This is a genomic window from Streptomyces sp. JNUCC 64, from assembly GCF_054484115.1.
This window is the reverse complement of sequence record NZ_CM137015.1, coordinates 2,706,868-2,764,191: the sequence shown is the minus strand read 5'-3', so window position 1 is coordinate 2,764,191 and position 57,324 is coordinate 2,706,868. Positions and strand designations below refer to the sequence as shown.

Here is a 57,324-nt window from a genome sequence, read left to right as displayed (position 1 = left end):
CGTCTACGTGGGCCTGCCCAAGGGCCTCCTCATCGAGATCGACGCGCTCGCCGTCCTCGGCTAGTCCGTCGGCCCGTCAGTCCGGCAGTCCGTCGGTCCGTCGGTCCGTGAAGACGGCCTAGGACGGACCGGGCCGCAGGGCGGCGGGACGGGGCCTGACGGGCCCGCCCACCGCCCCGGGCGGGGACCCCGGCCTCGCGCCGGACCTCGCGCCGGACCGGGACCTGCCCCGGCCTCGCGCCGGACCCGTCCCGGCCTCGTGCCGGACCCGCCCCCGTCCCCGCGCAGGGACCCCGTCCCCGCGCGTCCATCCGCCCTCCGGCCGGAACCCACCCTCCGGGCCCGGCCGCACCGACCGCGCGCAGGAGGGGCCGCCCCGGGACCGAGTCCCCCGGGTGAGTCCGCGGCCCCACGCGCGGGCGCCCGCCGCCCGCGCGGCGCGCGCCCGGCGGTCCGGTGTCCTCCCTTGCCACGAGGACACCGGACCGCCACCTCCCCCGCCCCCACCACCGGCCTTCCCGACCCCCACCGCCCGGCCCGTCCACCAGGACCCGCCGGACGGGCCTCCGCCGACCCCTCGATCCGCCGGTCCGCCACCCATCCCACCCCCCTCGGTCCGCAGCTCTCAGCTCCGCCGACCCCCTGACCCCCGCCCCCGATCCCTCGCACCCCAGATCCCTCAAGATCCCTCCACTCCTCGATCCCTCCACCTACACGTGCCACCGGTACGGCGTGCCCCGCACGGGCCGGCCGTACCGCGATCCGTCCTGCCCGAAAAGCGCCGGTGAACGTGTCCGACGGCCCCTCGGCCCCCACCGCACCGCCCTCCGCCCCCCTGGGCGACGAGGAGCGGCGCGACGGCGGCCCCGTGCGAAGGGGCGTACGTCGTCGTGCCCGCCCGCCCGGCGCGCCACGGAAGTACGAGGCCCCTCATGCGTCTGGCCATCCCGACCCCCGCCCCCGTCCCGCTGATACCCGGCGCGCCGGGCACGCCCGGCACCGCGCTCGCCGCGGGCGGCGCGCCCGCCGCCACCGAGCCCCCCACCACCGGACTGCTGGCGCTGATCCCCGGCACCGCCGGACTGCTCACCGTCGCCGCCCTAGGCATCGCCCTGCTGCTGTTCCTGATCATCAAGGTGCGGTTGCAGCCGTTCGTGGCCCTGCTCGCCGTCTCCCTCGCCGTGGGACTGGCCGCCGGGCTCTCCGTCACCCAGCTCTTCGGCACCGTCCAGAAGTCGGACGCCGTCTCCCTGGTCGAGTCCGGGATGGGCGGCACCCTCGGTCACGTCGCCATCATCATCGGCCTGGGCACCATGCTCGGCGCCATCCTGGAGGTCTCCGGCGGCGCCGAGGTGCTCGCCTCCCGGCTGCTCGGACTGTTCGGGGAGCGGCGGGCCCCGCTCGCCATGGGCCTGACCGGCGTGGTCTTCGGCATCCCGGTCTTCTTCGACGTCGGCATCTTCGTGCTCGCGCCGATCGTCTACGCGGCGGCCAAGCGGAGCGGCAAGTCCATCCTGCTGTACTGCATGCCGCTGCTGGCCGGGCTCTCGATGACCCACGCGTTCCTGCCGCCGCACCCCGGTCCGGTGGCCGCCGCCGGGCTGCTGCGGGTGGACCTCGGCTGGGTGATCCTGATGGGCGTGGTCGTCGGCGTCCCGGCGGTCCTCGCCGCCTGGGTCTACGCCGCGTGGATCGGCGCGCGGCTGTTCGTGCCCGTCCCGCAGGACATGGCCGACGCCGCCGAGGAGTCCCGGACCGCGCTCGTCGCCGAACAGCGGGCCTCCGGGGTCGTCCCCGCCGAGACGCCCGTCCCGCTCGGCACGGTGCTGCTGATCATCGGCACCCCGCTGGTGCTGATCCTGCTCGCCACCTTCTCCTCGATCGCCCTCGACCCGTCCACCGGGCGCTCGGTGATCGAGTTCCTGGGGCACCCCTTCGTGGCGCTGACGCTGGCGCTGCTGATGGCGTACTGGCTGCTGGGCGTGCGGCGCGGCTGGTCCCGCACCTCGCTGGAGACGGTGTCCACGTCCTCGCTGAAGCCCGTCGGCAACATCCTGCTGGTGGTCGGCGCGGGCGGGGTCTTCGGGGCCGTCCTGAAGGGCAGCGGGGTCGCCCAGGCGCTCTCCGACACCTTCGACGGGCTCGGGCTGCCGGTGATCGTCCTCGCGTATCTGATCGCGCTGGTGCTGAGGGTCGCGCAGGGTTCGGCGACGGTCGCGATCGTGACCACGGCGGGCATCGTGTGGCCGCTGGTCGAGGGCGGTGACCACTCCCAGCCCTTCGTGGCCCTGGTGATCATGGCGATCTCGGCGGGCTCGATCTTCGCGTCGCACGTCAACGACGGAGGGTTCTGGATCGTCGCCAAGTACTTCGGCATCTCGGAGCGCGACACGCTGAAGTCCTGGACGGTTCTGGAGTCGGTCCTGTCGCTCGCCGGGTTCGCCGTCGCCGCCGTACTCAGCGTCTTTGTCTAGCCTTTGCCGCCGCCGGAACCGGCCTTTACCGGTCGGTCGGGGGACGAAGGGGTACCCCGACCATGCACGTCACAGGAATCTCGGCCATACTGCGGGCCGTGGAGCAGCCCATAGGCAAGAACCCCTCGCTCGTTGACGCCGCCGCCATCGACCCGGCGCACGTCCCCGGCTTCGCGACGCCCGTCGCGGTCCCGAAGCCGGGGGCGGAGGCCCGCCCGGACGGGGGTGAGGAGGCCGGGGGCGAGGACCGTACGGGTCCGGAACCCTCGGACGCGCCCGGCCCCGCCTCCAAGGCGCCCGGGTCCGCCGACGCGGAGACCGGCACCGGTCCGGACGCGCGGACCGGCACCGACGCGGACACCGCCCCGGGTACCGGAGCCGACGCCGGGAGCGCGGTGCCGGACGGCCCCGTCTTCGAGGCGGCCGACCGGCGCGGGTCCATCCTGGTGAACGGCACCGGCGTCTCGTTCACCCTGGACGACCAGGCCGCGGAGTGGACCTGGGACGAGATCGGCGCGGTCGAGGTCGCGACCGGCCGCTTCCCGCTCCGGCTGACGCTGTACGTCCACACGCCGGACCGCCGCTGGTACCCCAACGAGGTCCGGGCGTCCTCCAAGGGCGAACTGCGGCGCTGGACGGAGGAACTGGACGCCGCGCTGGACGTCTGGTTCGACGAGGCCACCGAGACCGACGAGGCGGAGGAACCGGCCGGGGCCACCGAGACCGCCGAGCCGGACGGACCGGCTGAGGCCACCGGGCCGGACGAGTCGAGCGAGCACGACGAGGACGACGAGCGCGACGAGCCGAAGGACACGGCCAAGGACGGCAAGCGCCCGTCCAAGCGCTGAGACCGCCACAGCGGACGTTCACGGGCCCGGTCCAGGGACAAAGCTCCCCTGGACCGGGCCCGTTCGTGTGCGAGGGCCCGGCCCGGGGACGGGGTCGTCCGTCCTCCACCGGCCGCGTTCGGACGGGCCGTCGTCGTGGGGCTTGTGCGTCCCGCGCGGCTGCGGTTCCTTGGGGGGCATGGCCGAGACCACGGATACCCCCACATCCGTACCGGACGAGTCTGGTACCCCTCCTCCCCGCGGATCGAGCTGGCGGCACATCGGGCCCGGCATCGTCGTCGCCGCGACCGGCGTCGGCGCCGGTGACCTGGTGGCGACGCTGATCGCCGGAAGCAACTTCGGGTACACCCTGCTCTGGGCGGCCGTCGTCGGCTGTCTGGTGAAGATCTCCCTCGCCGAGGCGGCCGGACGCTGGCACCTGGCCACCGGGCGCACCCTGTTCGACGGCTGGCACAGCCTCGGCCGGTGGACCACCGTCTTCTTCGCCGTGTACGTGGTCGTCTGGGGCTTCGTCTACGGGGCCGCCGCGATGGCCTCCAGCGCGCTGCCGCTCCAGGCCCTGTTCCCCGACGGCTGGTCGTTGGAGACCTGGGGAGTGGTCTGCGGACTCGTCGGGCTCGCGTTCGTGTGGTTCAACCGGTACGCCGTCTTCGAGAAGGCGATGACGGTCCTGGTGGGCGTGATGTTCGTGGTGACGGTGTACCTCGCGGTACGGGTCACCCCGAACCTCGGGGACGCCTTCGCCGGACTGCTGCCGGTGCTGCCCGACGCGAAGGACTCGGTCCTCAACACGCTCGGACTGATCGGCGGCGTCGGCGGGACGATCACCCTCGCCGCCTACGGCTACTGGGTCAACGCCAAGGGCTGGACCGGCCCCGGCTGGATGCGGATCATGCGGTTCGACAACCGGGTGGCCTATCTGACCACGGGCGTGTTCGTGGTCGCGATGCTGTTCGTCGGCGCCGAACTGCTGCACTCCTCCGGGGTCGCGATCACCAGCGGCGAGCGCGGTCTGCTGGACCTCTCCCGGGTGCTGGAGGACCGCTACGGGACGGTCACCGCCAAGCTGTTCCTGATCGGTTTCTTCGCCACCTCGTTCACCTCGCTGATCGGGGTCTGGCACGGCGTCAGCCTGATGTTCGCGGACTTCGCCGCCCGGCTGCGGGGCGACGGCGGCTCCGGCTCCGGGAAGTCGGTGGCGTCCGGCGCCCGCCAGCGGTCCTGGGCCTTCCGGGGCTATCTGCTGTGGCTGACGTTCCCCCCGATGGTGCTGCTGTTCCAGGGGCAGCCGTTCCGGCTCGTCATCCTGTACGGGGTACTGGGCGCCGCGTTCATGCCGTTCCTGGCGCTCACTCTGATCTGGCTGCTCAACTCCTCCCGCACGCCCCGCGAATGGCGCAACGGGCCCCTCAGCAACGCCATGCTGGGCGCCGCGGGCCTGCTGTTCGTGGTGCTGTGCGTCAAACAGGTGTGGGACCAGCCGTGGGGGGACTTCTTCTAGCCCTCGCCCGGCCCGGTCCCTCCGCCCCGGGGAGGAACGGTCCGGTTCCAAGCAGGTCGAGAACTGGATCGACCTGACCGCCGTCGTCCTCGCCGTCGTCGCCACCCGGGCGGCCACCACCCCGCCCCGCGCTCCCGCCCGCAAGCCCGGTCGCGGGAACCGCCGGGCGAAGCGGCGCACCCGCCGCGACAAGTAGGGCCACCGGGAAACCGCGTCCCCGGCCGCCCCTCGCGCCGCCTCGCTCCATCCCGCCGCGCCCGGCCCCACCGCCGGGCCGGGCGGGGCCGACGAGGCCGGGGGGTGCGGCCGAACGGGTGAACGCGGACGGCGGGCATCACCCGGGTGCCGGGCCGCCCCGAGAATGGCCCCCGCCGGACGGGTCGGCGCCCGGCCCGGATGCCGTGTCCACGGTCGGCACAGCGTCAGGAAGGGGAAAGCCCGTCATGCACACCTACGACAGCCTGGTCCACCGATGCGACGAGGTCGACCGCGTCGACCACATCATGACCGTCGCCTTCGCCGAGGACCCGGTCTTCGCCTGGGTCGCCCCGCCCGGCACGGAACGGCGCGAACGGTGGCTCGGCGCGCTGATGCGGTCCTGGCAGGCGTTCGCCCGCCGCAACGGGGGCTTCACCGTCATGAACGCGCTCCACACGGCCGCGATGATCCATCTGCCGCCCCGGGACGGCGGTCTGTCCAGGGCGGCGGTCGAGGAGTTCCACGAGGACATCCGGGCCACCTGCGGCCCCATCGCCGAAGCCGCGGTGACCCTGCTCGAACTCCTCGCGGCCGGTGAGCCCGAGGGCCTGCCGCCGCACCTGCACTGCTGTCTCGCCGGGTCCCTGCCCGAGGGACAGCGCAGCGGGGCGATGAGCTCGCTGGTCACCTGGACCAAGGGCTACGCGGACGCGCTCGGCTGGGAGGTCTACTCCGAGGCGTCGACGCCCCGCACGCTCGCCCGATGGCGCCGCACGGGCATGATCCCCGTAGGCGAGCCGATCACCCTGCCCGGCGGCGACCTCTCCCTCACTCCCGTCATCACCGCCTTCCACACCACCTACGCCCACACCGCCACGGGCACGGGGCCGAGGCCGCCGACGACTCCGTGAACCCGGCCACGTACCCGGCGGGTACGCGGGCGGTCAGGCGGGGACCTCGGCGGTGACCACCGTCGGGGTCCGGTCGTCGGCCTCCGCGAGGAGGGTGCCGTCCGGGGCCCAGACCGCCGCCCCGCCGCAGCCGGTCCACGGCCCGGCGGGGCCCACGTGGTTGGCGAGGACGGTGTACAGGCCGGTGGCGCGGGCGATCGCCGGATGGAGGGCGGCCCGCTCCGCGACCCCGCCGCCCGTTCCGTACAGGGAACTGGCGAGGTGGACCCGGCAGCCGTCCGCCGCGCCCCGGGCGACCAGCTCCGGGAAGTGGTTGTCGTAGCAGGTGGCGAGGGCGAAGCGGACGCCGTCCAGGGTGAAGCGGCCGTCCGTGCCGCCGGGCGCGAACACCTCCCGCTCGCCCTCGTGGAGGTGCTGTTTGCGGTAGGCGGTGAGCAGGACGCCGTCCGCGTCGTGGACCAGGGCGCCGATCGCGGGCCGGGGCCCCTCGGTGGGCAGGGCGCAGCCGACGACGGTGGCGATGCCGGAGGCCCGCAGCGGGTCGAGGCGGGGGTCGTCGGGGGACGTCCACAGGGCGGGGCCGGCGGCGATGGCGGCCGGTTCGTACCCGGTGAGCGCCAGCTCCGGCAGCACCAGCAGCGCGGCGCCCCCGTCCCGGGCCCGGGCGGCGAGCGCCGCGATCCGCCGGACGTTAGCCGGGACGTCCCCGGGAACGCAGCTCAGCTGGGCCGTCGCGATCCTCATGACGGGCAGGGTGCCACAGCGGCACCGCGCCGGACCGGCGGGGGCGTCCCCGACGGTCCCGGAACGGGACGGTCCCGGAACGCGGAAGTTCCGGACCCGGCGTCCCCGGAACGCTCCGAGGCGCCGCCCGGGGGAGGGGCGGCGCCGCGGAGCGGGGTGAGCGTCGCGCGTGTGGGGGTGCGCGGTTCACCCCGGGAGGGGCGGTGTCCCGGGCGGTCACCGGTGTGGGGCCCGGTGACCGCCGACGGTGGACCCGTTACGGCAGTGCGCGAACGTGCGGTCCGACCCCGTTGGACCAGGCGTTGCCCGCCGTGGCGTCCCAGTTGGTCGACCAGGTCATCGCGCCCCGCAGCGTCGGGTAGGCCCGGGCGGGCTTGAAGGAACCGCAGTTGGTGAGCTTGGTCAGGCAGTCCAGGGCGTTGTTGACCACCGAGGGGGCCACGTAGCCGCCGCCCGCCGCGCGGGTGGAGGCCGGGACCCCGATGCCCACCTGCGAGGGGTCGAGGCCGTTCTCGACCTGGATGCAGGTCAGCGCGGTGAGGAAGTCCACCGTGCCCTGGCTGTAGACCTTGCCGTCGCAGCCGAGCATCGCGCCGCTGTTGTAGTACTGGGTGTTGACGACGGTGAGGATGTCCTTGACGTTCAGCGCCGTCTTGAAGTACTCACCCGAGGTGGACTGCATGTCGATCGTCTGCGGGGCCATCGTGAGGACCATCGAGGGTCCGGCCTTCGCCGACAGCTGGCGCAGCGCCTGCGTCATGTAGGTGGCGTTGAGGCCGTTCTCCAGGTCGATGTCGACGCCGTCGAAGCCGTAGGTCTGCATCAGCGCGTAGACGGAGTTCGCGAAGTTCGTCGCCGAGGTGGCGTCGTTGACGCGGACGGTGCCGAGTTCGCCGCCGACCGAGATGATGACCTTCTTGCCCGCGGCCTGCTTGGCGCGGATGTCGGCCCGGAACTGGGCGTCGGTGTAGCCGTTCAGCTGGGCCGAGTTCAGGGTGAAGGACACCGCGCCCGGGGTGGTGGTGGCGTCCGCGAAGGCCACGGCGATGATGTCGTAGGAGTCCTGGACCTGCGCCAGCGTCTGGACGGTGGCCTGGTTGTTGAAGTTCTGCCAGTAGCCGGTGATGGCGTGCTTGGGGATGCCGGTGCCCACGCCCTCCTTCAGCGTCCGGCCCCGGACCACCGGGTTGGACTTGGGGGACTCGCCCGCCGCGTTGACCGCGGTGACCTGGAAGCCGTACTCGGTGTCCGCGGCGAGGCCGGTGACGACCGCCGAGGCCCCGGCCACGGTCTGGATCTTGGTGCCGTCCTCGCGGTAGACGTTGTAGCTGGCCGCGTTGGCGACCGGCTTCCACGACACGTCCAGCGAGCTCTTGGTCGCGCCGCCCACCGCGACCTGGGTGGGCGCCACCGGGATGACGACCGGGTCCTCGCCCCCGCCGCCGTCCGGGCCGAACACCGAGACGTCGTCCACCAAGTACGCGGCGGCGCCGTACCAGCCGTGCGTGTACACGTTCACCGAGGTGGTGGTGGGACCGGTGGTGAAGGTGGTGGTCAGCTGCTTCCAGCCGGCGGAGTCGGGCGTCCAGGTGGAGACGTCCGTGGTGCCGGTGCCGCTGGCGCCGAGGTAGGCGAGGCCGCCCTGCACCCAGGCGCTCAGGGTGTAACGGGAGTTGGGCTTGACGGCGACGGCCTGGGTACAGCGCGCGTTGTCGTGGCCCGCGGGGGTCGCCTTGAGCGCCCCCGCCCCGCTGCGCACCGGGGTGGTCACGGCGGAGCCGGTGCCGCCGGAGCAGTTCCAGTTGGCGAGGCCCGACTCGAAGCCCGCGTTCTTGGCGTTGTTGACGTCGGCGGCGGCCGCGTCGGTGGCGAGTCCGGTCAGGGTCAGGGCCGACGCCGCGAGCACGGCGGACAGGGCTCCCGCCCAGGCCCGGCGGGCGGGTCGGTGGGAACGTCTGGCACGGCCCGCGGGCACGGGCGAAGAGGAACTGCGGTCCACTGTTGCCTCCGGTGGGGGTGGTGGCGGAACGGCGTGGGTGACAGGACGGAACGAGCGAGCGCGGTCGGCCGGACGCGTCGGTGGGGAGCGCGCGGACGTGGGGGGCGTGGGGTGTGCGGGCAGGACGTGCGGCGACCGTGGCGAACAGGGCGGAACTGGCTGAACGGGCGGTGCGGAAGAGCGGGACGGCGGTGTGGGGACCGGACGTGTGGGTGGCCGTCCGGCTGTTGGCGCGTTTGACACGGTGAACTACCGTCGCTGTCCAAGTTGGTCCAGACCAATCGGGGTTGTCAAGACCTGTGACGACACCCCGTGCCAGTTGAGAATGTCCCAAAAGCCTTGTGAGTAAGGGGGGTTATCGCTCGCTTTAGCTCCCCTTAGGGTTCGCTTAGGGTCCGGCGTGCTGGTCCCGGGGTGCCGGAGCCCGGTCGCCGCCCCGCCGGGAGCCGGACGGCCCCCGCCCGGAACCGGGGCCTCCGCCCGGGGCCCGGGACCTCCGCCCGCGACGAGGGCCTCGGTCCGGAACGGGGACCTCCGCCCGTAACAGGGGCCTCCGTCCGGAACGGGAACCTCCGTCTGGAACGGGGGCCTCCGCTTCACCCTGCGTCGACCCCGTTCCCACCAGCCGTGAACCCAACTGGTGAGATCGGGTGTTGAGCGGGCCACCGCGTGGATATGGTGCAGATACAGACAGACACAGGAGTGGCGTCACAGTGGTGCGCGAGGGCGGCGGTCCGACCGCGCCGCCGGGAGGAAGCGGGGGTGTGCGGGTGCCGACCGCCATAGCCGTCACCAGTGCCGACCTGGTGCTGCCCGCCCAGGACCGGCACACGCCGTCCGCGGCCGTGCTCCGGCCCCCCGCGGGCCCCGGAACGGGCCGCGGCGCGCACGCGACCGGGAAGGCCGCCCGGCGGGGCCGCCCCCCGGCGGACGCGTACGACCTCGAACAGTCCCTGGCCGAGATGCACACCCTCATCGAACACCACGGCCATGTCGTGGTGCTCTGCCCCGCCTCCGCGCCGCCCGCCGTCCTCCGGCGGCTGCACACCGTCCGCTCGGTCCTGGAGACCGACCGCGTCGCCCTGGTGCGGACCGATCTGCCGCCGCTGGGCCTCGCCGTCCTCGCCCTCCAGCTCCGCCAGCTGTCGCTGTGCGACTTCAGCCCCGGCGTCCTCGCCTCCGCCGCCCGGTTACTCGCCCACTACATCTACGCCGGGGCGCTGCTGGGCTCCGTCACCCGGTTCGACCGGGTTCCCGTCAACCTCCGTACGCACACCCGCTCCTGGGTTCCCGGCTCCCAGTTCGCGGTGCTCGCCACCCCCCAGCCCGAACTCGTCCGGACCGGCGGCGGCCACGGCCCGGACGGCGAGGCCCCCGCCCTCACCGGACCCGCGTTCGGCACCCGGATGTTCACCGCCACGGGGCAGCTCGCCCCCGACTGGGTCACCGGCACCCTCGCCCCCTCCTGGCGGGTCCAGGGCGTCACCGAGACCCGGCTGCCCGCCGACTCCCCCCGCTGGTGGGCCACCGGCAAGCTCGTCGAGTTCGCCGCCGCGATCCCCGACGTCTCCGTGCTGCACCAGCTCGTCTCCTCCGTGCGCCGCGAACGGTGCCGCTGGTGCGGACTCGAACTCCTCGGCGACCGCTGCGGATTCTGCGCCGCGCCGCTCGCCCCGCCCCCCGACCCCGCCCCGGGCGGCTCCCGGGCCGTACGCGCCGCCCCGACCCGCGCCGCGCCCGAACTCGGCGCCCCGGCCGCCACCCGCGCCCTCACCGGCGGCCCCGTGTAACGCCCGCCCGGCCCGTCCGGATCCCGGCGCCCGCCCCGTCCCGGCCCCGTCCCCGGCCCCCGCCGCGAGCGGCGCCCCGGACCGGACGGGCGGGCCGGAACCGCCCGCACCACCCCCGCACCACCCCGTCCCGCCCCGTCCACCGTCCACGTCCCGATCGAGGTAGTCCGGCCATGAACTCACGCCAGCGCCGTGGCGTCATCCTGCTGGTCCTCTCGGTGCTGTGCGCCCTGGGCGCCTTCGCCGGGGTGCTGGCGGTGATCCGCGACGTGAACTCCAAGGTCGGCCCCGAGGTCACCGCGTACCGTCTGAAGCACGACGTCGCCCCCTACAAGACCCTCACCAGCGGCCAGTTCGAGAAGGTCAGCATGCCCGAGCGGTGGCTGTCCGAGAACGCCGTCACCGACCTCGCCGCCATCCGGGGCAAGATCGCCGTCACCACACTGGAGGCGGGCTCCCTGCTCCAGAGCGACATGATCGTGGACCGCCCCGAACTCGCCGTCGGACAGCAGGAAATCGCCATCATGATCGACGCGGCGACCGGGGTCGCCGGGAAGATCACTCCCGGCTCGACCGTCAACATCTACGCCACCTTCGAGGGCGACGACGAGCGGACCAAGGACCAGTCCCGGATCATCGTCACCGGCGCCAAGGTCATCGACGTCGGCAAGCTCACCGCCCTCGAACCGGACCGGAACGCCCGCTCCCGCCGCGTCAACGAGGCCGTCCCCATCACCTTCGCCCTCGCCACCGCCGACGCCCAGCGCGTCGCCTACGCCGAATCCTTCGCCACCCACGTGCGGCTCGCCCTCGTCGCCCCCGGCGGCGGCTCCGGCGTGGCACCCGGCGAACGCACGTACACCCTCGACCAGGACCGCTAGGAGCCGCCGCGATGAGCGTCCGTGTGCTGCCCGCCGTGGGCGACCTGGAATCCGCCCGCGCCCTGTCGTCACTGCTCGGCCAGTTGCCCGACACCGACCCCGCGCTGCCCGTCGCCGACTCCCACGTCCTCCTCGACACCCTCGCGCGGCTCGCCGCCGAGTCCCTGGGCGAACTCCCCGAGGTCGTCCTCGTCCACGAACGGATCGGCCCCGCCCCCGCCCCCGAACTGATCCGCGAGATCGTCGGACGCTTCCCCTCCGTCGGCGTGCTGCTGCTCACCGCCGACACCTCCCACGACGTCCTCACCACCGCCATGGACTCCGGGGTGCGCGGCATCGTCGGACTGCCCCTCGCCTACGACGCCCTCGCCGAACGCGTCCAGGCCGCCGCCTCCTGGGCCGCCGGGATGCGCCGCCACCTCGGCAGCGCCGACGGCACCCCGCACGGCGGGCCCGGCGGCACCGTCGTCAGCGTCACCGGCGCCAAGGGCGGGGTCGGCACCACCCTCACCGCCACGCAGCTCGCCCTCGCCGCCCGCGCCGGGAACCGCTCCGTCGCCCTGGTCGACCTCGACCTCCAGGCCGGGGACGTCGCCGCCTACCTCGACGTCCAGTTCCGCCGCTCCATCGCGGACCTCGCCGCCATCGGCGACATCAACGCCCGTGTCCTCCAGGAAGCCGTCTTCACCCACGAGAGCGGACTCTCCCTGCTGCTCGCCCCCGCCGAGGGCGAACGCGGCGAGGAGGTCACCGACCGGGTCGCCCGGCAGGTCGTCGCCGCCCTGCGGGCCCGCTACGACGTCGTCGTCATCGACTGCGGCACCCAGATGAGCGCCGCGTCCGCCGCCGCCGTCGAACTCTCCGACCAGGCGCTGCTGCTGGTCACCCCCGACGTGATCGCCGTCCGCGCCGCCAAGCGCATGGTCCGGCTCTGGGACCGGCTCCAGATCCGCAAGGCCGAGGACACCGTCGCCGTCCTCAACCGGCACGGCCGCGCCACCGAGATCCAGGCGTCCCTCGTCGAACGCGTCACCGGCGCCCGGGTCGCCCGCACCACCGTCCCCGCCCACTTCAAGGAACTCCACGCGGTGGTCGACGCGGGACGGGTCCACGACCTCGACCCCAAGTCCACCGTCAAACAGGCCGTGTGGGCGCTCGCCGGGGAACTCGGACTGCTCGCCGCCGACCCCGCCGGACCCGCCACCCGCAGGCGCCGCCTCGGCGGCGACCGGGGCGCCCTCGCGCTGCGCCGCCGCGCCGCCGACGACCGGGGCGCGGTCACCCTGGAGTTCGCGGGCATGTTCCCGCTGCTCCTGGTCGTCCTGGCGCTGCTCTGGCAGTGCGCGCTGTACGGCTACACCTTCTCGCTCGCCGGGAACGCCGCCGACGAGGGCGCCCGGGCCGCGACCGCCGCCGCCGCGTTCGGCGGCGGCGGACAGGGCGCCTGCGAGGCCGCGGCCCGCGAACACCTCCCCGGCGCCTGGCAGGACGCGGACGTCTCCTGCGCCCGGGACGGACTGGTGTGGCGGGCCAGCGTCAGCGCCGAGGTGCCCGTCCTCTTCCCCGGGGTCGACACCGGCTGGGCCGTCGACGCGGAGGCCGGGGCGGCGGCGGAGGGCGAGGACGGCACCGGATGAGCCCCCTCGCCGCCCCGCCACCCACCACGGCCCCCGCCCGGTCCGGTGCGCCTGACGCGCCTGACGCGCCTGACGCGTCCGGTACGAGCGGGACGCCCACCGCCGCGTCCGCCCCCGCTCCCGTCCCCGTGGCGCGCCGGACGGGGTGGGGCGACGGGCGTCGGGCCCGTGCCGTGCGCGGCGCCCGTGACGACGACCGGGGCGTCAGCATCCTGGAGTTCGCCGGGTTCCTCCCGGTGCTGCTGCTGGTCGGCCTCGCCGCGATCCAGCTCGGCCTGGTCGGCTACGCCGCCGGACAGGCCGGTTCGGGCGCCCGCGCCGCCGCCCGGGTCACCGCCCAGGAGGGCGCCGGAGCGGGCGCGGCCGCCGGGTACGCCGCCATGGACGACGCCCTGGACGCCGAGGTGTCCCCCAGCGAGGAGGGCGAGGTGGCGCGGGCCACCGTCACCGTGACCGTCCCCCTGCTCGTCCCGTTCGCGGGATCGGGCTGGGAGGTCACCCGCACCGTCACCATGCCCACCGACGAATGACCCCGATGGACGACCCCCGACGAACGCCCCGGACCGCCGCCCGGCGCCCCGCCCCCGACGAAGACCCCCGGCCGTCCGAAGGCCCCCCGGTCGCCCGAAGCGCCACCCCGAACGGAAGGAGGAACCACCCGTGAGCCTGAGGTCCCGCCGGACCCCCACCGCCCAGGAACCCGGCGGCCTGCGCGAGAACGGTCACCTCGTCGCGGTCTACCGGGCCAAGCTCCTCGAAGAGATCGACCTCGCGGAGATGTCCTCGCTGACCGCCGCCGACCGCCGCGTCCGGCTCGAACGCGTCCTCGGCCATCTGATCAGCCGCGAGGGACCCGTCCTCTCCACCCCCGAACGCGCCCAGCTGATCCGCCGGGTGGTCGACGAGGCGCTCGGCCTCGGGGTCCTCGAACCGCTGCTCGCCGACCCGTCCATCACCGAGATCATGGTCAACGGACCGGACGCCGTCTTCGTGGAACGCGCGGGCCGGGTCGAACAGCTCCCCCTCCGCTTCGCCTCCGACGAACAGCTGATGCAGACCATCGAGCGCATCGTCTCCACCGTCAACCGCCGCGTGGACGAGTCCCATCCGATGGTCGACGCCCGGCTGCCCACCGGGGAACGCGTCAACGTCATCATCCCCCCGCTCTCCCTCACCGGTCCCACCCTCACCATCCGCCGCTTCCCCCGCGCCTACACCCTCCCCGAACTCATCGGCCTGGGCTCCCTCGACGAACAGATGCTGCTGCTGCTCTCCGCGTTCGTCCGCGCCCGCTTCAACGTCATCGTCAGCGGCGGCACCGGCTCCGGGAAGACCACCCTGCTCAACGCGCTCTCCGGACTGATCCCCGCCCATGAGCGCATCATCACCATCGAGGACTCCGCCGAACTCCAGCTCCAGCAGGAACACGTCATCCGGCTGGAGTCCCGGCCCCCCAACGTCGAGGGCAAGGGCCACATCACCATCCGCGACCTGGTCCGCAACAGCCTGCGGATGCGCCCCGACCGGATCATCGTCGGCGAGGTCCGGGGCGGCGAGACCCTCGACATGCTCCAGGCCATGTCCACCGGCCACGACGGCTCCCTCGCCACCGTCCACGCCAACAGCGCCGAGGACGCTCTGATGCGGCTCCAGACCCTCGGCTCCATGTCCGAGGTGCGCATCCCCTTCGAAGCGCTCAAGGACCAGATCAACTCGGCCGTGGACGTCGTCGTCCAGCTCGCCCGCCACGCCGACGGCTCCCGTCGCGTCGTCGAGGTCGCGCTGCTCGTCTCCCACGGCCGGGACGACTTCCGCATCGCCACCGTCTCCCGGTTCGTCCCCCGGCCGCCCGGCCCCGACCGGATCGTCCACGGCCACTTCGAGCACCTGCCGCTGCCCCGCGCCGTCGCGGAGAAGCTGTACGTCGCCAGCGAACCCGTCCCGCCCGCCTTCGGCGTCGCCGCCGAGGGCATCGCCCCACCCCACACAAGGCAGGCCCTCGCATGACCCGGATCCGGAACCGGCGGAGCACGACCCGGACCCCGGGGAGGCGGGCGTGAGCGACTTCGCCCTCCTCGCCCTCGGCGCCACCCTCCTCGCCGCCGTCCTCGCCGTCGCCGGGGCCCACGGCTGGGCCTCGGGGCGCGCCCAGCACCGCGCCCTGGAGGACCGGCTCTCCGGCGGCCCCGCGCACGGCCCCGCCACCCGGGCCCGCCGCTTCGCCGCCCTCGACCGACGGCTGCGCCGCACCCGCCTCGGCCGCGCCGTCACCCTGCGGATCTCCGCCACCGGCCTGGACCTCACCGCCGGGGAGTTCCTCACCTACACGGCCGCCGCCACCGCCGCCCTCTGGCTGATCGCCGCCACCGCCCTCGCCCCGTTCTTCGGACCGGTCGCCGCCGCCGTCGGGGTGTGGAGCGCCGGGATCTTCCTCAACTGGCAGCGCCAGAAGCGCATCGAGGCGTTCATCAACCAGCTCCCCGACGTCGCCCGGCTGCTCGCCAACGCCACCGCCGCCGGACTCGCCCTGCGCACCTCCCTCACCATGGCCGCCGAGGAACTGGAGGCCCCCGCGGGCGAGGAACTCTCCCGCGTCGCCGACCAGCTCGCCCTCGGCCGCTCCGTGGACGACGCCCTCGGCGAACTCTCCCGGCGGCTGCCCTCCCGCGAACTCGTCGTCCTCGTCACCACCCTGGTGCTGTCCAACAAGGCGGGCGGCGCCGTCGTCAGCTCCCTGCGCAACCTCACCCAGACCCTGGAGGACCGCAAGGAGACCCGGCGCGAGGTGCGGACCATGCTCTCCGAGGTCAACGCCACCGCCTTCACCGTCCCCCTGCTCGGCCTCGGCTCCCTCCTCCTCGTCAACTCCTCCAACGAGGGCGCCCTCGCCCGGGTGACCGACTCCCCGGTCGGCCAGATCCTGATGCTGGTCGCCCTCGGGCTCTACGCCGTCGGCTTCCTCGCCATCCGCCGCCTCGGCAAGATCGACGTGTGAGAGGTGCGTACCCGATGACCGCCCTGCTGCTCGCCGCCCTCGCGGGCGCCGCCGTGTGCGGCGCCCTCCTCGGCGTCCGCATGTACCGGGCGGAGACCAGGCTCCCCGACGACCTCGCCCTCGCCCTGGAGGTCGGCGCCAGCCGCGTCTCCACCACCGACTCCGCCGTCGACCGGATCGGCATGCGCTTCGCCCCGCTCGTCCTGCGGCTGATGGGCGGCAAACGGGTCGAGGCCAAACGCCGCCGCATCGACATGGCGGGCAACCCCGGCGGCCTCACCCTCGACCGGTACGCCGCCCGCCGCGCCGTCTACGGGGTGTTCGGCGTCGTCCTCGGTCTGGTCTTCCTCTCCAACGGCCAGTTCCTCTTCGCCGTCCTCACCCTCGCCTTCGGCCTCCTCGCCGCGGACGCCCTCATCTGGCAGGCCGTCCGCGAACGCCGCGCCGTCATCGACCGCACCCTCCCCGACTTCCTCGACGTCCTCGCCGTCGTCGTCTCCGCCGGACTCGGCTTCCGGCAGGCCCTCGACCGGGTCGCGGAACGCTACGAGGGCCCCTGGGCCGACGAACTGCGCATCACCTTGCGCCAGATGGACATGGGCGTCGGCCGCCGCCAGGCGTTCGACGAACTGCGCCGCCGCAACGACTCCGAACAGGTCGCCCAGTTCGTCTCCGCGCTCCAGCAGGGCGAGGAACTCGGCTCCCCGATCGCCGAGACCCTCATCCAGATCGCCGCCGACATGCGCCGCACCGACGCCCAGAACGCCCGCCGCCGCGCCGCGAAGACCATCCCCAAGGCCACCGTGGTGACCCTGCTCTTCATGCTGCCCGCCACCATGATCCTCATCGCCACCGGGATGTTCCTCGGCTCCGGCACCGACTTCGGCTCCCTCCTGGGGGAGTGATGCGCCCCTTCCGCCCCTTCCTCCGTCTCCGTCCCCTCCGCCGTCTCCGTCCCCTCCGCCTCCGAGCCGCCATCGACGGCCGGGCCGCCGCACGGGGTTCCGAAGCCCACGGCTCCCGTCCCGGCCACGGCTCCCGGTTCACCCACGACCACCGGGACGGCCGAGAGCACCGGGAGGGCCGAGAGCACCGGGACGTCGGGGACCGCTGGCCCACCCGCGACGACCGGCCCGCCCGCGACCGCCGGGACGTCCGCCGCGCGGGCTCCCCCCTCGCCACCCGGCCCGGACCCTGGCCCTCCGCGCTGGAGGACGACGCCCCCGCGCCCAGCCTCCGCATCCAGCTCAGCGCCCTCCAGGCACTGTGCCGCCAGGTCTTCGGCGCCCGGCTCGCCATGATCGCCCTCGGGGTGCCCTTCGCCATGGCCGGGGCCGCCGACGGGGCGCCCCGCTACGCCGTCCTCGCCGCCAGCGTGGTCGGCTTCATGGGCTCCTACGCGGTGCTGCGCGACTGGGAACGCGTCGGCCCCCGCATCCTCGCCCACCCCACCCTCATGGGCCTCGACCTCCTTGTCGCCTCCGTCCTCCTGCTCACCGCGTCCCCCGCCTCCCCCCTCGGCTACGTCGCCGTCTGCACCCCCCTCCTCTCCGGACTGCTGTACGGCTGGCGCGGCGCCGGGGTCTTCACCGGCCTCCAGATCGTCGCCCTGCTCACCGCCTACCGCGCCTGGGAGGCCCGCCCCGGCAGCGGGCCGAGCACCGCCCTGCTCGCCGGGTTCTGCGTCGCCGCCGGGATCACCGGCGTCACCCTGCGCAATCTGATGTTCCGCTTCGGCGCCGCCACCCGGGCCCTGGCGGAGGCCAACGCCGACCTCGTCGTCCGTGACGCCGTCGAGTCCGAACGGGCCCGGCTCGCCCGTGAGATGCACGACTCCGTCACCAAGACCCTGCACGGCCTCGCCCTGACCGCCGAGGCCCTCGCCGCCGAAGCCGACCGCGCGGACCCCCGGGTGCTGAGGGCCCGTGCCGAGGAGGTCGCCGCGGCGGCCCGCCGCGCCGCCACCGAGTCCCGCACCCTGCTCCGCGACCTCCGCGCCCCGGACGCCCCCGCCCCCGCCCCCGACCTGATCACCGAACTCACCACGACGGTCGAGGACTTCCGGGCCCGCACCGGACTGCCCACCACCCTGCGCACCACCACGCCCCCGCCCCGGCTCCCCGTCCCCCGCACCGTCGCCCACGAGACGGCGACCATCGTGGGGGAGGCCCTGGAGAACGCCCACCGCCACGCCCGGGCCACCCGCGTCACGGTGACCGTCACCCCCGGACCCCACGCCCTGACCGTCACCGTCACCGACGACGGCACCGGCCCGCCCGCCCCCCTCTCCCCGACCCGGCTGGCCCAACTGCGGACCCACGGCAGGTTCGGCCTGATCGGCATGACCGAACGCGCCCGCTCCCTGGGCGCCACCCTCCACATCACCCCGGCCGCCCCACCCGCCCCTGGCACCACCGACAGCCCCGGAACCACGGAGCTCGCGGGCACCACGGGGACGACAGGAACCACAGAGGTCACGGGAACCACGAGGGCCATGGAGACCACAGGGGCAACGGCAACCACGAAGGTCACAGAAGTCGTCATGGGGACCACGGGAGCCACAAGCACGGCAGCGCCCAGCGGAACGACCGTACGGCTGACCATCCCCCACCCTTCAGCCGCCGAAGCCGCCGAAGCCCCCGCGCCCCCCGAACCACCGTCCCCGCCCCGGCCGACGACACCGTCGCGCCCAACGCGACCGCGCTCGACATCGCCGCGCCCGCCCCGACCGTCACCGGAACCCCACCCCGCCCGCCCCGACCTCCCCCTTCTCCCTCTCCCTCCCCTCCTCCCGGAGGCAGACCGTGCCCCCTCCTCCTGAACCGCAGCCGCTGAGGGTGGTCGTCACCGACGACAACCCCGTCGTACGGGCGGGCCTCGCCGCGCTCCTCGGCACCCGACCCGACCTCACCGTCGTCGCCGAGGCGGCCAACGGCGCCGACGCCCTGACCGCGGTCCGCCACCACCGGCCCGACCTCGTCCTGCTGGACGTCCGGATGCCCGGCGCGGACGGCCTCACCGCCCTGCCCGAACTGGCCCGGATGGCACGGGTCCTGATGCTCAGCTACGGTGCCGACCCGGAGACGGTCCGGGCGGCACGGGACCTGGGGGCCCTCGGATACCTGGTCCACGGGGAGTTCACCACGGACGAACTCGTCGCGGCGGTCCGTGGCACACGACACGGCCGGGGCACGCGCACCCCCTCCGCACGGGACGCCTGGTCCACGGCGGAGCCCTCCCCGGAGCCGGATGTCTCGACGCACCCGGTCACCGCGACCCGGCCGTCCGGATCGGACCAACTTCCTTCGCAGCTGCAACGGTTTGTGGGACAGTCGTGGTGGTCCCGCGACGGCCACCCCCGAGCGGCCCGCGACGGCGGACCCGGCCCGCTCGCTTTCGGTCTCAGCTCCAGGGAGGTGGAGGTCATGGATCTCATCGCGTCCGGCATGAACAACCGGCAGATCGCCGCCACCTGCTTCATCAGCGAGAAGACCGTCAAGAACCACATCAACCGGATCTTCGCGAAGCTGCAGAGCGGCAGCCGGAGCGAAGCGATCGCCCGCTGGCTCGGCACCGCCCCGCACGAGGGGTGGTCACGATGACCCGCCCGTCCACGAGTTGGGCCCCAGGGCCCACGAGCCGACCCGTCCCCGTCCCGTACCTTTCCGTAGTCGGCCGTGCACAGTACCCGGACGGAAGGACCCACGATGAGGACCCACCTGACCACTTGGCGCCACCGAGTCCTGACCCGAACCCGAGGCCCCCTGCGCGACCGGGGCGCGGGCTTCGTGGAGTACGCGGGCCTGCTGATCATCATCGCGGGGATCTTCACACTGATCGACGGTTTGGGGCTCGACGGTCTGATCTCCGACCGCATCCTGGCGGCAGTGAGCGACGTACTCGGAGGCTGACCGCCGTTTCGACTGGTCAGGCAGACCGAGGTCAGACGCTTCCCCTGTATATCTGGCTGACAGTCATTCTGCTGTTCGCGGCCTTCGCCTTCTTCGTTTTCGCTCAAGCCGCCTCAGCCCGTAACGGTGCGCAATCTGCGGCCGATGCCGCCGCGCTGGCCGCCGCACAGGAGGCGCGCGACGAGTTGCTTGACGGGCTGGAAACCGCGATCGGCGGAGACGAGGAATGGCTTGACTGGCTGACCGGGGATCTGATCGACGGCGCGGGGTCCGAGGCGGCCGCGGAACGGTTGGCCGGTGAGAACGATGCCCGACTGACCGGGTTCGGGCCGATGACGGTGAACGGCTATCCGGGCTATCAGGTGGAAATCGAGACCAATTACGCGGTGGGAGACTCCATCCTTCCCGGTACGGAGTCGATGCGTGCCCAAGCCCAGGCGACCGCTGTGGTGAGGCCACGTTGCGATTTCGCCCCCGACGCCGACCCCACTGACGTCATTGAACTTGACTGCGACGGGGAAACACTCGTCGTCGACCCTGATGAGTTCCGACCGGGCGATCTTCCTGACGCGTCCGTTCTGTTCTCCGTGCATCTGGCTGAATGAAAGGTGTCCCCACCCATGAACCTCCGGCGCAACAAGACCGGCCGAAGGACGCTGACCGCAGTGGCGGCCACCACTCTGCTGATCTTTGCCGTGGGCGGATGCGGTGGGGACGGGCAGGGAGGGGAGAAGGAGGACGACAAGCCGGCCCCCAAGTCACCCACCACTGCGGCCGCCGACAAGGGGCAGCAGGACGTGACCGACGAAGCTTCCGCCGAAGCTCCGGAGAACGAGACCCTTTCCGAAGTGAAGGGAAACGGGCTGACTCTGGCCGTGACCGCCGCCGTGCGTGACCAGGGTGGGTTCGTCACGGTGCGCGGCCGGGTGACGAATGGCTCGGGTAAGCCCTGGTCGGCGGGTGACTGGCGTGGTGACGAGAGGGAACTGTCGAAGAACGGCGGCTCGGTCGCTGGCGCGAGTCTGGTGGACAACGGAGGAAAGAAGAAGTACCTCGTCCTCCGTGACACTGAGGGAAGATGCCTCTGCACCCGTTTCTCGGGGGGAGTCATGTCGGGCGAGACCGTCGACTGGTTCGCCCAGTTCCCCGCCCCCCCCGAAGGCACCACCAAGGTCGACTTCCAGGTCGGTTCCATGCCCCCCGCCGCCATCGAGATCAGCGAGGGCGAGTAGCCGATGACCGCCTCCGCCCCCACCCCCGGAGCCCCCGAGCCTTCCACGCCCGGCCCCGCGCACCCCCGCCCCCGCGCGCCGCGCGGGCGTTCTGCGGGGGCCTCCGCCGCGCTCACCACCCTCCTCGCCCTCCTGATCACCGGCACCCCCGCCGAAGCCGCTCCCGGCGACCCCAGCACACCCCCCGGAAGCGTCTCCGACCCCGCGCCCCCGCCGGAGGTCGACGCCGAAAGCCCCGGGCTGCGCCTCGCCGACGGGGCCCGGCTCGCCCCCGCCAAGGTGCTGGACATCAAGTCGGTGGTCGAGGAACTCGGTGGCCGGGAACGCCGCGAGGACACCAACACGGACGTCAAGTTCGCCCTCCAGGCCGAGGTGCTGTTCCCCAAGAACAGCCCGAAGCTCAACTCGTCGGCGCTCTCCCGGATCGAGGCGATCGCCGACGAGGCCAAGACGCAGAAGGCCACCACCATCCGGGTCTTCGGCTTCACCGACAACCTCGGCTCCTACGAGCACGGCAAGCTGCTGAGCAAGCGCCGCGCCGACTCCGTCCACGACGTCCTCGCCTCCCACCTCGGCCCGGAGGTGACCTACGAGGTGCGCGGCTACAGCGAGGACTACCCGATCGCGGACAACTCCTCCGAGCAGGGCCGTCGGAAGAACCGGCGGGTCGAGGTGTCCTTCCCCCGTGATGGCGCGGCAGCAGCCGAACCCGGCCGGGGCGGCGGGGAGAGCGGCGAGGAAGCGGCCGGATCGGCCGCCCCCTAGCGAGCACCGGTCCCGCCCGGGCGCCCCGCTCCCGACGCCCGCCCGACAGCCGCCCTGGCGCGCCCGGTGACCCGGCGGGCCCCGGCCACCTCCCGCGAACAGCGCCTCCCCGGTCGGCCGGACCCCGTCCCGGCCGACCGGGACTCAGCCGACCGGGACTCAGCCGACCGGGACTCAGCCGACCGGGACTCAGCCGACCGGGACTCAGCCCGGCGGGTACGCCCCGGTCGTCCCGTCGGTCAGTTCGCGCAGGATGTCCATGTGCCCCGCGTGCCGGGCGGTCTCCTCGATCATGTGGACGAGGACCCATCGCAGGGACACCGTCGCCCCGTGCCACGCCGTTCCCGTGTCCTCCAGGGCGGTTTCCCGGATCGCCCGGTCCGCCGCGGCCCGCGCCCGCCCGTAGAAGTCGACGATCTGTCGCGCGGTCTCGTCCGGACCGAGTGACATGTCCTCGGAGGTGTCCGGGTCGAACCAGAGCGGTTCCACCTCGTACCCGAAGGTCTCGCAGAACCATCCGTACTCCACCGAGGCCAGATGCTTCACCAGGCCGATCAGATTCGTCCCGGACGGGGTCAGCGGACGCCGCAGCCGCTCCTCGTCCAGCCCCTCCAGCTTCCACAGCACCGCGTCCCGGTGCCGGTCCAGACTGGTGAGCAGGATGTCCTTCTCGTCCCCGGTGTAGGGGCCCCTTCGTGTCATCTCCGGACCCTACCTCCCACCGTCTCCGGCGCCCCCGGGCCCGGACCGGCCCCGGACGGTGCGCGCTCCGGCCGGAAGGACCGGAAGGACCAGGGGACCGGAGGGCCGGAAGAAATGGAAGGTCCCGTGGCTTGGACCAGAAGTACTGTCGTCAGACAAGTGGTCCACGGGTGCGAGGAGTTGGTCATGGTCAGGGGCAAGGGTCCGTACATATGCGGTCTGGACGCCGCAGTCGACGTCGTCGGCGGGAAGTGGAAGCCGCTGATCCTCTGGGCCCTGGACGACGCCGAAGGGCCCCTCCGGTTCGGTGAGCTGCGCCGTCAGGTACCGGGGGTCAGCGAGAAGGTGCTGATCCAGCAGCTCCGGGAACTGGAGGCGGACGGTGTGGTGCGCCGTGAGGTGTTCCCGGAGGTCCCGCCCCGGGTCGAGTACTCGTTGACGGACGTCGGCGACCTGCTGAACACGGCACTGGGCCCGCTCGGCGAGTGGGGCGGCCGCCACATGGACATGATCGTCGCCCGTAAGCACCCGGAGTACAGGAAGCCCGCCACGGCCGAGCCCGCTCCGTCCGCGCCCCCGACCGCTCCCACCCCTCCCTCCGCTCCGGCCTCTGCGGCTTCCCGTTCCGCCCAGGCCCCCAGGATCGTCGCCGAGACCTCCGACGCGGCCCTCGGCGTCGACCACCCCCGCCGGGTCGTCCGGGTCCCGCGCGCCCCCGGCGGTCGGACCCCGGGCGCCGGCCGCCCGACCCCCACCCCCCGGGCGACCGGCGGCGTCTGAACCGTCACCGGTGGACGGGGCCGGACCAGGGGCGGGGCCGGGGCGCGGGCGCCGGAAGGCCGACCGGGGGAACGGCTACGTCCGCCTTGCGTCCGGCCGCCCGGACGGTTTCCACATCGTTATCGCCATCGGCTCGATTCCACGCCGGACGTCGCATAGGTTCAGACCAAGGTAATTCGCGTGAGCAAAGCCGCGCGGTACGGCACCGCGCGGTGGAGGGGGCCGCGCGGTGCCGTGACCTCTCGGGCCCGCCCCGCGCCCCGACTCCGCCCCGGCCCCTCGGCTGCGTGACCTCCCCCGGCCGCCACGCCCACCCGGTGCCCCGTCCCCGTCAACCGGGCGCCCGGCACCCCCTCACCCACCAGAGGGACCCCGCCCCCGACGCCCCTTCCGCGTCCACCGGCGGGCCCGACCCGACACGCCGCCCCGCAAAACGTTCCTTACCGGTGGTTTCCACCCCTGGATCGGTGCCCGGACCCGGGCCGGAGCGGGGTTCGAGGCTGTTTCGAGGTCGCATGGAGCCCGGGCCGGGGAACTGCGGAGCGTAGTGGTCCGTCGTCAATGCGCGCGATGTTCCTCACGAAGGGTTATGGTGGAAACCCCCCCTCGGGCCGGTCCGTATCCCCCCCCACGGACCGGCCCGTTTTCCGTCCCGCGCTTCCCGAGCCGGAAGCGCGCCCCGGAAGCGCGGCCTCGCGGCACGGCCCCCGAAGCGCGAACCCGGCAGCGCTGCCCCCTGCCCCCCGGATCAGCACCCTCCGGGTCAGCGGCCCCCGGATCAGCGCCTCCTGGGATCAGCGGCCCCCCGGACCAGAGGCCCCCGGACCAGCGGCCTCGGGACCAGCGGCCCCCGGGACCAGCCGTCCCTCCCGCCTCTCACCCCCGGTTGGCCCAGATGTTCGTCCCGGGCGTCGGCACCGCGTACGTGTCGATCTCCGTCAGCTCCTCCGGGGTCAGCCCCGGACCGTCCAGCGCCGCCACGTTCTCCTCCAGCTGCCGCACGCTCGACGCGCCGATCAGCGCCGACGTCATCCGCTCGTCCCGCAGCACCCACCGCAGGGCCAGCTGGGCGAGGGACTGGCCGCGGCGTTCGGCGATGGCGTTCAGGGCGCGCAGCCGCCGCAGCACCTCCTCGCTCAGCAGGCCCGGGTCCAGCGACTTGCCCTGGGTGGCGCGCGAGCCCTCGGGGACGCCGTCCAGGTACCGGCCCGTCAGCAGTCCCTGGGCGAGCGGCACGTACGCGATGCAGCCCATGCCCTCCGCCTCCAGGGTGTCCAGCAGGCGGTCGTCCTCGGTCCAGCGGTTGATCATCGAGTACGACGGCTGGTGGATCAGCGGGCGCACCCCCATCTCCCGCAGCAGCCCGGCCGCCTCCGCGGTCTGCGCGCTGCTGTACGAGGAGACCCCCACGTACAGCGCCTTGCCCTGCCGCACCGCGGACGCCAGGGCGCCCATGGTCTCCTCCAGCGGGGTGTGCGGATCGAAACGGTGCGAGTAGAAGACGTCGACGTAGTCCACGCCCATCCGGGCCAGGGAGGCGTCCAGCGAGGACAGCAGGTACTTGCGGGAGCCCCACTCGCCGTACGGGCCGGGGTGCATCAGGTACCCGGCCTTGGTGGAGATCACCAGCTCGTCGCGGTGGGAAGCGAAGTCCTCGCGCAGCAGCCGGCCGAAGTTCCGCTCGGCCGAGCCGGGCGGCGGGCCGTAGTTGTTGGCCAGGTCGAAGTGGGTGACGCCCAGGTCGAAGGCGCGGCGCAGGATCGCCCGCTGCGCGTCCAGCGTCCGGTCGTCGCCGAAGTTGTGCCACAGGCCCAGGGAGATCGCGGGCAGTTTCAGCCCGCTGCGGCCGGAGCGCCGGTACTCCATGGAGTCGTAGCGGTCCGGTCGCGCTCGGTAGGAGATCGTGTCGGTCATGCGCCCGAAACTACTTCAGCCGGGCATCGCCCCCGGGTCGGCGCATCCCACGCACACCGGTAGGGTGTCGCCCCTCGGGGACGGCTATTTCCACCAAGGGGCTGAACAGACGTGAACCTGCGCGACCTGGTGTACGGACTCTACGCGCGCCGGGTCGAGGGACGCCTCGACCACGATCAGGTGCCCAAGCACATCGGGGTCATCCTGGACGGCAACCGGCGCTGGGCGAAGGCGTCGGGGGAGAGCACCGCGACGGGTCACCGGGTGGGCGCCGACAAGATCTCCGAGTTCCTCGGCTGGTGCGCGGAGACGGACGTCGAGGTCGTCACCCTGTGGATGCTGTCCACGGACAACCTGGACCGCCCCGAGGACGAGCTGGTGCCGCTGCTCGGGATCATCGAGGACGCGGTGCGCGGCCTCGCCCAGGACGGCCGCTGGCGGGTCCACCACGTGGGCACCATGGACCTGCTGCCCGGCGGGACGCAGCGCGTCCTCAAGGAAGCGGAACAGGCCACCCTCGACAACCCCGGGATACTCGTGAACGTCGCCGTCGGGTACGGCGGGCGGCAGGAGATCGCGGACGCCGTCCGCTCGTTGCTGCTGGACCACGCCCAGCGGGGCACCAGCTTCGAGGAACTGGCCGAGCTGGTCGACATCGACGTGATCTCCGAGCACCTCTACACCCGTGGCCAGCCGGACCCCGACCTGGTCATCCGCACCAGCGGTGAGCAGCGGCTCTCCGGGTTCATGCTCTGGCAGTCGGCGCACTCCGAGTACTACTTCTGCGAGGTCTTCTGGCCCGCGTTCCGCAAGGTCGACTTCCTGCGCGCGCTGCGCGACTACGCCGCCCGCCACCGGCGTTTCGGCGGCTGACGCCACCCGTCCGGACGGGCCCGCCGGGACCGGCGGCACCGGACGTTCACCGAGCCGCCGTCAACTCCTGTGGCATGACGGTGGGTTTTGGAGGGAATAAGCCACCCAGGTCGGCATCCGAACGGTACCGGTTCAGCGGTACCGGAGGGGTGTCGTACCGCGGGCGGCAGCGGGCCGTCCGCCCGGGAGGTTCCTTGCACCAGGTGCACCGCACGTACCGTGCGGACGAGGCGGAGGGCCGCCGTCCGGCCCGCGTCTCGCGGCCCGAACCCGGTTCGTTCCTTCCCTGTGGGGTGGCGCCCGGGGCGCTCGGTCGCCCCGTCGCCCCCCGACCTCATCCGAGGGGGTACGTCCTTCCGTGGTGATCAGCACGAAGCGCCGCACGCCAGACCGGCGCACCTATGTCCTCGACACCAGCGTCCTGCTGGCCGACCCGAACGCGATGACCCGTTTCGACGAGCACGAAGTCGTGCTGCCGGTCGTCGTCATCACGGAGTTGGAGGCCAAGCGGAACCATCCGGAACTGGGCTACTTCGCCCGACAGGCCCTGCGGTTGCTGGACGACTACCGCGTCCGGCACGGGCGGCTCGACGCCCCGCTCCCGGTGGGGGAGCTGGGCGGCACGCTCCGGGTGGAGCTGAACCACTCCGATCCGGGGGTCCTCCCGGTGGGGTACCGGCTGGGGGACAACGACTCCCGCATCCTCGCGGTCGCCCGCAACCTGCAGGCCGAGGGGTACGACGTCACGGTCGTCTCCAAGGACCTGCCACTGCGCATCAAGGCGTCCTCCGTGGGGCTGCTCGCCGAGGAGTACCGGGCCGAGCTGGCCATCACGGACTCCGGGTGGACCGGGATGTCCGAGCTGTCGCTCTCCGCCGAGCAGGTGGACCTGCTCTTCGAGGGGGAGGGGGAGGCCCTGTTCGTTCCGGAGGTCGCGGACCTGCCGGTGCACACCGGGCTGACGATCCACTCGGAACGGGGCCGGGCGCTCGGCCGGGTCACCGCGGACGGCCGGGTGCGGCTGGTGCGCGGGGACCGCGAGGCGTTCGGCATCAAGGGGCGCAGCGCGGAACAGCGGGTGGCGCTGGACCTGTTGCTCGACCCGGACGTGGGGATCGTGTCGATGGGCGGCCGGGCGGGCACCGGCAAGTCGGCGCTGGCGCTGTGCGCGGGCCTGGAGGCCGTGCTGGAACGCCAGCAGCACCAGAAGGTGATGGTCTTCCGTCCGCTGTACGCGGTGGGCGGGCAGGAGCTGGGCTATCTGCCGGGCACCGAGGCCGAGAAGATGAGCCCCTGGGCGCAGGCGGTGTTCGACACGCTGTCGGCGGTCACCAGCCGTGAGGTGATCGAGGAGATCACCGCGCGCGGGATGCTGGAGGTGCTGCCGCTCACCCACATCCGCGGACGTTCGCTGCACGACGCGTTCGTCATCGTGGACGAGGCCCAGTCGCTGGAGCGCAACGTCCTGCTGACGGTGCTCTCCCGGATCGGCGCCGACTCCCGGGTGGTCCTCACCCATGACGTGGCGCAGCGGGACAACCTGCGGGTCGGCCGGTACGACGGGGTGGTGGCGGTGGTGGAGAAGCTCAAGGGACATCCGCTCTTCGCCCATGTGACGCTCACCCGTTCGGAGCGGTCGCCGATCGCCGCGCTGGTGACCGAAATGCTGGAGGACGGGAGCATCTAGCCGTCAACGCGGTGAAGTTCTGATAGGTCCCCTTGTGGGGGATACCGGGCGCCGCCCGGCTGGGCGATCGGAGCCGAAAGGCCCGAAAGCTTAGCCGGGCGGCGGTCGTTCGTGGGGGAGTCGGGGACAAATCACTGGTCCGTGTGAGGTGTGACCTTTCCCACTCAACCCGGAATTGCCCTGCGGTGTAAGGCTGCGGCAAAGTCTCTGTCCTGTCAGGCCCCGCATACGACACACCGTGCCGAGCGGTCTCCGGAGCAACACCGGTCACCGTGGCACACTGCCGTACCAGAACTCCATAACGCCCGTCGTATGCCGCCCGAGCACCACCGGGCGCTCCCGTCGCGGGAGTTGCCCACCGGGTCCGTGCCTCCCGTGACCCCGTGTTTTCGGAGGCCAGCGCCAAGGGCACGATCGCGTCCGTGAGGGGTCACCCGTGCGGGCGACGCTGGAAGGAAAACGTGTGAGCCGGATCTCCGTCCGGGGATTCGCCGTGGCATCCGCCACCGCGGTCACCACCGTCGGCGCCGTCGTCGGCGTCGCCTCGGGTACTCCGCAGGACACCTCGAACGACTTCGAGGCCAGCGCGAGCGACTCGACGCTCCTCGCGGACATCCCCTCGGGCCAGCAGGCCCAGGTCATGACCGCGTCGCTGACGCAGCAGGCCGACGCCCAGGCGATCGCCGCCGACTCCGTCGCGAAGAAGTCGGCGGAGGAGACCGCCCGCGTCCAGGCCGCCAAGGACGCCGTCGCCAAGCAGCAGGAGGCGAAGGCCGCCAAGGCCAAGGCCGCCGCCGAGGCCAAGGCCAAGGCCAAGGCGAAGGCCGAGGAGGAGGCCAAGGAGCGCGCCGAGAAGAAGGCGAAGGAGGAGGCCGCCAGCCGGTCCGCCACCCGCACCGCCTCCGCCACCGGCAGCCTCCCCACCACCGCCAAGGGCTCGTACAGCATCGCCGAGATCCAGGCGATGGCCCGCTCCGTGGTCCCCGCCGACCAGTTCCAGTGCTTCAGCAACATCGTGGACCACGAGTCCGACTGGAACTACAAGGCCGTCAACCCGTCCTCCGGTGCCTACGGCCTCTTCCAGGCGCTGCCCGCCTCGAAGATGTCCTCCGCCGGTTCCGACTGGCAGACCAACCCCGCCACCCAGATCAAGTGGGGCCTCAGCTACATGGAGGGCCGCTACGGCAGCCCCTGCGGCGCCTGGGACTTCTGGCAGGCCAACCGCTGGTACTGAGACCGGCCCCGTCCGGGGCGCGGCTCAACCTTTCCGGACCCCTCACCGTCCTTCGGTGAGGGGTCTTCGGCATGTACGGTTGGGCGGGCTCCGGGCGGACCGGGGGGAGCTGGTGAGCGGCGCACGCCGGGCGCGCGCCGGACGCGAGCGACGCGGCGGACGGCGGGAAAAGGTACGGATCATGGCACGAGTGCCAGACTGGCTCGGCCGGTTGGGCGCCGGGTTGACCCGGCTCGGCGGCCGCTGGGAGGCGCGCCGCGCCGCCGCGGAACGACGCGGCGACCCGGACGACGTCCCCCCTCCGAAGAACCGGAGGCCCGGCGGCGCGGACGGGACCGGAGCCGGAGCGCCGGGGTCCGCCGCCTCCGCCGACGCGCCCGGACGGGGGGCCGACGGCCCGCCCGTCCCCTTCGTCCAGCCGTCGGTGCTCGTCGCCGACGTCCGGCCCGACCCCGCGCGGGCCGTGCCCTGGGGACTGCGGGTCGCCGCCGAGGTCGGCTGGCGGCTGCTGGTCCTCGCCGGGACGCTCTGGGTGCTGATGCGGGTCATCAGCGCCATCCAGCTCGTCATCCTCGCCTTCGTCGCCGCGCTGCTCATCACCGCGCTGCTCCAGCCCACCGTGGCCAAGCTCCGCCGTCACGGGGTGCCGCGCGGCCTCGCCACCGCCCTCACCGCCATCCTCGGCTTCGTGTTCCTCGGCCTGGTCGGCTGGTTCGTGGTGTGGCAGGTGATGGAGAACGTCGACCATCTGTCCGACCAGGTCCAGGACGGCATCGAGGAGCTGCGCAAATGGCTCCTCAACAGCCCGTTCCACGTCACCGAGTCCCAGATCAACGACATCGCGAAGACCCTGCGCGAGGCCGTCGGCGCCAACACCGACTCGATAACCTCCGCGGGCCTGGCGGGCGTCACCGTCATCGTGGAGACCCTGACCGGCATCCTCCTCACGATGTTCTCCACGCTGTTCCTGCTCTACGACGGACGGCGGATCTGGGAGTGGCTGCTGCGGCTGGTACCGGGCGCCGCCCGCGAGGGCATCGCCGGGGCCGGGCCGCGCGCCTGGCGGACCCTCACCGCGTACGTCCGGGGCACGGTGATAGTCGCCCTCATCGACGCCGTCTTCATCGGCCTCGGGATCTACTTCCTCGGGGTGCCGATGGCGGTGCCGCTCGCCGTGTTCATCTTCCTGTTCGCGTTCATCCCGCTGATCGGCGCGGTGGTCTCGGGGGCGCTCGCGGTGGTCATCGCGCTCGTCACCCAGGGCGTGTTCACCGCGGTGATGACCCTGGCCGTGGTGCTCGCCGTGCAGCAGATCGAGGGGCACGTCCTCCAGCCGTTCATCCTGGGCCGGGCGGTGCGGGTGCATCCGCTGGCGGTGGTCCTCGCCGTCGCCACCGGCGGGCTGGTCGCCGGGATCGGCGGCGCGGTCGTCGCGGTGCCGCTGGTCGCCGTCACCAACACGGTCGTCGGCTATCTGCGCGCGTACTCCCGGGAGTACGCGCTGCGCGCCTCGCCCGCCCCGCACGGCGCCACCGCGCACGGCATCGCCCCGGTGTACCCGGCGGGGGCGTCCCCCGGCGGGTCCACGGGCGGGTCCCCCGGTGTCTCGAAGGACCCGGGGCCGGGGAAGGCCGCGCCGCCGTCCACCGGGCGCGGCGACGGGAAGGGCAACGGGAACGGGAACGGGAACGGAACGACGTCACCGGGTTCGGGGGGCGGGGACGGCGGGGGCTGACGTCCGTTCGTCCCGGCCCGGCCGCCGGTCCCCGGACCGCCCGGATCGCGAAACGCCGGAGGGCGTCCGCACGGCACTGCCGTGCGGACGCCCTCCGGCGTGTGTGAGCGCTGGACTCAGCCCGCCAGAACGGCCTCGGAGTCCAGGGTGACGCCGACCGCCTGGATCACGGACGCGATCTTGAACGCCTCCTGGATCACGTCGCGCTCGACCCCGGCCTTGCGCAGCACCTGCTCGTGCGAGTCGAGGCACTGGCCGCAGCCGTTGATCGCGGAGACCGCGAGGGACCACAGCTCGAAGTCGGTCTTCTCGACACCGGGGTTGCCGATGACGTTCATCCGCAGCCCGGCGCGCAGCGTGCCGTACTCGGGGTCCGACAGCAGGTGCCGGGTGCGGTAGAAGACGTTGTTCATCGCCATGACCGCGGCGGCGGCCTTGGCGGCGGTGTACGCCTCGGGGGAGAGGTTCGCCTTGGCCTCGGGCTCCAGCTCGCGCAGCACGATCGGCGAGCGGGAGGCGATGGCGCAGGCCAGCACCGTGCCCCACAGCTGCTGCTGCGGGAGGTCGCTGTTGCCGATCACCGAACCGAGGTTCAGCCGCAGGTCCTTGGCGTAGTCCGGTATCGCGGACTTCAGCTCATCGAGGGCCATGTTCACTCACCGGCCAGCAGCTTGACGGGGTCCAGGGTGTTCTCGCCCTTGCTCCAGTTGCACGGGCACAGCTCGTCCGTCTGGAGCGCGTCGAGGACCCGCAGGACCTCCTTGGGGTTACGGCCGACGGAGCCCGCGGTCACCATGGTGAACTGGATCTCGTTGTTGGGGTCGACGATGAAGACCGCGCGCTGGGCGAAGCCGTCCTCGCCCCGGACGCCGCAGTCGCTCATCAGCTCGTGCTTGGAGTCGGCCAGCATCGGGAAGGGCAGGTCACGCAGGTCGGCGTGGTCCTTGCGCCAGGCGTGGTGCACGAACTCGGAGTCGCCGGAGACGCCGAGGATCTGCGCGTCGCGGTCGGCGAACTCGTCGTTCAGCTTGCCGAACGCGGCGATCTCGGTGGGGCAGACGAAGGTGAAGTCCTTCGGCCAGAAGAACACCACGCGCCACTTGCCCTCGTAGGACTTGTGGTCGACCTGGGCGAACTCCTCGCCGGCCTCCAGCGAGACGCAGGCGGTCAGGTCGTACGTGGGGAACTGGTCACCGACAGTCAGCACGGTGCTCTCCATGGTGCGTGAGGGGTTGGACAAATCCACCCTGTCACAGAGCGCGATCGGTGGTGAAATCGATCAGTGCGGTCAGTGTGATCCGGTTCGCCGATCAATGGCGCCGGGTGGTACATCTGGGGGAACGGCCCGTGCCGGGTCCATGTGGACGGGTGCCGTCTGGATCTGACCGGACCGGATCGTACGGGTTGGGAAGTGTAGGCGAACCTGATGTGATCCAGTCGGGATCACGGCGGAAAATGAACGGAAAGTGACGGAGTCGACCGGGGAGAGCCCTGGACGCGCACCGTCCGGACGGCCGGTGGGCCGGGAGGAAAGCAGCGGTGGCAGGGAAGCCGGGAACGGGACGGGCCACGGGGGCGCAGGGCCGGACGAAGCAGCCGAGCGTCGCCCAGCTGAGGGCGTTCGCCGCGGTCGCCGAGCATCTGCACTTCCGGGACGCCGCGGCCGCCATCGGGATGAGCCAGCCCGCGCTCTCCGGCGCGCTCTCCGCGCTGGAGGACGCCCTCGGGGTCCGGCTGGTGGAGCGCACCACCCGCAAGGTGCTGCTGTCGCCCGCCGGGGAGCGGCTCGCCGTCCGGGCCCGGCAGGTGCTGGAGGCGGTCGGCGAGCTGATGGAGGAGGCCGCCGCCGTGCGCGCCCCGTTCACCGGGCCGCTGCGGCTCGGCGTCATCCCCACCGTCGCGCCCTATCTGCTGCCCGCCGTGCTGCGGCTCACCCACGAGACCTACCCGGAGCTGGACCTCCAGGTCCACGAGGAGCAGACCGCCTCCCTGCTGGAGGGGCTCGCCGGGGGCCGTCTCGACCTGCTGCTGATCGCCGTGCCGCTCGGCGTCCCCGGCGTCACCGAGCTGCCCCTCTTCGACGAGGACTTCGTGCTCGTCGCCCCGCGCGGCCACGCCCTCGGCGGCCGGGACGGCATCCCCCGGGAGGCGCTGCGCGAGGTGGACCTGCTCCTCCTGGACGAGGGCCACTGTCTGCGCGACCAGGCGCTGGACGTCTGCCGGGACGCCGGACGGGAGGAGGGCCTCGTCTCGATGACCGCCGCCGGACTGCCCACCCTGGTCCAGCTGGTCGCCGGGGGGCTCGGGGTCACCCTGCTGCCCCGCACCGCCGTGGACGTGGAGACCGCGCGCGACGGACGGCTGGTCACCGGACGGTTCGCCGCGCCCGCGCCCAGCCGCCGGATCGCGCTCGCCATGCGGACCGGCGCGGCCCGCTCCGCCGAGTACGCGGAACTGGCCGGGGCGCTGCGCGCCAGCCTCACCCCGCTGCCGGTCCGGCTCCTCGACGCGTCGGCCTGACCGGGGTCCGGTTCCTCGCGATGCCCCCGCCGGACCGGTCCGGTTTCCCCGTGACGTGCTCGTGCGGTCGGAGTCCGGTTCCTCGCCGAGTCCTCGCCGAGTCCTCGTCTGACCGGTCCGGCTTCCCGGTGACGTCCTTGCGTGGTCGGAGCCCGGTCCCTCGGCGACATCCCCCGCTTGCCCCGCTCGCCCCGCTTGCCCCGGCCCCCGGAGACACCGGACGGGTGCGCCCGCGGTCCTCGTCGAGAGGACCGCGGGCGCACCCGTTCCCGCCGTGCGGGGCTGGCACCGGTCACTCGGTGCGCAGTCCCTCCGGACGCATCAGCCGCATCAGCACCGGCATGCTCAGGGCCGTCACCAGCAGGACGACCGCCGCTCCGGCCCCGGTCATCGCTCCGACGGCCGCCCAGGGCACCGCTGGCGGGGTCTGCACCACGAACAGCAGCACCATGCCCAGCAGCAGTCCGAAGCCCAGCGCCAGGACCAGCGCCAGTCCGACCGGCACCGCCGTCTGCCACAGCACCGACCAGGCCAGCGTCCGCCGCCGGGTGCCGAAGGCCACCAGCGCCGCCAGCAGCTTGCGCCGCTCCCTGAGCTGCTCGGTCTGCGAGACCAGCAGGCTCGCCCCGATCAGCAGCAGCACACAGGCCGCGCCGACGAAGAGCGCCATCCGCACCTTCTCGAACCGGTTGCTGACCTCCGTCACCGAGTACTCCACCGTGCTGGTGAAGGGGCTCAGCACGGCCGCGGCGGTGCGCACGTTCTCCGGGGCGTCCGCGTGCCCGGGCTCCAGGCCGACGAAGACCCGGCTCTTCAGCAGCGGGCTGAGCGACTCGGGGAAGGCGCCCGGCGTGGCGAGCAGGCCCTCGCGCTCGTACCCGGTGGGGTCGTTCTTCTGCTCGGCCTTGCGCACCGTGGCGGGCAGTTCCCACCGGGCCCGGTCGGCCTTGACGTCGGTGCCGACGGTGTTCGCGTACAGCGTGGCGCCGGGCGTGGCGCGGCGCTTGGCCTCCTTGCCGGCCTCCGTCGTACTGGCGATGCGGAACACGTCGCCGTCGCGGCAGGAGGGCAGCTTCGCCAGCTTGGCGAGCGCCTCGCAGTCGCCCACGGTCAGCTCGATCCGGCCGCCTTCCTCGTCGATCGGGTGATGGGCGACCCAGACGGTGCCGACGCCGCTGGTGCGCCGCACTCCGGGGGTGCCGTCCAGGGCCCGGGTGACCTCGGCCAACGGCACCGAACGGGGGCTGAGCACCTCCATCTGGGCGACGCTCAGATCCTGCCCGGTGGGGACGTAGTAGTCGTCGTCCACTCCGGAGAACAGCATCTGCAGGGCGATGGCCCCGGCGACGGCGACGGCGATGCCGTTGACCGTCTGGGCGGCGGCGCCGCCGTTGAGCTGGAGGCGGCGGACGGCGAGCTGCCAGGCCACCGGGCCGCGACCGAGCCTGCCCACCACGGCCTCCACGGCCCAGGGCAGCAGGGCGGTGACTCCCAGGAGCATCAGCACCGCGCCACCGACGACCATGTACGTGTTGTAGTAGCCGCCGCCGCTCGACCAGATCAGCGGGACGAGCAGGGCCAGACCGCCGACCGGGAGCAGCAGCCGCCACAGCAGCCGCCGCTTGCGGGGCTTGGCGGCGCGCACCACGCCGAGCGGCTCGATGACCACGCCGCGCAGCGCCAGCAGGGTGACGGCGACCGCGGCGAGGGGGACGGCGACGACGACCAGCGCGGCGAGCACCGGACTGGGGGTGAAGTCCTCGGGGAAGGCGGACACCTCCGCGACCGGGACGCGGCCCGCGAGCCGCCGCCCGGCGAAGAACAGCCCCGCGCCGACGGCCAGCCCCAGCAGGGCACCGGCGACGGCCTCGCCCGCGGCGATCCTGCGGGTGGCGCGGGAGTCCGCGCCGACCAGCCGGAGCGCGGCGAGCCTGCGGTCCCGGCGGTCGCCGCCGAAGCGGACGGAGGCGGCGATGAACACGGCCACCGGCATCAGCAGCACCACGAGGATGATCAGCACCAGCAGCATCAGGACCGGGTCGATCGGCTCCGCCTCGACCGGTTCGCCGAACCCGTCGAGACGCATGCCGTGCCCGTCGGTCCCGTAGGCGCCGTCCAGCTCGTCGGAGCCCGCGTAGTAGGTCATCTCATAGGGGCCGACCAGCCCGTTCGGCTTGATCTCCGCGACGATCTCGTACGGGATGCGCTCGCGCAGCGGCTTCCCCTCGGGGGAGGCCAGCAGCTCGCGCAGCGCGGGGGAGACGGCCATCTCGCCGTCGCCGGGGAAGGCGGCGACACCGGGCGGCAGCGGGGCGCGGGGGCCCTCGGGGTGGATCAGCCTGCCCCGGATGTCGTGCTCGCGGAAGGTGGTGTCGGTGGCCCGCAGCAGCAGGGTGCTGTCGGTGGCGGGGCCGTCCACGGAGTTGGTGAAGTCGGTGCGCGCGTCGCCGCGCATGTCCCGGCTGGCCATGGCGTTGGGCACGGAGGCCGCCAGCAGCAGGGCGCTGACGCCCAGTCCGACGCCGATCGCGGTCAGGACGGTGCGGGTCCACGCCTCCCGGCCGCCGGTGAGGGCGAACCGGACGCCCATCAGCAGCTCGCGCAGCAGGCTGCCGCCCGGGTCGGGCAGACCGGCCCCGGTGGTGGCCCGGCCGGACGAGGGCCGGGTACGGGTGGTGCTCATACGATCCGCTCCATGTCGCGGGACTTGCCGTCGCGGACGACGATCTCGCGGTCGGAGTAGGCGGCCACCCGGGCCTCGTGGGTGACCAGGACGACGGCCGCCTGGGTGGACCGGGCCGCCTCCGTGAACAGCTCCATCACCCGCTCGCCGTTGAGCGAGTCGAGGGCGCCGGTGGGCTCGTCCGCGAAGAGCACCCGGGGGCCGGTGACGAGCGAACGTGCCACGGCGACCCGCTGGCCCTGGCCGCCGGAGACCTCGCCGGGCCGCTTGTCGCGGACGTCGTCCACCTCCAGTCGGCTCATCCACTCGATGGCGGTGGCCTCGGCGGCCCGGCGGCCGGTGCCGCTCAGCCGCAACGGCAGCGCCACGTTCTCCACGCAGGTCAGCTCCGGTACGAGCTGGCCGAACTGGAACACGAACCCGAACTCGGTGCGGCGCAGGGCGCTGCGCTGGGCGTCGGACAGGGTGCTCAGCTCATGCCCCCGGTACCGGATGGAGCCGGAGTCCGGGGGGACGATCCCGGCCAGACAGTGCAGCAGCGTGGACTTGCCGGAGCCGGAGGGACCCATCACGGCGACGACCTCGCCCGCGTGGATCGAGAAGTGGGCGCCGTCGAGCGCGGGGGTGGGGCCGTACGCCTTGCGCAGGTCGGTGGCGGTCAACAGGGAGCCGTCGGGTGTCATCGGCGCACCTCCTGGGCGAGCTTGTCGAGGCGCGCGGCGGTGAGTTCGAGCCAGCGCAGATCGGCTTCGAGGTGGAACAGGGCGTGGTCGCAGATGAGCTGGTCGGCGAAGTCGCCCTTGCGCTTGCGCTCGGTGAGGGCGCGCATCATCCGCAGGTGTTCGGAGCGCTGGGTGTCGAGGATCCCGCTCGCATCGCGGTCGGTGAGCAGCGCGAGGACGACCTTGGTGTACAGGGTGGACTGGAGGTAGGGCTCGGGCTTCTCCGGCGTGGCGAGCCACTGTCGGACGTCGGTGACGCCCGCGTCGGTGACGGCGTACCGCTTGCGCTCGGGCCCGTCCCCCGCCTCGATCCCGTCGACCTCGACGAGCCCGTTCTTCAGCAGCCGGGACATGGTCGAGTAGACCTGCCCGTAGTGCAGGGGACGGTCCTGACCGAACTTCTCGTCGAAGGCCCGCTTCAGGTCGTAGCCGTGGCGGGGGCCGGACTCCAGGAGACCCAGCAATGTGTGACCGATGGACATGCCGAGAACTGTACACATCACGTATACACGCGAGGTATACGCGGTGTGTATATACACGGGATGTATAGCTGTCTTCGCAGGTCAGCGGTGTTTGTCACGGTTGGGTGACAGGGGTTCGGCGGGTTGACGTCCCGGCGGCGGGGCGGGCTCCGACCGGGCTCCTGAACCGCCCGGCCGGGGTGCCCGACCGGCTCGCGGAACGCCCGGGAGCGGCTCGCCGGACGCCCCCGGCCTCGTTCGTCGGGCGCTCCGGACCTACCCAGCGGAACGCCCCGGGCCGGGGGGAACCGGCTCCGGGGCGCGTCACGCGGTGGGCTTCGGGGGGAGGCGCGGGAGGCGGGCGCCAGTGGTCGGCGCCGCCCGCCCTCAGGACGGGAACGGGATCAGACCGCGATCCAGATCGCTTCGAGGCGCCGGTTCTGTCCCGTCGTGCCGATGATCAGATGGGTGCCGTACAGGATGGGCATGTCGCCCAGTCCCGCGACGTGCGCCCGGGCCGACAGCGGCCCGCTGCCGACGCGCAGGAACACCGCCTCCATCGGGTGGCCGATGGTGCCCAGGGTCACGGAGCCGGGGGTGTCGGTGAGGTGGCAGTGCTCGGTCTGCCAGCGTCCGAGGAGATAGGCGTTGGTGCAGAAGCCCTTGGTGCCCCCGATCGCGATCTGGAGCGACTCGATGGCCCGCTTGAGGCCGACGGAGCCGACGGGGTAGCCGTCGCAGATGGCGCCGAGCCAGCCCAGGCCCTGGACGTACGCCCGGTAGCAGACGATCCGGGGTTCGACGGCGGAGGCGCGGATGCCGAGCCGCTTCCGCTCCGCCTTCAGCGCCTGGAGGGCCGTCATGCCCTTCGGGTAGGTCTTCGCGGTGGCGGTTCCGGGCGTCTGGAGCGCCTCCGCGGTGGTCTTCGGCGGAGCGGCCGGAGCTGCCGCCCCTTCCTTCGCCCAGGCGCCGGTCAGACCGGCCGGGACGAGGGCGGCGGCGAGGCCGAGTGCCACCAGTACCCGGGTGACGCGGCCTAACGGGCCCCGTCCGCCTCTCCTTCCCCGGGAGTTCCCCCGGGTGTCGTGCGTCGCGCCGTGCTCGCCGTTCTCGCTGGTGCGGGAGTGCCGTGCTGTGCTCGCGCTCATGCGGTCCCCTCCTGGGGTGCGTGCGGACGACTACGCGAGTTCTAGCAAGGTCCCTTCCTGTGGGAGAAGCCCGCGTTCGGCAAGTTGGCGCCGAACGGCCGTCCCGGCCGGGGAAATGGCCGGATCGATCCTGCAACGCCGTTCGCGAACCCGGACATCACCTTCCCCCGGTCGGGGCGGCCCCGGCGTCCACCGCCCCGGGCACCCGGGGCGCCGCCCCCGTCGGTCCGTCCGTCGGGTCGCCCTCCGTCCGTCGGAGCGGTGCCGTCCGTCAGTCGGGGGGTCGTCCGGCGGGAGGTTCCCGGGGCGGCTCCGCCGGTCCCGGCGGACGGCCCCGGCGGGCGATGGGGCCCGCCGCACCCGGCAGCCGTCCGGCCTCCCCCAGCGCCCTGCGCAGCAGGAACTCGATCTGCGCGTTGGCGCTGCGCAGTTCCTCCCCGGCCCAGCGGGCCAGCGCGTCGTAGACCAGCGGGTCCAGCCGCAGCAGGACCTGCTTGCGCGCGGCGGGGGCCTTGCGCCGGGGGGCGCGGGGCGCGGCCGGGTCGGCCTCCGGCGCCCCGCCGTCCGGCGCCCCGGATCCCGTGGCACGCCCTTCCGGGGGACCGGACCCGGGGGGCCCGTCCGCCGGAGGGGTCTGGCCGTCGGGGGTCACTGGTACAGCGATCCCGTGTTGAGCACCGGCTGCGCGGCCCGTTCGCCGCAGAGCACGACCAGCAGGTTGGAGACCATCGCGGCCTTGCGCTCCTGGTCCAGCTCCACGAGGTCCTGCTCGGTGATCCGCTCGATCGCGGCCTCCACCATGCCGACCGCCCCGTCCACGATCAGCCGCCGCGCGGCGACCACGGCCCCGGCCTGCTGCCGCTGGAGCATCGCCGAGGCGATCTCCGGCGCGTAGGCGAGGTGGGTGAACCGCGACTCGATGATCTGGACGCCCGCCGCGTCGGCCCGGACGCGCAGCTCGTCCGAGAGCTTCTCGGTGATCTCCTCGGCGTTGCCGCGCAGCGACAGCCCGTTCTCGTCGTGGGCGTCGTACGGGTACTCGATGGCGATGTGCCGGACGGCGGACTCGGTCTGGGTGGCGACGAACTCCAGGAAGTCGTCCACCTCGAAGACGGCCCGCGCGGTGTCCTCGACCCGCCACACCACGACCGCCGCCAGTTCGATGGGGTTGCCGTAGGCGTCGTTGACCTTGAGGACCGCGGTCTCGTGGTTGCGGACCCGGGTGGAGATCCTCTGCCGGGTGGTGAACGGGTTGACCCAGCGCAGTCCGTCGGTGCGGATGGTGCCCCGGTAGCGGCCGAAGAGCTGGACCACCCGGGCCTCGCCGGGCGCCACCATGTTGAGTCCGCTCGTCGCGATGATCGAGGCGAGGATCACCAGGACGCCGGTGATCAGCAGCGCCGCCAGGACCCCGCCGCTGGTGAGCACCGCGCCGAGGACGACCAGGGCCGCCCCGGCTCCCATCCCGAGCAGTCCGAGCAGCAGCGCGAGGCCGCCGCCGATGCTGTGCGCGGGGAACTCCGTCACCCCGGGAGCCGGCATCCCGAGCGGTTCGTCCGCCCCGGTCCCGTTCCCTCCGGTGCCGCCCCGTGCCGCGTCCGCGGCCTCCGTGCCGTTCCGTCCTCCGGACATGGCCACCCCCGTCCCTCGTGGTCCGGGGCGACGGTTCGCCCCGGACTGCTCTAGCAAAGTGATATCACTTTAGCGCCAGCGGCAACCTTCCGCACCCCCGGGTCGTCGGTTCTTGAGAAGGCGGGTGCTCATTGTCACGTCAGGAAATCGCCCGATCTGCCGGATTCTGTCCCGAGGTGCGGTGTTAGCTTCGGAACCGGCGGAGGGGGACGACCCCACCCTTACCCGGACGGGTGAGACAGCGGCGAGAACGACGAGAACGACGAGAAGCGGAGCGGACTGACCCATGGGGCGAGCTGAGGAACGACGGGCACGACAGCGCGCCGGGCGCGCGCGGCGCGGACGCCCGGCGCGCGGCGGCCGCACCGGGATCCGCAGGTTCCTGACCTGGCGGAAGCTGCTCGGCACCTTCTTCGGCGTGATCCTGCTCGGCATGCTCGGCTTCGTGATCCTGTACCTGGTCGTGGACATACCCGAGGGCAACGACCACGCCAAGCAGCAGAGCAACGTCTACAAGTACCGCGACGGCACCATCCTGGCCCGCACCGGCGAGGTGAACCGCGAGATAGTCGAGCTGTCCCGGGTGCCGAAGGAGGTCCAGCGCACCTTCGTCGCGATCGAGAACAAGTCCTTCTACTCGGACCGGGGCGTCGACCTCAAGGGCACCGCCCGGGGCATCCTCAACACCCTCGCGGGCAAGGGGAAGCAGGGCGGCTCCACCATCACCCAGCAGTACGTCAAGAACTACTACCTCACCCAGGACCAGACCGTCAGCCGCAAGCTGAAGGAGCTGGTCATCGCGTTGAAGGTGGACCGGGAGACCTCCAAGGAGGACATCCTCGCGGGCTACATCAACACCAGCTACTACGGCCGGGGCGCGTACGGCATCCAGGCCGCCGCCCAGGCGTACTACCGGGTGGACGCCGAGGACCTGGACGTCGCCCAGGGCGCCTACCTCGCCGCCCTGCTCCAGGCCCCCAGCCAGTACGACTGGGCCGCCGCCTCCGAACGGGGCAAGAAGCTCGTCACCGTGCGCTGGAACAAGGCCCTCGACAACATGGTCGAGAAGGGCTGGCTGGACAAGGCCGAACGCGACGGTCTGAAGTTCCCGGTGCCCAAGACCCCGCGTCCCGCGCCCGGGCTGAGCGGCCAGGCCGGTTACCTGGTCGAGGCCGCCAACCGCGAGCTGGAGAAGCAGTTCCGCGACGAGGGCATGACCCAGGCCGAGGCCGAGACGCTGGTCCAGGCCGGTGGCTGGACGCTCACCCTCAACATCGACAAGAAGAAGCAGGCCCTGCTGGAGAAGGCCGTCAAGCAGGAGCTGACCGGCAAGCTCAAGCCCAAGCAGCGGCCGGTGGACGCCGACGTCCAGGCCGGTGCCGCCTCCGTCGACCCGGAGACCGGCGCGGTCCTCGCGATGTACGGCGGCGTCGACTACGTCAAGCACTACACCAACAACGCGACCCGCCGTGACTACCAGCCCGCCTCCACCTTCAAGCCGCTGATCTACGCGGCCGCCCTGGAACGCGGCGCCACCACCCAGGACGACGAGGACATCACCGCCGCGACCGTCTACGACGGCGACAGCGAACGCCCCGTCGAAGGCAGCGACGTGGCCTTCGCCCCGCCCAACCAGGGCGATGTGGACTACGGCCCGGTCACCGTCCAGAAGGCCATGAACAAGTCCGTGAACTCCGTCTTCGCGCAGATGGGCGTGGACGTCGGCATGGACGAGGTGATGAGCACCGCGGGCGCGCTCGGCATGGACGTGAAGGGACTGGAGGCGGTCCCCGCCCAGACCCTCGGCACCATGGGCGCCAGCCCGCTGGAGATGGCCGGGGTCTACGCCACCCTCGACAACCACGGCGAGAAGGTGCGCCCCGCCGTCCTCAGGTCCGCCACCCACAAGGACCGCACGGTCGACCTCCCGGACCCGGTCGGCGGCCGGGCCGTCAAGCGCTCCACCGCCGACGCCGTCACCTCCCTCCTCACCGGAGTGGTGGACGACGACGACGGCACGGGCAGCGCGGTCCGCAACCCCGAGCAGGAGGTGGCGGGCAAGACCGGCACCTCCGACGAGAACCGCTCGGCCTGGTTCACCGGCTACACCCCCGACCTGGTCACCGCCGTCGGACTCTTCGGCGAGGCCGCCAAGGCCCGCGAGGGGGAGGACGGCAAGAAGATCGCCCGGGGCGCCCAGACCACCCTGCGGGGCGCGGCGGGCGGCGGCCGGGTCAACGGCGGCGGCATCCCCGCCCGGATCTGGGCCGCCTACACCTTCGACGCCATGGGCGAGCCCACCGAGTTCGACCTGGAGACCGGGCGGACCAAGCCCGTCGAGCCGTCCACCGAGCCCAGCGTCCCGCCGACCTCGGTGGAGCCCTCCGTCCCCGCCTCCCCGTCCGAGCCGGAGCCCGAGCCCACCACCTCGCGGCCGACCGTCCCGGTCAGCCCGTCCCCCGAGCCCGAACCGGAGCCCCCGGTGACCAGCGGCGGCACCAGCGCCCCGCCGCCGACCACCAGCCAGAGCCCCGACCCGGGCGACGGCACCCCGCCCGGCCCGTCCACCCCGCCGCCCCCGAGCACCAGCCCCAGCAGACCCGCGGAGCCGCCGCCCGCGCTGGACGCGCCCCAGGACGGCTGAGCACCACCGGAAGCCGCGAGGGGCCGGGACCACACGGTCCCGGCCCCTCGTCCGCTCTCCGGGGTCAGCCGCCGTCGACGTTCGCGGCGATCCGGTCCCCGAGGGCCTGGTCGACGTTCCGCCAGTACTGGACGGCCCGGTCCAGGACGGGACGGCTCACCCCGGCCAGCAGATGACCGCTCACATTGGCCACCAGCCGGTCCCGGGCCGCGTCGTCGAGCACCTGTCGCACCAGCGTGCCCGCCTGCCCCCAGTCGTCGTCCTCCCGGTGGAGGGAGTACGCCTCGCGGACCATCTCCCCGGCCGACTCCCACCCCGCGACCTCCCCGAACCGCTGGGTGTCCGCCGCCGGACCGCCGTACGAGTTGGGCGCGTAGGGCACCGCCACGTTCGCCGGTTCGTACCGCATCGGACCGTCCTTGGCGTACGAGCCGAGCGGCGAGTGCGGACGGTTCGGCGGCAGCTGCGCGTAGTTGGGGCCGATCCGGTACCGATGGGTGTCCGGGTACGAGAACAACCTGCCCAGCAGCATCTTGTCCGGGGACGGGCCGATGCCCGGCACCAGGCTGGAGGGCTCGAACGCCGCCTGCTCGATGTGGACGAAGTAGTCCTCCGGATTGCGGTCCAGGGTCAGCCGCCCCACCTCGATCAGCGGGTAGTCGCCGTGCGGCCACACCTTCGTCAGGTCGAACGGGTTGAACCGGTAGTCCGCCGCGTCCGCGAACGGCATCACCTGCACGTACATCGTCCAGGACGGCCCCTCGCCCGCCTCGATGGACTCGTAGAGGTCCCGGCGGTGCAGGTCCGCGTCGGTGCCCGCCAGCTCGTCGGCCTCCGCCTGGGTGAGGAACTCGATGCCCTGGTCGGTCTTCAGGTGGTACTTGATCCAGAAGCGTTCGCCGCCGCCGTTGACCCAGAGGTAGGTGTGGGAGCCGTAGCCGTTCATGAAGCGGTACGACTTCGGCACGCCCCGGTCGCCCATCAGCCAGGTGACCTGGTGCGCGGACTCCGGCGACAGCGTCCAGAAGTCCCACTGCATGTCGTTGTTCCGCAGCCCGGTGCGCGGATGGCGCTTCTGGGAACGGATGAAGTCCTGGAACTTCTGGGCGTCCCGGACGAAGAACACCGGGGTGTTGTTGCCGACCAGGTCGTAGTTGCCGTGCGCGGTGTAGAACTTCAGCGCGAAGCCGCGCGGGTCGCGCCAGGTGTCGGGGGAGCCCTGCTCACCGGCGACCGTGGAGAACCGGGCCAGTGCCTCGGTGCGTCTGCCCGGCTGGAAGAGGTCCGCCTTGGTGAACTGGCTGACGTCATTGGTGACCTCGAAGGACCCGTACGCGCCGCTGCCCTTGGCATGCACGACCCGCTCCGGGACCCGTTCCCGGTTGAACTGGGCCATCTTCTCGATCAGATAGTGGTCCTGGAGCAGGACCGGCCCGTCCGGGCCGACCGTCAGCGAGTGCTCGTCGCTCTCGACGGGGATGCCGGCGTTGTCCGTCGTGTACGGGGCGGGTTTCCGTGCCTCGGTCACGAGCGTCCTCCCATGCGTGAGGGTGCCGGGGGACACCGGGGGATGTCCCCCGGGGCGTGGTCGCTTCGGCCACCACGCCAGTGAACTCCGCCGACGGGAGGTCGGCAACATTTGCGCCGCCCCCCGCCCGCGGGCTCCCGGGCCCCAGGCACCGGCCCGTCCGCCCCGTCCGGGCGCGCCGAGCGGTCCGCCCCCGCCCCGGGAGACCGGGACGGGGGCGGAGGACGGCGGACGGACCGGTGGCCGCCGGGACGGGGGCCGTTACGTCCCGGGGTTGCGGTTCAGCTCGAACCACACGACCTTGCCGGTGCTCAACCGGGTGGCGCCCCAGCGCCGGGCCAGCCGGTTCACCAGGTACAGCCCGCGACCGCCCTCGTCGGTGGCCCGCGCCTGCCGCAGCCTCGGCAGCTGCGGAACGTCGTCACCGACCTCGCAGCGCAGCACGTCCGTCCGCAGCAGCCGTAGCGTCACCGGCCGTGACGCGTACCGCACCGCGTTCGTCACCACCTCGCTGACCAGCAGCTCCACCGCGTCCGTGAGGTCTTCCAGGTCCCACCGCTTCAGCGCGACCCGGGCCAGCCGACGGGCCTTGCCGGGCGCCCTCTCGTCTGGTTCCAGGAACCAGTAGGCGACGTCGCTCGGGGCGATCCCGTCGAACCGCGCGGCCAGCAGGGCGATGTCGTCGTCCCGGTCGCCCGGCCCCAGCATGTCCAGGACCTCGTCGCACAGCGCTTCCAGCGGCGGCGGATGGTCCGGCCCGGTGAGCTGCGCGGTGGCCTCCAGCCGGGCCCGCAACTGCTCGATCCCGGCCACCACGTCCCGCAGCCGGGACTCGACCAGTCCGTCCGTGTACAGCAGCAGCGTCGCCCCGGCGGGCGCGTCCAGCTCCACCGCCTCGAAGTCGACCCCGCCGACCCCGATCGGCGCCCCGGCCGGGACCCGCAGCACCTCCGCCCGGCCGCCCAGGTGCAGCAGGACCGGCGGCGGGTGCCCCGCGTTGGCGATGGTGATGCGGTGCGATACCGGGTCGTACACCGCGTAGAGGCAGGTCGCCATCCGGTCGTGACCGAGCCGCTGGGCCTGTTCGTCCAGGTGGTGCAGGACCTCCTGGGGCGGCAGGTCGAGACCGGCGAGGGTCTGCGCGGTGGTCCGCAGCTGACCCATGATCGCGGCGGAGGTCATCGAGTGCCCCATGACGTCGCCCACGACCAGGGCGACCCGGCTGCCGGGCAGCGGGATCGCGTCGTACCAGTCGCCGCCGACCCGCGCGGTCTCCGCCGCCGGGAGGTAGCGCGAGGCCAGCCGCACCCCGGTCGGCCGGGGCAGGGTCTCCGGCAGCATGGTGCGCTGCAGCTCGTCCGCGATGTACGCCTCGCGCCCGTACAGCACCGCCTTGTCGATGCCGAGCGCGCTGTGCGTGGCCAGTTGCGCCGCGACCAGCAGGTCCTCGCCGTCGAACGGGACCCGGTCCGGACGGCGCAGGAAGATCGCCGCGCCGATCACCCGGCGGCGGCCGCGCAGCGGGGCGAGGATGGTGTGCCGTCCGCCGGGCACCGTCCGGGTCTCCCCGAGCAGCTCCGGCAGGGCGTCCATCGCGTCCTCCGCGAAGACCGGCCGCACCCCGCGCAGCACCTCGGCGAGCGCCCCGCCGGGCCGTACCGTGCACAGCTCGGTGGTGCCGGTGGCGTCCAGGTCCAGCTGGAGCGCGGGCAGCGCGCCGCCGACGTCGGTGTCCCGCTCCTCGGGGATCCGGTCGGTGCGCCGCAGCCGCAGCACCACCGGGCCCATCGGCCGTTCGTCGCCGACGGGCAGCGGATCGCGGAGGTAGACGAGGATCGCGTCCGAGAAGGTCGGCACCGTCGCCCGGCACAGCCCCATCACGATCTCGTCCAGATCCAGACCGCGGGCGATCCGCCGGGTGGCGGCGCCCACGAACCGCAGCCGGTCGCCGTCGCGCCGCATGTGGGTCACGCCCTGCGCGGCGCCGGTGCCGCGCCGCTCGACCCCGCCGGGCGGTCCGGCCGGCGCCTCCGGGGGAGCGGCGCCGTCGGCCTGACGGGTGCCGCCCTCGCCGTGCTCGGCCGGGCCCTCCGTACCGCTCGGGGCGGTGCCGTGGGCCTCCTGGCCGTCGGTGCGGCCCTCGTGGCCGGTGCCCTCCCCGCCCGGCGGGGCGGGCACCCCGTTCGGGGCGGGCCGGGAGCGATGCCCGGAGGTCCCGGCCGCGGCGGTCGGCGCCGCCGGGCCGGGCTGGGTGTGGTCGGGGCCCGGCGGCCCGTCCGTCCCCCGGGGCCCGCCGGGGCGGGGCTGGGACGGCATCGCGTTCGCCGTTCCCGGGGCGCTGGCCTCCGGGGACGCCTGGGCGCGCAGCAGCGCCCCACGGGGGTCCGCGGGGGCGGCGGGAGGACCGGCCGTGCCGTACTGGCGGCCCTCAGGGGGGAGGGGATGCTCCGTCACGCGTGTCGAATCCGTCCGTCCGGGGCTGCGCGCCCCGCGGTCGGACGGTCACCGGAAGGTGCCGGATCCGACCGCGCGGCACACGGTGATCAGGTGCGTCGGCAGTTGAGGAACAGTTGGTGCTCGGGCGGTGCGTCGGCCCTCGCGGGCGCGTACGAGTGCAGGTCCTCGTCGGTGATCTCGAACCCGGCCTCCCGGACCACCTGCGACAGTTCCTCCCGCAGGAAGCCGGAGACCCGGATGAAGTGGCTCATGAACGGGATCTCGGCGTCGTCCAGGTCGGCCTCCACCATGGAGAGCGCGAGGACTCCGCCCGGCTTCAGCAGCTGGTGGAACTGCCGCAGCGCATAGGGTATTTCGGAGCGGGGCAGCATCAACAGTGTGAAGAAGCAGGTGATGCCGTCGAAGTGGCCGAGGCCGGTGGGGCCGCCGACCCGCAGGGTGGCCAGATCCCACTGGTGGAACTCGGCCTCGGGAACGTTGACGCGCGCCAGTTCCAGCATGCCCTCGGAGATGTCCACCCCGGTCACCGAGAACCCCGCGTCCACCAGCTGGCGGGCGGTGGGCAGGCCGGTGCCGCAGCCGACGTCGAGGACCCGGGCCTTGGGCGGCAGCGCGGCGATCAGCCGGGACACCGAGGTGACCTGTCCCTCCTTGTGGGGGAAGGCCTCGTCGTAGCGTCCACCGATGGCGTCGAACGCCTCCGCCTGGCCCGTACGGTCGGGGACGCCGCCGTCCGGACCCTCGTAGGACGCGTACGCCTCGTCGCTCTCGCTCACCCTGTGGCCACCCCTCGATGACATCCTGTCAGACCTCGCGCAAGCTCAAGGAGTTGCCGCTGCGCGCCCTTGCGGAGGACGATCCTACGGTTGACCCAGGGGGGCTCATCAAGGGTCTCATGAGGACACGTGCACCGGCGTGCGGTCCCAGTTGTCGGGCAAGGCCGGAATCGGCCAAACCGGGTCGGGTCGCCACCCGGGCCAGCCGTCCGAGAACGGCGGACCCCACGCCCTGATCGCCTCGACCGCCGCGTCTCCCGCCTCCCGTACCCGGCGCGCCTGCCGCGGGCCCATCAGCCCGGCCCGCTGGGCCTGCGCGAACTCGTCCTCGTCGTGCCACCTCCAGCTTCGGTCCGGACGGACCGAGATGTCCAGGAAGTGGTCCTCCGAGTCCACCCCGCCGTCCCACCGGACCCGCGGCTCCTCCAGGTTCACGTACCAGTTCTTGAACCGCCAGTCGGGGTGCCAGAACAGCCACACCGACCAGGGCTCGCCGGGCCGGGCCAGCTTCAGCACGCCGGTGCCCGACCAGCGGTCGCGCAGCACGGTGCGGGGCTTCGTGTAGCGGGTCGCGAGCGGTTCCTCGTGCGGCGGGGTGCCGTCGGCGAGCACCGGGCGCACGCATTCGGTGCCCGGGGCCATCCAGACGGCGAGCAGCTCCGGGGCGTCGCGCACCACCGTCACCGGGCGGCAGATGTGGAAGCCGTCCCCGCCGATCGCCCGGTAGCGCCAGAGGATCTGGTCGCCCGCTTCCCACCGCCCGCGCACCGCGTCGTTCTCGCCCGTCATGCCCAGATAGTAGGTTCCCGCGCCCGGCGACGCGCCGAATACGTCATCCCGGTGGCCTACGGACGGCGCGGGTCACGCGTGTGAGGGACCCCGAGGGCCGTTCCGCCCCGCCCCGGGGACCGCCGCCCCCGCCCGCGACGGCCCCGGTCGGGGGCTCGCGGGGAGGTTCGCGCGGGGGTCCCCGGGGCGGGGCGGGGGTGGGCGGGCCCCGACGGGCGGTCGGGAGCGCGGGGCGGCTCGTGGCCGGGTGCCGGGCGCCCGCCGACCGGGCCCGGCACCCTGCCGGGCCCGGGACTGGCGTCCCACCCGGCCCGGGCCCGGTGTCCGACCTGGGCGGGGGCGGGCGTCCAGGGCGGCACGGTTCGTGGGGAGGGAGAGGGCGCCCGGTGAACCCGGGGGAGGGGTCAGGGGCGGGTCATGCGCAGGACGTCCAAGGCGGTGTCCAGCTGCTCCAGGGTCAGCTCGCCCCGGTCCACGTACCCGCCCTCCAGGACCGTCTCGCGGATGGTCTTCCGCTCGGCGAGCGCCCGCTTGGCGACCTTCGCGGCCTCCTCGTAGCCGATGTACCGGTTCAGCGGGGTCACCACCGACGGCGAGGACTCCGCGTACTCCCGGGCCCGCTCCCGGTCGGCGGTGATCCCGTCCACCGTGCGGTCGGCCAGCAGCCGGGACGCGTTGGCCAGCAGCCGGACGGACTCCAGCACGTTCTTGCCGATCACCGGCAGCATCACGTTCAGCTCGAAGTTCCCGGCCGCCCCCGCCACGGTGATCGTGGTGTCGTTCCCGATGACCTGGGCGGCGACCATCAGCACCGCCTCCGGGACCACCGGGTTCACCTTGCCGGGCATGATCGAGGAACCGGGCTGGAGGTCCGGCAGGACGATCTCCGCGAGGCCCGTGCGGGGGCCGCTCGCCATCCACCGCAGATCGTTGGCGATCTTCGTCAGGCCCACCGCGACCGTCCGCAGCTGTCCGCTGGTCTCGACGATCCCGTCCCGCGCGCCCTGCGCCTCGAAGTGGTCCCGGGCCTCGGTCAGCGGCAGTCCGGTGGCGGCGGCGACCTCGGCGATCACGGCGGCGGAGAAGCCGGGCGGGGTGTTGATCCCGGTGCCCACGGCGGTCCCGCCGAGCGGCAGCTCCGCCAGCCGGGGCAGCGAGGCCCGCAGCCGCTCCACCCCGTACCGGACCTGCGCCGCGTACCCGGCGAACTCCTGGCCGAGGGTGACCGGGGTGGCGTCCATCAGATGGGTGCGGCCGGACTTCACCACGTCCGCGAACTCGGCGGCCTTGCGCTCCAGGGCGGCGGCCAGGTGCTCCAGCGCGGGGACCAGGTCCCGGGTGACGGCGGCGGTCGCCGCGATGTGGATCGAGGAGGGGAAGACGTCGTTGGACGACTGGGAGGCGTTCACGTGGTCGTTGGGGTGCACCGGGCGCCCCAGCCGCTCGCCCGCCAGGGTCGCCAGCACCTCGTTGGTGTTCATGTTGGAGGACGTGCCGGAGCCCGTCTGGAAGACGTCCACCGGGAACTGGTCGTCCCAGCGGCCCTCCGCGACCTCCGCCGCGGCCGAGGCGATGGCGTCCGCGACGTCCCGGTCGATCACGCCCAGCTCCGCGTTGACCTTGGCGGCGGCGCCCTTGATCCGGGCCAGGGCCTCGATGTGGGAGCGTTCCAGCCGCTGGCCGGAGACCGGGAAGTTCTCCACCGCCCGCTGGGTCTGCGCCCGCCACTTCGCGTGCGCGGGCACCCGGACCTCGCCCATCGAGTCCCGCTCCACCCGGTAGGGGCCGCCGTCGGGACCGGTGTCCGGGGCGCCCGGGCCTCCCGGGGCGTTCGCGGGGGTGTCCGTGGTGTCGCCGTCGTCGGGGGTGGTGGCCATGGCGTCGTGCCTCCTGAACGGGTCGTGAACGGGTCGGTCGGGGTGAAGAGGTGGCCGGGCCGGCCGGGATCGGCCGGACCGTCGGCTTCCGTCTTGGTGAGCGGATGCCCGTCCACGGCTATTCCCCTCTTCCCTCGTTCCCCTTACTCCTCTCCTTCCTCTTCTTCCCCTCCTTCCCCGGACGGGCTCCGCCTCCCGGGAGGGCGGCACCCGGGAGGCGGAACGGCGGGAGCCCCCGGCGCGTGGTGCGCCGGGGGCTCCCGTGGGGGCGTACGGGGTCAGCCCAGGCCCGGACCGCGGACCGGGATGCTGGTGAAGGTGGGGGCGGGGGCGGGCTCCCGGAAGAAGTCGTTGCCCTTGTCGTCCACCACGATGAACGCCGGGAAGTCCTCGACCTCGATCCGCCAGACCGCCTCCATGCCCAGCTCCTCGTACTCCACCACCTCGACCTTCTTGATGCAGTCCTGGGCGAGCCGGGCGGCCGGGCCGCCGATCGAGCCGAGGTAGAAGCCGCCGTGGCCGCCGCAGGCGTCGGTGACCTGCTGGGAGCGGTTGCCCTTGGCCAGCATCACCTTGGAGCCGCCGGCCGCCTGGAACTGCTCCACGTAGCTGTCCATCCGGCCCGCCGTGGTGGGGCCGAAGGAGCCGGAGGCGTAGCCCTCGGGGGTCTTCGCGGGACCCGCGTAGTAGACCGGGTGGTCCCGGAGGTACTGCGGCATCTCCTCGCCCGCGTCCAGCCGCTCCTTGATCTTGGCGTGGGCGATGTCCCGGGCGACGACCAGCGGCCCGGACAGCGACAGCCGGGTCTTCACCGGGTACTTGGTCAGCTCGGCGAGGATGTCGTCCATCGGCTGGTTGAGGTCGATCCGGACGACGTCACCGGACTCCGCCAGGTGCGCGTCGGTGGTGTCGGGCAGGAACCGCGCCGGGTCCGTCTCCAGCTGCTCCAGGAAGACGCCCTCGGCGGTGATCTTCGCCACGGCCTGCCGGTCGGCCGAGCAGGACACGGCGATGGCGACGGGGAGCGAGGCGCCGTGCCGGGGCAGCCGCACCACGCGCACGTCGTGGCAGAAGTACTTGCCGCCGAACTGCGCGCCGATCCCGATCCGCTGGGTCAGCTCGAAGACCTTCCGCTCCAGCTCCTCGTCCCGGAAGCCGTGGCCGAGCGGCGACCCCTCGGTGGGCAGCTCGTCCAGGTAGTGGGCGGAGGCGTACTTGGCGGTCTTCAGCGCGAACTCGGCGGAGGTGCCGCCGACCACGATCGCCAGGTGGTACGGCGGGCAGGCCGCCGTGCCCAGGGAGCGGATCTTCTCCTCCAGGAACTTCATCATGGAGGTCTCGTTGAGGACGGCCTTGGTCTCCTGGTACAGGAACGACTTGTTGGCCGAGCCGCCGCCCTTCGCCATGAACAGGAACTTGTAGGCGCCGCCGTCGGTCGCGTACAGCTCGATCTGCGCGGGCAGGTTGGAACCGGTGTTCTTCTCCTCCCACATGGTGATCGGGGCCATCTGGGAGTACCGCAGGTTCAGCTTGGTGTACGCGTCGTAGACCCCGCGCGAGAGGGCCTCCTCGTCGCCCCCGGAGGTGAGGACGTTCTGCCCGCGCTTGCCCATGACGATCGCCGTGCCGGTGTCCTGGCACATCGGGAGCACCCCGGCGGCGGCGATGTTCGCGTTCTTCAGCAGGTCCAGCGCCACGAACTTGTCGTTGGCGGACGCCTCCGGGTCGTCGATGATCCGCCGCAGCTGGGCGAGGTGCGCGGGCCGCAGGTAGTGCTGGATGTCGTGGATCGCCTCGGCGGCCAGCCGGCGCAGGGCCTCCGGCTCCACCTTGAGGAACGTGCGCCCGTCCGCTTCGAAGGTGGACACACCCTCGGCGGTCACCAGGCGGTACGGCGTGGTGTCGGCTCCCAGCGGGAGCAGATCGGAGTACGCAAACTCTGGCATGTCGCCCATTCCTCACTCAGCGGCCCTGACGCGCCCCCTCCGTCGGAGGCGCACCCTTCAGCGTAATCCCGGGGTCCGGGGGGTCCGGGAGGGGGTGGGAAGGGCCCGTCCTGCTGCGGGGTCCGGGGCGCGCGGCCTGCCGGGGCTCCCGGTGGCCCCCGGATTCCCGGGGACGCGGCCCCTAGTCGCGATCTATCGCGTCTGGGTAACCTTGGGCCGTGGACCTCGAAAAGCGCCCCGCAGCCCAGGAACCGGCACCCTCGGCACCCGTGCGGCTCCGTGCCTCGGACGCCGACCGCGACCGGGTCGCGGACATCCTCCGGGAGGCGCTCGCGGAGGGGCGCCTCACCGCCGACGAGCACGCCGAGCGGGTCGAGGGGGTGTATCAGGCCAAGACGGTGGCCGAACTGGAGCCGTACGTCCAGGACCTCCCGGCGGCGGGCGTCCCGTCCCAGGCCGTTCCCGCCCCCGCCCGCCCCGACGCCGGGGCGGTGCCGCCCGCACCGGCGGACAACCTGGTCGCGGTCTTCAGCAGCAGCACCCGCCGGGGCCGCTGGCGCGTCTCCCCGAGGACGCACGCCTACGCGGTCTTCGGCAACGTCGAGATCGACCTCAGTGAGGCGGTGTTCGAACACCCGCAGATCGTGATCAAGGCGGTCAGCGTCTTCGGCAACGTCGAGATCTTCCTCCCCGAGAACGTCTCCCTGCGCGGCAACGGCGGCGGAGTCCTCGGCAACTTCGAGGTGGACACCCTCGACTCCGCCGAGCCGGGCGCCCCCGTGGTCTACGTGGACGGCATCGCGGTCCTCGGCAACATCGAGGCCAAGGCCCGCCTCGGCCGCCGGATCGTCAACGCGCTCAAGCACCTCGGCCGGAACGAACGGTTGCGCAAGAACCTCGGACTGTGACCGGCGGCTCCCCCCGGCCGGGGGGAGCCGGGCACGGCGCGCAGGGGGCGACGGCAGGCCGGGTTCCGGCTTTCCGCCACTGGTCCGTACCTGTCCGAGAACACCTCGGAACGGGGACGCAGTGCATAGGCGCACGCACAGCGGGTAGGGCTTGGTCCATCGCCGCTCCCTCGCGAAGCCGTCGTCAGGAGTAGATCGTGCTGCATCCGCCGCATCAGAACCTGCAGGTCGCCGACGTTCCACCGCAGCGGTCGCCAGCACAGGATCGGGATCAGGACGCCCCGTGGCACACGGAGGCGGTGTGCCGTCGTGACGAGGCGGGACTCTTCTTCGCCCCGTCGAAGGAGCCCACGGCGGCCCGGCTCTCCCGCGAGGAGGCCGCGAAGCGGGTGTGCGGCCGGTGTCCCGTGATGATCGAGTGCCGTGAGCACGCGCTGCTCCAGCCCGAGCCGTACGGGGTGTGGGGCGGACTCACCGCCGCCGAGCGCCGGGTGGTCCTCGCCCGGCGTCGCCGTCGGGAGATGGAGCTGAAGAAGGCGGCGCGCGCGGCGGACGCGGTCGCGGCGGCGGGCTGAGCCCGGCGGCCCACCCGGCCGCCACCTCTGCTCGGTGGCCCACCGGCCGCCCGGCGGGACGTCGCCGGCCCGTCGGCGCGCCGTCCGGTCCCGCCGCCCTTGCCCGTCCGGGTGCCGCCGTTTCCGCCAGGCTGTCCGGCTGCCCGCCCTGTCGTCGCCGTTCCGGCCGTCCGTCCGCTGTCGTCGTCCCGCTGTTCCGTCCGCCCGACCCGGTTCCTTCCGGTCCGGGGCGGGTTCCGGAGCGCGTACACGTGTACGTACGGTCGACGGGGTGCCCTCCCGCACAGCAGGACACCCCGTCGCCGTACCGGGAACCACGGCCGGAGCCGTGGTGGCGCGGGGCGGTGCTACTTGGCGCGGTCGAAGTCGATGGCGCTGTACGCGCGCAGCTTCGCCAGCCGGTGCACCGAGTCGATCTGACGGATCGTGCCGGACTTGGAGCGCATCACCAGGGACGAGGTCGTCGCCGTCTCGGAGCGGTAGCGCACCCCGCGCAGCAGCTCCCCGTCGGTGATGCCGGTCGCCACGAAGAAAACGTTGTCACCGGAGACCAGGTCGTCGGTGTGCAGCACCCGGTCGAGGTCGTGTCCGGCGGCGAGCGCGCGCTCGCGCTCCTCCTCGTCGCGGGGCCACAGCTTGCCCTGGATGGTGCCGCCCAGGCACTTCATCGCACAGGCCGAGATGATGCCCTCGGGGGTGCCGCCGATGCCCAGCATCAGGTCCACACCGGTGCCCTCGCGGACCGCGAGCACCGAGCCCGCCACGTCGCCGTCCGAGATCAGCTTGATCCGGGCGCCCGTCTCGCGGATCTCCTTGATGACCCCCTCGTGGCGCGGCCGGTCGAGGATGACCACGGTCACGTCCTCGGGGGAGGAGCGCTTGGCCTTGGCGACCCGGCGGATGTTCACGGCCACCGGGGCGTCGATGTCCACGAAGTCGGCGGCCTCGGGACCGGTCACCAGCTTGTCCATGTAGAAGACGGCGGACGGGTCGAACATGGCGCCCCGGTCGGCGGCGGCGAGCACCGCGATCGCGTTCGGCATGCCCTTGGCGGTGAGCGAGGTGCCGTCGATGGGGTCCACGGCGATGTCGCACTCGGCGCCGGTGCCGTCCCCGACCCGCTCCCCGTTGAAGAGCATCGGGGCCTCGTCCTTCTCGCCCTCGCCGATGACGACGACGCCGTTCATCGACACGGTGGAGACGAGGGTGCGCATGGCCCGCACGGCCGCGCCGTCGGCGCCGTTCTTGTCGCCGCGCCCGACCCAGCGGCCCGCGGCCATGGCGGCGGCCTCGGTGACCCGGACGAGTTCCAGGGCCAGGTTGCGGTCCGGAGCCTCGGACGGGACTTCGAGTTCGGTCGGTAGCTGATGATGTTCGGTCATCGAGACGCACCTTTCTGATACGACGACGGCCGGATGAGGGTGTAAATCCGACTCTATCCGCAGGTCGCCATAATGAGCAGGGGGCCCCACGCATGAGCGGTCACGGTGGGCGACGGGGCCGGGCGGGGGAGCGGTGCGCGGGGCCGGTGCCGGGGGCGAGGAGGGGACCTGCGACGATGGAGGACGTGGCAGGAACGAGCCGACTCGGCAAGCAGAGCGTACGGAACATGATGCTGTCCCTCTCGGTGACGGTGCTCCTCTCGGGATTCGTGTGGCTGTTCCTGCCGCACGACGGCGACAAGGACCCGGTGCTGAAGCCGGTCGACTACCGGGTGGAACTGCTCACCGCGCGCCGCGCGGCGCCCTATCCTGTGGCCGCGCCCGAGGGTCTGGCCGAGCAGTGGAAGCCGACCTCGGTGCGCTACCGGGGCGCCCAGTCCGACCACTGGCACCTCGGCTTCCGGTCGCCGGACAACAAGTACGTGGCGGTCGAGCAGTCCACCGACAAGCCGAGCGCCTTCGTCGACCGGGTCACCCGGGGCGCGCGGGACACCGGCACCCGGCAGACCGTCGGGGGCGAGCCCTGGCAGCGGTACGAGGGCGACCGGTACGACGCGTTGGTCCGCACCGAGGACGGGGCGACCACCGTGGTGCTCGGCTCCGCCTCCTTCACCCGGCTCGCGATGATGGCGGGCGCGCTGAGCGGCTCCTGACCCGCGCGCCCGGGGCGCCCGGCGCGCACCCGGTGCGGGCGTGGTCCCCGCGGGGACGGCGCGACGCGAAGGAGCCCGGTGGACGGATGTCCACCGGGCTCCTTCTTGCTTGTCGTGCTCCGGGTGCCCCGGGCGCGTGCTGTGTGCCGCGCGGTTCCGGGGCGGGCCGGGTCGCGCGACCTCAGACGGTCGTGACGACCTGGTCGAACGAGAGGCGCGGGGAGCGCGGGAACCAGGCGTCCGGGCCGGGGCGGCCGATGTTGACGATCATCAGCGGGGTGTGGTCCTCGTCCAGGAACTCCTTGCGCACGCCCTCCGGGTCGAAGCCCGTCATCGGGCCGGCGGCGAGCCCGGCGGCCCGGACGCCGATGATGAAGTAGGCGGCCTGCAGGGCGGCGTTGACGCCCGCGCTGCCCTCACGGACCGGGCGCTCGGAGAAGAAGACGTCCTTCGCCTGCGGGAAGTGCGGGAACAGCTCCGGCAGCTCCTCGTGGAACTCGTTGTCCGCCGCGAGGATCGCGACCAGCGGGGCGCTCTCCGTCTTGGCCCGGTTGCCCTCCGCCATGTGCGGGGCGAGTCGGGCGCGGGCCTCCGTGGAACGGACCAGCACCACGCGGAGCGGGGACTGGTTGAAGGCGGTCGGGCCGAACTTGACCAGGTCGTAGATCGCCTGCACCTGCTCCTCGGTCACCGGCTCGTCGGTGAAGGAGTTCGCGGTGCGGGCCTCACGGAAGAGGAGGTCCTGGGCGGTGGGGTCCAGTACGAGAGACATGTATACCTTCGCAAACGGGGTGGGGGCCCGGCATGGGCGTCCCTGGAGTCAGCGTCCACCGTACCCCGCTTAGGTTGAAGTTTCAACAAAAGGAGGGTGTTCGACGGAAGGTGACCGGAACCCGACGGTCGGTACGCCTCAGGAACCGCCGCCCGACGGCTCCTCCTCGGCCAGCGCCGCGTCCAGCCGGGCCCGCGCGCCCTCCAGCCAGTGGCGGCACACCCGGGCCAGTTCCTCGCCCCGCTCCCACAGCGCCAGGGACTCCTCCAGCGGGATGCCGCCGGTCTCCAGCCGTCGCACCACGTCGATCAACTCGTCACGGGCCTGCTCGTACCCCGGCCCGGCTCCGTCCGTCCCGCTCATGACCCCACCTTATGCGTCGGTTCTTCCGTGACCCGTACCGTGAACCCGCCCCCGGCGACGCGGGCCCGCAGCTCCGACCCCGCCGGGGCCTCGTCGGGCGTCCGCACCACGTGTCCGTCCGGCAGCTGGAGCACCGCGTACCCCCGCTGGAGGGTGGCGGCGGGGGAGAGGGCCACCACCCGCGCGTGGGTGTGCGTCACCTCGGACAGCCCCCGGTCCAGCAGATGCCCGAAGGTGCGTCGCGACCGGTCCAGCAGGGCCGTGACCTGTGCCTCCCGCTCCTCGACCATCCTGTGCGGGTCCTCCATCACCGGCCGTCGCAGCGCATGGGCGAGCCCCCGTTCCTCCCGCTCCACGAACGCCCCCACGGCCCGTCGGGCCCGGTCCCGCAGGGCCCCGATCCGTTCCAGCTCCTCGCCCACGTCGGGGACGACCTTCTTCGCCGCGTCCGTCGGGGTGGAGGCCCGGAGATCGGCCACCAGGTCCAGCAGCGGCTGGTCCGGCTCGTGCCCGATCGCGGACACCACCGGGGTGCGGCAGGCGGCGACCGCCCGCACCAGCTCCTCGTCGGAGAACGGCAGCAGGTCCTCCACGCTGCCGCCGCCCCGGGCGACGAC

Annotated in this window: 49 protein-coding genes and 1 pseudogene (2 of these 50 cut by a window edge); 28 read left to right on the top strand and 22 right to left on the bottom strand. The window is 73.0% G+C overall.

Annotation, left to right across the window (positions count from 1 at the left end; translation table 11 throughout):
• The 5 genes from ACVWNX_RS11050 to ACVWNX_RS11030 all read left to right on the top strand — a co-directional run.
• On the top strand, positions 1–64 hold the 3' end of the coding sequence (locus tag ACVWNX_RS11050) for a RidA family protein (protein ID WP_454413731.1). Its footprint begins 362 nt before the window's first position; only the last 64 of its 426 coding nucleotides appear in the window; its start codon lies off the left edge, out of view; it ends in the stop codon at positions 62–64.
• An 868-nt stretch (positions 65–932) separates the two neighbouring features.
• Positions 933–2,474 (top strand): GntP family permease, encoded by a 1,542-nt coding sequence (locus tag ACVWNX_RS11045; protein ID WP_454413730.1) that lies wholly within the window; start codon positions 933–935, stop codon positions 2,472–2,474.
• A gap of 98 nt (positions 2,475–2,572) precedes the next feature.
• On the top strand, positions 2,573–3,322 hold the full coding sequence (locus ACVWNX_RS11040) for a hypothetical protein (RefSeq protein WP_454413729.1): 750 nt from the start codon (positions 2,573–2,575) through the stop codon (positions 3,320–3,322).
• Between the two features lie 178 nt (positions 3,323–3,500).
• Positions 3,501–4,823 carry an Nramp family divalent metal transporter gene (locus ACVWNX_RS11035; protein WP_454413728.1) on the top strand — a complete coding sequence of 441 codons (1,323 nt, stop codon included), beginning with the start codon at positions 3,501–3,503 and terminating at the stop codon, positions 4,821–4,823.
• A gap of 443 nt (positions 4,824–5,266) precedes the next feature.
• Entirely contained in the window at positions 5,267–5,932 is a 666-nt protein-coding gene (locus ACVWNX_RS11030; protein ID WP_454413727.1) for a hypothetical protein, read from the top strand.
• Positions 5,933–5,965: 33 nt separating this feature from the next.
• Here ACVWNX_RS11030 and ACVWNX_RS11025 read toward each other — a convergent pair whose 3' ends face one another.
• The gene (locus tag ACVWNX_RS11025) at positions 5,966–6,676 is read right to left on the bottom strand and encodes a carbon-nitrogen hydrolase family protein (RefSeq protein WP_454413726.1); all 711 of its coding nucleotides are present in this window, start codon (positions 6,674–6,676) and stop codon (positions 5,966–5,968) included.
• Positions 6,677–6,932: 256 nt separating this feature from the next.
• Positions 6,933–8,675 carry a chitinase gene (locus tag ACVWNX_RS11020; RefSeq protein ID WP_454413725.1) on the bottom strand — a complete coding sequence of 581 codons (1,743 nt, stop codon included), beginning with the start codon at positions 8,673–8,675 and terminating at the stop codon, positions 6,933–6,935.
• 764 nt (positions 8,676–9,439) lie between these two features.
• Here ACVWNX_RS11020 and ACVWNX_RS11015 point away from each other — a divergent pair.
• The 13 genes from ACVWNX_RS11015 to ACVWNX_RS10955 all read left to right on the top strand — a co-directional run bounded on the left by ACVWNX_RS11015 (position 9,440) and on the right by ACVWNX_RS10955 (position 21,886).
• Positions 9,440–10,465, top strand: a complete 1,026-nt coding sequence (locus ACVWNX_RS11015; RefSeq protein WP_454413724.1) for a hypothetical protein — start codon at positions 9,440–9,442, stop codon at positions 10,463–10,465.
• Between the two features lie 173 nt (positions 10,466–10,638).
• Entirely contained in the window at positions 10,639–11,346 is a 708-nt protein-coding gene (cpaB, locus tag ACVWNX_RS11010) for a Flp pilus assembly protein CpaB (protein WP_454413723.1), read from the top strand.
• Between the two features lie 11 nt (positions 11,347–11,357).
• Entirely contained in the window at positions 11,358–12,983 is a 1,626-nt protein-coding gene (locus tag ACVWNX_RS11005) for an AAA family ATPase (RefSeq protein ID WP_454413722.1), read from the top strand.
• A gap of 173 nt (positions 12,984–13,156) precedes the next feature.
• Positions 13,157–13,513, top strand: coding sequence for a TadE/TadG family type IV pilus assembly protein (locus ACVWNX_RS11000; RefSeq protein ID WP_454413721.1), 357 nt, complete (start codon positions 13,157–13,159; stop codon positions 13,511–13,513).
• Positions 13,514–13,643: 130 nt separating this feature from the next.
• Positions 13,644–14,990 (top strand): CpaF family protein, encoded by a 1,347-nt coding sequence (locus tag ACVWNX_RS10995; RefSeq protein WP_454413720.1) that lies wholly within the window; start codon positions 13,644–13,646, stop codon positions 14,988–14,990.
• Positions 14,991–15,039: 49 nt separating this feature from the next.
• Positions 15,040–15,978, top strand: coding sequence for a type II secretion system F family protein (locus ACVWNX_RS10990; protein ID WP_454413719.1), 939 nt, complete (start codon positions 15,040–15,042; stop codon positions 15,976–15,978).
• Between the two features lie 14 nt (positions 15,979–15,992).
• A complete protein-coding gene (locus ACVWNX_RS10985; RefSeq protein WP_454414715.1) occupies positions 15,993–16,883 on the top strand; it encodes a DUF5936 domain-containing protein in 891 nt (296 codons plus the stop codon).
• Complete coding sequence (locus ACVWNX_RS10980; protein WP_454413718.1) at positions 16,883–18,799, top strand: sensor histidine kinase; 1,917 nt, start codon at positions 16,883–16,885, stop codon at positions 18,797–18,799. The genes ACVWNX_RS10985 and ACVWNX_RS10980 overlap by 1 nt, the downstream gene beginning before the upstream one ends.
• Positions 18,783–19,580 (top strand): response regulator, encoded by a 798-nt coding sequence (locus ACVWNX_RS10975; protein WP_454413717.1) that lies wholly within the window; start codon positions 18,783–18,785, stop codon positions 19,578–19,580. The genes ACVWNX_RS10980 and ACVWNX_RS10975 overlap by 17 nt, the downstream gene beginning before the upstream one ends.
• 105 nt (positions 19,581–19,685) lie before the next feature.
• Positions 19,686–19,889, top strand: coding sequence for a hypothetical protein (locus ACVWNX_RS10970; protein WP_454413716.1), 204 nt, complete (start codon positions 19,686–19,688; stop codon positions 19,887–19,889).
• Positions 19,886–20,494, top strand: a complete 609-nt coding sequence (locus ACVWNX_RS10965) for a pilus assembly protein TadG-related protein (RefSeq protein WP_454414714.1) — start codon at positions 19,886–19,888, stop codon at positions 20,492–20,494. Before ACVWNX_RS10970 ends, ACVWNX_RS10965 begins: the two co-directional genes overlap by 4 nt.
• Before the next feature lie 15 nt (positions 20,495–20,509).
• Positions 20,510–21,121 (top strand): hypothetical protein, encoded by a 612-nt coding sequence (locus ACVWNX_RS10960; protein WP_454413715.1) that lies wholly within the window; start codon positions 20,510–20,512, stop codon positions 21,119–21,121.
• A gap of 3 nt (positions 21,122–21,124) precedes the next feature.
• The gene (locus tag ACVWNX_RS10955) at positions 21,125–21,886 is read left to right on the top strand and encodes an OmpA family protein (RefSeq protein WP_454413714.1); all 762 of its coding nucleotides are present in this window, start codon (positions 21,125–21,127) and stop codon (positions 21,884–21,886) included.
• A gap of 204 nt (positions 21,887–22,090) precedes the next feature.
• On the opposite strand, the gene ACVWNX_RS10950 is transcribed toward ACVWNX_RS10955, so the two are convergent.
• Entirely contained in the window at positions 22,091–22,588 is a 498-nt protein-coding gene (locus ACVWNX_RS10950) for a DinB family protein (protein WP_454413713.1), read from the bottom strand.
• A 186-nt stretch (positions 22,589–22,774) separates the two neighbouring features.
• On the opposite strand from ACVWNX_RS10950, the pseudogene ACVWNX_RS10945 reads away from it, so the two are divergent.
• Positions 22,775–23,113 (top strand): annotated as a pseudogene (locus tag ACVWNX_RS10945) (winged helix-turn-helix transcriptional regulator); the annotation flags it as partial.
• Positions 23,114–24,244: 1,131 nt separating this feature from the next.
• Here the strand turns inward: ACVWNX_RS10945 and mgrA are convergent.
• Positions 24,245–25,282, bottom strand: a complete 1,038-nt coding sequence (gene mgrA, locus ACVWNX_RS10940) for an L-glyceraldehyde 3-phosphate reductase (RefSeq protein WP_454413712.1) — start codon at positions 25,280–25,282, stop codon at positions 24,245–24,247.
• 111 nt (positions 25,283–25,393) lie between these two features.
• Here mgrA and ACVWNX_RS10935 point away from each other — a divergent pair, with 111 nt between their 5' ends.
• From ACVWNX_RS10935 to ACVWNX_RS10920, 4 genes are all read left to right on the top strand, one after another.
• Positions 25,394–26,155 carry an isoprenyl transferase gene (locus ACVWNX_RS10935; protein WP_454413711.1) on the top strand — a complete coding sequence of 254 codons (762 nt, stop codon included), beginning with the start codon at positions 25,394–25,396 and terminating at the stop codon, positions 26,153–26,155.
• 358 nt (positions 26,156–26,513) lie between these two features.
• Positions 26,514–27,842, top strand: coding sequence for a PhoH family protein (locus ACVWNX_RS10930; RefSeq protein ID WP_454413710.1), 1,329 nt, complete (start codon positions 26,514–26,516; stop codon positions 27,840–27,842).
• 463 nt (positions 27,843–28,305) lie between these two features.
• Entirely contained in the window at positions 28,306–29,076 is a 771-nt protein-coding gene (locus ACVWNX_RS10925; protein ID WP_454413709.1) for an aggregation-promoting factor C-terminal-like domain-containing protein, read from the top strand.
• A gap of 181 nt (positions 29,077–29,257) precedes the next feature.
• Positions 29,258–30,811 carry an AI-2E family transporter gene (locus ACVWNX_RS10920; RefSeq protein WP_454413708.1) on the top strand — a complete coding sequence of 518 codons (1,554 nt, stop codon included), beginning with the start codon at positions 29,258–29,260 and terminating at the stop codon, positions 30,809–30,811.
• Positions 30,812–30,927: 116 nt separating this feature from the next.
• On the opposite strand, the gene ACVWNX_RS10915 is transcribed toward ACVWNX_RS10920, so the two are convergent.
• Together ACVWNX_RS10915 and ACVWNX_RS10910 are read right to left on the bottom strand one after the other, a co-directional pair.
• A complete protein-coding gene (locus tag ACVWNX_RS10915) occupies positions 30,928–31,461 on the bottom strand; it encodes an alkyl hydroperoxide reductase (protein ID WP_454413707.1) in 534 nt (177 codons plus the stop codon).
• A 2-nt stretch (positions 31,462–31,463) separates the two neighbouring features.
• Positions 31,464–32,018, bottom strand: coding sequence for a peroxiredoxin (locus ACVWNX_RS10910; protein WP_454413706.1), 555 nt, complete (start codon positions 32,016–32,018; stop codon positions 31,464–31,466).
• 332 nt (positions 32,019–32,350) lie between these two features.
• Here ACVWNX_RS10910 and ACVWNX_RS10905 point away from each other — a divergent pair, with 332 nt between their 5' ends.
• Entirely contained in the window at positions 32,351–33,331 is a 981-nt protein-coding gene (locus ACVWNX_RS10905) for a hydrogen peroxide-inducible genes activator (RefSeq protein ID WP_454413705.1), read from the top strand.
• A gap of 292 nt (positions 33,332–33,623) precedes the next feature.
• On the opposite strand, the gene ACVWNX_RS10900 is transcribed toward ACVWNX_RS10905, so the two are convergent.
• From ACVWNX_RS10900 to ACVWNX_RS10875, 6 genes are all read right to left on the bottom strand, one after another.
• Positions 33,624–35,921 carry an ABC transporter permease gene (locus ACVWNX_RS10900; protein ID WP_454414713.1) on the bottom strand — a complete coding sequence of 766 codons (2,298 nt, stop codon included), beginning with the start codon at positions 35,919–35,921 and terminating at the stop codon, positions 33,624–33,626.
• A gap of 89 nt (positions 35,922–36,010) precedes the next feature.
• On the bottom strand, positions 36,011–36,697 hold the full coding sequence (locus tag ACVWNX_RS10895; protein ID WP_454413704.1) for an ABC transporter ATP-binding protein: 687 nt from the start codon (positions 36,695–36,697) through the stop codon (positions 36,011–36,013).
• Positions 36,694–37,218 (bottom strand): PadR family transcriptional regulator, encoded by a 525-nt coding sequence (locus ACVWNX_RS10890; RefSeq protein WP_454413703.1) that lies wholly within the window; start codon positions 37,216–37,218, stop codon positions 36,694–36,696. Before ACVWNX_RS10890 ends, ACVWNX_RS10895 begins: the two co-directional genes overlap by 4 nt.
• A gap of 383 nt (positions 37,219–37,601) precedes the next feature.
• On the bottom strand, positions 37,602–38,345 hold the full coding sequence (locus ACVWNX_RS10885; RefSeq protein WP_454413702.1) for a hypothetical protein: 744 nt from the start codon (positions 38,343–38,345) through the stop codon (positions 37,602–37,604).
• Between the two features lie 271 nt (positions 38,346–38,616).
• Entirely contained in the window at positions 38,617–38,997 is a 381-nt protein-coding gene (locus tag ACVWNX_RS10880; RefSeq protein ID WP_454413701.1) for a type II toxin-antitoxin system antitoxin, read from the bottom strand.
• The gene (locus tag ACVWNX_RS10875; protein WP_454414712.1) at positions 38,994–39,887 is read right to left on the bottom strand and encodes an SPFH domain-containing protein; all 894 of its coding nucleotides are present in this window, start codon (positions 39,885–39,887) and stop codon (positions 38,994–38,996) included. Before ACVWNX_RS10875 ends, ACVWNX_RS10880 begins: the two co-directional genes overlap by 4 nt.
• A 376-nt stretch (positions 39,888–40,263) precedes the next feature.
• Between ACVWNX_RS10875 and ACVWNX_RS10870 the strand changes: the two genes are divergently transcribed.
• Positions 40,264–42,621 (top strand): transglycosylase domain-containing protein, encoded by a 2,358-nt coding sequence (locus ACVWNX_RS10870; RefSeq protein ID WP_454413700.1) that lies wholly within the window; start codon positions 40,264–40,266, stop codon positions 42,619–42,621.
• A 64-nt stretch (positions 42,622–42,685) separates the two neighbouring features.
• On the opposite strand, the gene ACVWNX_RS10865 is transcribed toward ACVWNX_RS10870, so the two are convergent.
• The 6 genes from ACVWNX_RS10865 to ACVWNX_RS10840 all read right to left on the bottom strand — a co-directional run bounded on the left by ACVWNX_RS10865 (position 42,686) and on the right by ACVWNX_RS10840 (position 51,994).
• Positions 42,686–44,149: a catalase gene (locus ACVWNX_RS10865; RefSeq protein WP_454413699.1), complete on the bottom strand. Its 1,464-nt coding sequence runs from the start codon at positions 44,147–44,149 to the stop codon at positions 42,686–42,688.
• A gap of 261 nt (positions 44,150–44,410) precedes the next feature.
• Positions 44,411–46,603 (bottom strand): ATP-binding SpoIIE family protein phosphatase, encoded by a 2,193-nt coding sequence (locus ACVWNX_RS10860; protein ID WP_454413698.1) that lies wholly within the window; start codon positions 46,601–46,603, stop codon positions 44,411–44,413.
• Between the two features lie 89 nt (positions 46,604–46,692).
• Positions 46,693–47,406 carry a class I SAM-dependent DNA methyltransferase gene (locus tag ACVWNX_RS10855; RefSeq protein WP_454413697.1) on the bottom strand — a complete coding sequence of 238 codons (714 nt, stop codon included), beginning with the start codon at positions 47,404–47,406 and terminating at the stop codon, positions 46,693–46,695.
• A 93-nt stretch (positions 47,407–47,499) separates the two neighbouring features.
• Positions 47,500–48,171, bottom strand: coding sequence for a cytidylyl-2-hydroxypropylphosphonate hydrolase (gene fomD / locus ACVWNX_RS10850; RefSeq protein ID WP_454413696.1), 672 nt, complete (start codon positions 48,169–48,171; stop codon positions 47,500–47,502).
• Positions 48,172–48,575: 404 nt separating this feature from the next.
• Complete coding sequence (locus ACVWNX_RS10845; RefSeq protein ID WP_454413695.1) at positions 48,576–50,048, bottom strand: class II fumarate hydratase; 1,473 nt, start codon at positions 50,046–50,048, stop codon at positions 48,576–48,578.
• Between the two features lie 278 nt (positions 50,049–50,326).
• The gene (locus ACVWNX_RS10840) at positions 50,327–51,994 is read right to left on the bottom strand and encodes a fumarate hydratase (RefSeq protein WP_454413694.1); all 1,668 of its coding nucleotides are present in this window, start codon (positions 51,992–51,994) and stop codon (positions 50,327–50,329) included.
• Between the two features lie 218 nt (positions 51,995–52,212).
• Between ACVWNX_RS10840 and ACVWNX_RS10835 the strand changes: the two genes are divergently transcribed.
• Positions 52,213–52,902, top strand: coding sequence for a DUF1707 SHOCT-like domain-containing protein (locus ACVWNX_RS10835; RefSeq protein ID WP_454413693.1), 690 nt, complete (start codon positions 52,213–52,215; stop codon positions 52,900–52,902).
• A gap of 197 nt (positions 52,903–53,099) precedes the next feature.
• Positions 53,100–53,477, top strand: a complete 378-nt coding sequence (locus ACVWNX_RS10830) for a WhiB family transcriptional regulator (protein ID WP_454413692.1) — start codon at positions 53,100–53,102, stop codon at positions 53,475–53,477.
• Positions 53,478–53,824: 347 nt separating this feature from the next.
• Here ACVWNX_RS10830 and glpX read toward each other — a convergent pair whose 3' ends face one another.
• The gene (gene glpX / locus ACVWNX_RS10825) at positions 53,825–54,859 is read right to left on the bottom strand and encodes a class II fructose-bisphosphatase (RefSeq protein WP_454413691.1); all 1,035 of its coding nucleotides are present in this window, start codon (positions 54,857–54,859) and stop codon (positions 53,825–53,827) included.
• Between the two features lie 176 nt (positions 54,860–55,035).
• On the opposite strand from glpX, the gene ACVWNX_RS10820 reads away from it, so the two are divergent.
• Positions 55,036–55,572, top strand: coding sequence for a DUF4245 domain-containing protein (locus ACVWNX_RS10820; RefSeq protein WP_454413690.1), 537 nt, complete (start codon positions 55,036–55,038; stop codon positions 55,570–55,572).
• A 181-nt stretch (positions 55,573–55,753) separates the two neighbouring features.
• Here ACVWNX_RS10820 and ACVWNX_RS10815 read toward each other — a convergent pair whose 3' ends face one another.
• The 3 genes from ACVWNX_RS10815 to xseA form a co-directional block, all read right to left on the bottom strand.
• On the bottom strand, positions 55,754–56,344 hold the full coding sequence (locus tag ACVWNX_RS10815) for a malonic semialdehyde reductase (RefSeq protein ID WP_454413689.1): 591 nt from the start codon (positions 56,342–56,344) through the stop codon (positions 55,754–55,756).
• Positions 56,345–56,482: 138 nt separating this feature from the next.
• Positions 56,483–56,707: an exodeoxyribonuclease VII small subunit gene (locus ACVWNX_RS10810; RefSeq protein WP_454413688.1), complete on the bottom strand. Its 225-nt coding sequence runs from the start codon at positions 56,705–56,707 to the stop codon at positions 56,483–56,485.
• A protein-coding gene (gene xseA, locus ACVWNX_RS10805) for an exodeoxyribonuclease VII large subunit (protein ID WP_454413687.1) crosses the window boundary here: on the bottom strand, positions 56,704–57,324 show its 3' portion. It continues 612 nt past the right edge of the window; the window shows 621 of its 1,233 coding nt (coding positions 613–1,233); its start codon lies off the right edge, out of view; it ends in the stop codon at positions 56,704–56,706. Before xseA ends, ACVWNX_RS10810 begins: the two co-directional genes overlap by 4 nt.

What these genes read in the sequence shown, in the direction of transcription:
- ACVWNX_RS11045 (WP_454413730.1), top strand. Translation starts at nt 933, where the DNA reads ATGCGTCTGGCCATCCCGACCCCCGCCCCCGTCCCGCTGATACCCGGC.
- ACVWNX_RS11035 (WP_454413728.1), top strand. Translation starts at nt 3,501, where the DNA reads ATGGCCGAGACCACGGATACCCCCACATCCGTACCGGACGAGTCTGGT.
- ACVWNX_RS11030 (WP_454413727.1), top strand. Translation starts at nt 5,267, where the DNA reads ATGCACACCTACGACAGCCTGGTCCACCGATGCGACGAGGTCGACCGC.
- ACVWNX_RS11025 (WP_454413726.1), bottom strand. Translation starts at nt 6,676, where the DNA reads ATGAGGATCGCGACGGCCCAGCTGAGCTGCGTTCCCGGGGACGTCCCG.
- cpaB (WP_454413723.1), top strand. Translation starts at nt 10,639, where the DNA reads ATGAACTCACGCCAGCGCCGTGGCGTCATCCTGCTGGTCCTCTCGGTG.
- ACVWNX_RS11005 (WP_454413722.1), top strand. Translation starts at nt 11,358, where the DNA reads ATGAGCGTCCGTGTGCTGCCCGCCGTGGGCGACCTGGAATCCGCCCGC.
- ACVWNX_RS10985 (WP_454414715.1), top strand. Translation starts at nt 15,993, where the DNA reads ATGACCGCCCTGCTGCTCGCCGCCCTCGCGGGCGCCGCCGTGTGCGGC.
- ACVWNX_RS10980 (WP_454413718.1), top strand. Translation starts at nt 16,883, where the DNA reads ATGCGCCCCTTCCGCCCCTTCCTCCGTCTCCGTCCCCTCCGCCGTCTC.
- ACVWNX_RS10970 (WP_454413716.1), top strand. Translation starts at nt 19,686, where the DNA reads ATGAGGACCCACCTGACCACTTGGCGCCACCGAGTCCTGACCCGAACC.
- ACVWNX_RS10960 (WP_454413715.1), top strand. Translation starts at nt 20,510, where the DNA reads ATGAACCTCCGGCGCAACAAGACCGGCCGAAGGACGCTGACCGCAGTG.
- ACVWNX_RS10955 (WP_454413714.1), top strand. Translation starts at nt 21,125, where the DNA reads ATGACCGCCTCCGCCCCCACCCCCGGAGCCCCCGAGCCTTCCACGCCC.
- ACVWNX_RS10950 (WP_454413713.1), bottom strand. Translation starts at nt 22,588, where the DNA reads ATGACACGAAGGGGCCCCTACACCGGGGACGAGAAGGACATCCTGCTC.
- mgrA (WP_454413712.1), bottom strand. Translation starts at nt 25,282, where the DNA reads ATGACCGACACGATCTCCTACCGAGCGCGACCGGACCGCTACGACTCC.
- ACVWNX_RS10920 (WP_454413708.1), top strand. Translation starts at nt 29,258, where the DNA reads ATGGCACGAGTGCCAGACTGGCTCGGCCGGTTGGGCGCCGGGTTGACC.
- ACVWNX_RS10915 (WP_454413707.1), bottom strand. Translation starts at nt 31,461, where the DNA reads ATGGCCCTCGATGAGCTGAAGTCCGCGATACCGGACTACGCCAAGGAC.
- ACVWNX_RS10900 (WP_454414713.1), bottom strand. Translation starts at nt 35,921, where the DNA reads ATGGGCGTCCGGTTCGCCCTCACCGGCGGCCGGGAGGCGTGGACCCGC.
- ACVWNX_RS10895 (WP_454413704.1), bottom strand. Translation starts at nt 36,697, where the DNA reads ATGACACCCGACGGCTCCCTGTTGACCGCCACCGACCTGCGCAAGGCG.
- ACVWNX_RS10890 (WP_454413703.1), bottom strand. Translation starts at nt 37,218, where the DNA reads ATGTCCATCGGTCACACATTGCTGGGTCTCCTGGAGTCCGGCCCCCGC.
- ACVWNX_RS10885 (WP_454413702.1), bottom strand. Translation starts at nt 38,345, where the DNA reads ATGAGCGCGAGCACAGCACGGCACTCCCGCACCAGCGAGAACGGCGAG.
- ACVWNX_RS10875 (WP_454414712.1), bottom strand. Translation starts at nt 39,887, where the DNA reads ATGCCGGCTCCCGGGGTGACGGAGTTCCCCGCGCACAGCATCGGCGGC.
- ACVWNX_RS10870 (WP_454413700.1), top strand. Translation starts at nt 40,264, where the DNA reads ATGGGGCGAGCTGAGGAACGACGGGCACGACAGCGCGCCGGGCGCGCG.
- ACVWNX_RS10855 (WP_454413697.1), bottom strand. Translation starts at nt 47,406, where the DNA reads ATGTCATCGAGGGGTGGCCACAGGGTGAGCGAGAGCGACGAGGCGTAC.
- fomD (WP_454413696.1), bottom strand. Translation starts at nt 48,171, where the DNA reads ATGACGGGCGAGAACGACGCGGTGCGCGGGCGGTGGGAAGCGGGCGAC.
- ACVWNX_RS10845 (WP_454413695.1), bottom strand. Translation starts at nt 50,048, where the DNA reads ATGGCCACCACCCCCGACGACGGCGACACCACGGACACCCCCGCGAAC.
- ACVWNX_RS10840 (WP_454413694.1), bottom strand. Translation starts at nt 51,994, where the DNA reads ATGCCAGAGTTTGCGTACTCCGATCTGCTCCCGCTGGGAGCCGACACC.
- glpX (WP_454413691.1), bottom strand. Translation starts at nt 54,859, where the DNA reads ATGACCGAACATCATCAGCTACCGACCGAACTCGAAGTCCCGTCCGAG.
- ACVWNX_RS10820 (WP_454413690.1), top strand. Translation starts at nt 55,036, where the DNA reads ATGGAGGACGTGGCAGGAACGAGCCGACTCGGCAAGCAGAGCGTACGG.
- ACVWNX_RS10815 (WP_454413689.1), bottom strand. Translation starts at nt 56,344, where the DNA reads ATGTCTCTCGTACTGGACCCCACCGCCCAGGACCTCCTCTTCCGTGAG.
- ACVWNX_RS10810 (WP_454413688.1), bottom strand. Translation starts at nt 56,707, where the DNA reads ATGAGCGGGACGGACGGAGCCGGGCCGGGGTACGAGCAGGCCCGTGAC.